The 57,417-nt window shown below is 61.0% G+C and carries 52 protein-coding genes (2 of these 52 running past the window's edge); 18 read left to right on the top strand and 34 right to left on the bottom strand.

The features are described from left to right. Both B4F27_RS03705 and B4F27_RS03700 read right to left on the bottom strand, forming a co-directional pair. A protein-coding gene (locus B4F27_RS03705) for an ABC transporter substrate-binding protein (RefSeq protein ID WP_286758897.1) crosses the window boundary here: on the bottom strand, positions 1–987 show its 5' portion. Its footprint begins 231 nt before the window's first position; 987 of the gene's 1,218 nt are visible here — the first part of the coding sequence; the start codon lies at positions 985–987; its stop codon lies beyond the left edge, outside the window. Positions 988–1,043: 56 nt separating this feature from the next. Continuing rightward, on the bottom strand, positions 1,044–2,111 hold the full coding sequence (locus B4F27_RS03700; protein WP_286758896.1) for an aromatic ring-hydroxylating dioxygenase subunit alpha: 1,068 nt from the start codon (positions 2,109–2,111) through the stop codon (positions 1,044–1,046). 158 nt (positions 2,112–2,269) lie between these two features. Here B4F27_RS03700 and B4F27_RS03695 point away from each other — a divergent pair, with 158 nt between their 5' ends. After that, entirely contained in the window at positions 2,270–2,707 is a 438-nt protein-coding gene (locus B4F27_RS03695) for a MarR family winged helix-turn-helix transcriptional regulator (RefSeq protein ID WP_074636788.1), read from the top strand. Between the two features lie 3 nt (positions 2,708–2,710). Here B4F27_RS03695 and B4F27_RS03690 read toward each other — a convergent pair whose 3' ends face one another. The 7 genes from B4F27_RS03690 to B4F27_RS03660 form a co-directional block, all read right to left on the bottom strand. Beyond that, on the bottom strand, positions 2,711–3,295 hold the full coding sequence (locus B4F27_RS03690) for an amino acid synthesis family protein (RefSeq protein WP_286758895.1): 585 nt from the start codon (positions 3,293–3,295) through the stop codon (positions 2,711–2,713). Further along, positions 3,292–3,876 (bottom strand): amino acid synthesis family protein, encoded by a 585-nt coding sequence (locus B4F27_RS03685; protein ID WP_005848892.1) that lies wholly within the window; start codon positions 3,874–3,876, stop codon positions 3,292–3,294. Before B4F27_RS03685 ends, B4F27_RS03690 begins: the two co-directional genes overlap by 4 nt. Beyond that, a complete protein-coding gene (locus B4F27_RS03680) occupies positions 3,869–4,717 on the bottom strand; it encodes a UPF0280 family protein (RefSeq protein ID WP_286758894.1) in 849 nt (282 codons plus the stop codon). Before B4F27_RS03680 ends, B4F27_RS03685 begins: the two co-directional genes overlap by 8 nt. Continuing rightward, on the bottom strand, positions 4,714–6,201 hold the full coding sequence (locus B4F27_RS03675) for a 6-hydroxynicotinate reductase (protein WP_286758893.1): 1,488 nt from the start codon (positions 6,199–6,201) through the stop codon (positions 4,714–4,716). The genes B4F27_RS03680 and B4F27_RS03675 overlap by 4 nt, the downstream gene beginning before the upstream one ends. After that, positions 6,194–8,941, bottom strand: coding sequence for a molybdopterin-dependent oxidoreductase (locus B4F27_RS03670; RefSeq protein ID WP_286758892.1), 2,748 nt, complete (start codon positions 8,939–8,941; stop codon positions 6,194–6,196). The genes B4F27_RS03675 and B4F27_RS03670 overlap by 8 nt, the downstream gene beginning before the upstream one ends. After that, positions 8,941–9,777 carry an FAD binding domain-containing protein gene (locus B4F27_RS03665; protein WP_286758891.1) on the bottom strand — a complete coding sequence of 279 codons (837 nt, stop codon included), beginning with the start codon at positions 9,775–9,777 and terminating at the stop codon, positions 8,941–8,943. Before B4F27_RS03665 ends, B4F27_RS03670 begins: the two co-directional genes overlap by 1 nt. 89 nt (positions 9,778–9,866) lie before the next feature. After that, positions 9,867–10,673, bottom strand: a complete 807-nt coding sequence (locus B4F27_RS03660) for a ferredoxin--NADP reductase (RefSeq protein ID WP_286758890.1) — start codon at positions 10,671–10,673, stop codon at positions 9,867–9,869. A 133-nt stretch (positions 10,674–10,806) separates the two neighbouring features. Here B4F27_RS03660 and B4F27_RS03655 point away from each other — a divergent pair, with 133 nt between their 5' ends. The 8 genes from B4F27_RS03655 (at position 10,807) to B4F27_RS03620 (ending at position 19,441) form a co-directional block, all read left to right on the top strand. Continuing rightward, entirely contained in the window at positions 10,807–11,997 is a 1,191-nt protein-coding gene (locus tag B4F27_RS03655; RefSeq protein ID WP_286758889.1) for an amidohydrolase family protein, read from the top strand. Between the two features lie 377 nt (positions 11,998–12,374). Next, positions 12,375–14,066: a class I adenylate-forming enzyme family protein gene (locus tag B4F27_RS03650; RefSeq protein ID WP_286758888.1), complete on the top strand. Its 1,692-nt coding sequence runs from the start codon at positions 12,375–12,377 to the stop codon at positions 14,064–14,066. Positions 14,067–14,099: 33 nt separating this feature from the next. Beyond that, positions 14,100–15,392, top strand: a complete 1,293-nt coding sequence (locus tag B4F27_RS03645) for a 3-hydroxyacyl-CoA dehydrogenase (RefSeq protein WP_009824289.1) — start codon at positions 14,100–14,102, stop codon at positions 15,390–15,392. Then, positions 15,389–16,168 carry an enoyl-CoA hydratase-related protein gene (locus B4F27_RS03640; protein ID WP_009824290.1) on the top strand — a complete coding sequence of 260 codons (780 nt, stop codon included), beginning with the start codon at positions 15,389–15,391 and terminating at the stop codon, positions 16,166–16,168. The genes B4F27_RS03645 and B4F27_RS03640 overlap by 4 nt, the downstream gene beginning before the upstream one ends. A 53-nt stretch (positions 16,169–16,221) precedes the next feature. Continuing rightward, positions 16,222–17,508: an acyl-CoA dehydrogenase family protein gene (locus B4F27_RS03635; RefSeq protein ID WP_037942093.1), complete on the top strand. Its 1,287-nt coding sequence runs from the start codon at positions 16,222–16,224 to the stop codon at positions 17,506–17,508. After that, positions 17,505–18,272 carry an SDR family NAD(P)-dependent oxidoreductase gene (locus B4F27_RS03630; RefSeq protein WP_005848869.1) on the top strand — a complete coding sequence of 256 codons (768 nt, stop codon included), beginning with the start codon at positions 17,505–17,507 and terminating at the stop codon, positions 18,270–18,272. The genes B4F27_RS03635 and B4F27_RS03630 overlap by 4 nt, the downstream gene beginning before the upstream one ends. 9 nt (positions 18,273–18,281) lie before the next feature. Next, on the top strand, positions 18,282–19,073 hold the full coding sequence (locus B4F27_RS03625) for an SDR family oxidoreductase (protein WP_009824292.1): 792 nt from the start codon (positions 18,282–18,284) through the stop codon (positions 19,071–19,073). Then, on the top strand, positions 19,070–19,441 hold the full coding sequence (locus tag B4F27_RS03620; protein ID WP_005848865.1) for a VOC family protein: 372 nt from the start codon (positions 19,070–19,072) through the stop codon (positions 19,439–19,441). Before B4F27_RS03625 ends, B4F27_RS03620 begins: the two co-directional genes overlap by 4 nt. Positions 19,442–19,462: 21 nt before the next feature. On the opposite strand, the gene B4F27_RS03615 is transcribed toward B4F27_RS03620, so the two are convergent. The 17 genes from B4F27_RS03615 to B4F27_RS03535 form a co-directional block, all read right to left on the bottom strand. Continuing rightward, positions 19,463–20,518, bottom strand: coding sequence for an amidohydrolase family protein (locus B4F27_RS03615; protein WP_286758887.1), 1,056 nt, complete (start codon positions 20,516–20,518; stop codon positions 19,463–19,465). Continuing rightward, a complete protein-coding gene (locus B4F27_RS03610; protein ID WP_286758886.1) occupies positions 20,515–21,393 on the bottom strand; it encodes an acyl-CoA thioesterase in 879 nt (292 codons plus the stop codon). Before B4F27_RS03610 ends, B4F27_RS03615 begins: the two co-directional genes overlap by 4 nt. Before the next feature lie 6 nt (positions 21,394–21,399). Then, complete coding sequence (locus tag B4F27_RS03605; RefSeq protein WP_286758885.1) at positions 21,400–23,358, bottom strand: acetoacetate--CoA ligase; 1,959 nt, start codon at positions 23,356–23,358, stop codon at positions 21,400–21,402. Next, a complete protein-coding gene (locus B4F27_RS03600) occupies positions 23,355–24,557 on the bottom strand; it encodes a serine hydrolase domain-containing protein (protein ID WP_286758884.1) in 1,203 nt (400 codons plus the stop codon). Before B4F27_RS03600 ends, B4F27_RS03605 begins: the two co-directional genes overlap by 4 nt. Positions 24,558–24,658: 101 nt before the next feature. Continuing rightward, the gene (locus B4F27_RS03595; RefSeq protein WP_005848854.1) at positions 24,659–25,363 is read right to left on the bottom strand and encodes an ABC transporter ATP-binding protein; all 705 of its coding nucleotides are present in this window, start codon (positions 25,361–25,363) and stop codon (positions 24,659–24,661) included. Further along, a complete protein-coding gene (locus B4F27_RS03590) occupies positions 25,363–26,124 on the bottom strand; it encodes an ABC transporter ATP-binding protein (RefSeq protein ID WP_009824297.1) in 762 nt (253 codons plus the stop codon). The genes B4F27_RS03595 and B4F27_RS03590 overlap by 1 nt, the downstream gene beginning before the upstream one ends. Then, positions 26,121–27,461, bottom strand: a complete 1,341-nt coding sequence (locus tag B4F27_RS03585; RefSeq protein WP_009824298.1) for a branched-chain amino acid ABC transporter permease — start codon at positions 27,459–27,461, stop codon at positions 26,121–26,123. The genes B4F27_RS03590 and B4F27_RS03585 overlap by 4 nt, the downstream gene beginning before the upstream one ends. Further along, on the bottom strand, positions 27,458–28,414 hold the full coding sequence (locus B4F27_RS03580; RefSeq protein WP_005848848.1) for a branched-chain amino acid ABC transporter permease: 957 nt from the start codon (positions 28,412–28,414) through the stop codon (positions 27,458–27,460). Before B4F27_RS03580 ends, B4F27_RS03585 begins: the two co-directional genes overlap by 4 nt. Positions 28,415–28,492: 78 nt before the next feature. Continuing rightward, positions 28,493–29,740 carry a branched-chain amino acid ABC transporter substrate-binding protein gene (locus tag B4F27_RS03575; protein WP_286758883.1) on the bottom strand — a complete coding sequence of 416 codons (1,248 nt, stop codon included), beginning with the start codon at positions 29,738–29,740 and terminating at the stop codon, positions 28,493–28,495. A gap of 464 nt (positions 29,741–30,204) precedes the next feature. Beyond that, the gene (locus tag B4F27_RS03570; RefSeq protein ID WP_074636808.1) at positions 30,205–31,002 is read right to left on the bottom strand and encodes an IclR family transcriptional regulator; all 798 of its coding nucleotides are present in this window, start codon (positions 31,000–31,002) and stop codon (positions 30,205–30,207) included. Position 31,003: 1 nt separating this feature from the next. Next, positions 31,004–32,035, bottom strand: a complete 1,032-nt coding sequence (locus B4F27_RS03565) for a phosphotransferase family protein (protein ID WP_074636810.1) — start codon at positions 32,033–32,035, stop codon at positions 31,004–31,006. 12 nt (positions 32,036–32,047) lie between these two features. Continuing rightward, entirely contained in the window at positions 32,048–32,695 is a 648-nt protein-coding gene (locus B4F27_RS03560) for a histidine phosphatase family protein (protein WP_286758882.1), read from the bottom strand. Between the two features lie 6 nt (positions 32,696–32,701). Continuing rightward, a complete protein-coding gene (locus tag B4F27_RS03555) occupies positions 32,702–33,898 on the bottom strand; it encodes an acetyl-CoA C-acyltransferase (protein WP_005848837.1) in 1,197 nt (398 codons plus the stop codon). Between the two features lie 27 nt (positions 33,899–33,925). Continuing rightward, complete coding sequence (locus B4F27_RS03550; RefSeq protein WP_009824303.1) at positions 33,926–34,852, bottom strand: SDR family NAD(P)-dependent oxidoreductase; 927 nt, start codon at positions 34,850–34,852, stop codon at positions 33,926–33,928. A gap of 9 nt (positions 34,853–34,861) precedes the next feature. Continuing rightward, the gene (locus B4F27_RS03545) at positions 34,862–35,683 is read right to left on the bottom strand and encodes an SDR family oxidoreductase (protein WP_009824304.1); all 822 of its coding nucleotides are present in this window, start codon (positions 35,681–35,683) and stop codon (positions 34,862–34,864) included. A gap of 3 nt (positions 35,684–35,686) precedes the next feature. Then, the gene (locus B4F27_RS03540) at positions 35,687–36,802 is read right to left on the bottom strand and encodes an acyl-CoA dehydrogenase family protein (protein WP_235208564.1); all 1,116 of its coding nucleotides are present in this window, start codon (positions 36,800–36,802) and stop codon (positions 35,687–35,689) included. 4 nt (positions 36,803–36,806) lie between these two features. Then, entirely contained in the window at positions 36,807–37,982 is a 1,176-nt protein-coding gene (locus B4F27_RS03535; RefSeq protein WP_005849108.1) for an acyl-CoA dehydrogenase family protein, read from the bottom strand. Positions 37,983–38,106: 124 nt separating this feature from the next. Between B4F27_RS03535 and B4F27_RS03530 the strand changes: the two genes are divergently transcribed. Genes B4F27_RS03530 through B4F27_RS03520 form a run of 3 tightly spaced genes read left to right on the top strand, consistent with a single transcriptional unit; the run spans position 38,107 to position 40,610 of the window. Next, entirely contained in the window at positions 38,107–39,105 is a 999-nt protein-coding gene (locus B4F27_RS03530; protein WP_286758881.1) for an NADPH:quinone oxidoreductase family protein, read from the top strand. An 18-nt stretch (positions 39,106–39,123) separates the two neighbouring features. Further along, positions 39,124–40,128, top strand: a complete 1,005-nt coding sequence (locus tag B4F27_RS03525) for an NADP-dependent oxidoreductase (RefSeq protein ID WP_286758880.1) — start codon at positions 39,124–39,126, stop codon at positions 40,126–40,128. Positions 40,129–40,139: 11 nt separating this feature from the next. Next, positions 40,140–40,610 (top strand): MaoC family dehydratase, encoded by a 471-nt coding sequence (locus B4F27_RS03520; RefSeq protein WP_005849103.1) that lies wholly within the window; start codon positions 40,140–40,142, stop codon positions 40,608–40,610. A 70-nt stretch (positions 40,611–40,680) separates the two neighbouring features. On the opposite strand, the gene B4F27_RS03515 is transcribed toward B4F27_RS03520, so the two are convergent. From B4F27_RS03515 to B4F27_RS03480, 8 genes are all read right to left on the bottom strand, one after another. After that, the gene (locus B4F27_RS03515) at positions 40,681–41,286 is read right to left on the bottom strand and encodes a hypothetical protein (protein ID WP_005849102.1); all 606 of its coding nucleotides are present in this window, start codon (positions 41,284–41,286) and stop codon (positions 40,681–40,683) included. A 3-nt stretch (positions 41,287–41,289) separates the two neighbouring features. Further along, entirely contained in the window at positions 41,290–43,467 is a 2,178-nt protein-coding gene (locus tag B4F27_RS03510) for a xanthine dehydrogenase family protein molybdopterin-binding subunit (protein WP_286758879.1), read from the bottom strand. A 3-nt stretch (positions 43,468–43,470) separates the two neighbouring features. Beyond that, a complete protein-coding gene (locus tag B4F27_RS03505) occupies positions 43,471–43,929 on the bottom strand; it encodes a (2Fe-2S)-binding protein (RefSeq protein ID WP_009824309.1) in 459 nt (152 codons plus the stop codon). Positions 43,930–44,091: 162 nt separating this feature from the next. Next, the gene (locus tag B4F27_RS03500; protein ID WP_286758878.1) at positions 44,092–47,205 is read right to left on the bottom strand and encodes an efflux RND transporter permease subunit; all 3,114 of its coding nucleotides are present in this window, start codon (positions 47,203–47,205) and stop codon (positions 44,092–44,094) included. Positions 47,206–47,226: 21 nt separating this feature from the next. Next, the gene (locus B4F27_RS03495) at positions 47,227–48,393 is read right to left on the bottom strand and encodes an efflux RND transporter periplasmic adaptor subunit (RefSeq protein ID WP_286758877.1); all 1,167 of its coding nucleotides are present in this window, start codon (positions 48,391–48,393) and stop codon (positions 47,227–47,229) included. 74 nt (positions 48,394–48,467) lie between these two features. Next, positions 48,468–49,736, bottom strand: a complete 1,269-nt coding sequence (locus B4F27_RS03490) for a multidrug effflux MFS transporter (RefSeq protein ID WP_286758876.1) — start codon at positions 49,734–49,736, stop codon at positions 48,468–48,470. Then, positions 49,733–50,206, bottom strand: coding sequence for a MarR family winged helix-turn-helix transcriptional regulator (locus tag B4F27_RS03485; RefSeq protein WP_009824313.1), 474 nt, complete (start codon positions 50,204–50,206; stop codon positions 49,733–49,735). Before B4F27_RS03485 ends, B4F27_RS03490 begins: the two co-directional genes overlap by 4 nt. Before the next feature lie 113 nt (positions 50,207–50,319). Further along, positions 50,320–51,336 carry an aldose epimerase family protein gene (locus B4F27_RS03480; protein WP_286758875.1) on the bottom strand — a complete coding sequence of 339 codons (1,017 nt, stop codon included), beginning with the start codon at positions 51,334–51,336 and terminating at the stop codon, positions 50,320–50,322. Positions 51,337–51,502: 166 nt separating this feature from the next. Here B4F27_RS03480 and B4F27_RS03475 point away from each other — a divergent pair, with 166 nt between their 5' ends. From B4F27_RS03475 to B4F27_RS03450, 6 genes are all read left to right on the top strand, one after another. After that, positions 51,503–52,486, top strand: a complete 984-nt coding sequence (locus B4F27_RS03475) for a response regulator (protein WP_037966605.1) — start codon at positions 51,503–51,505, stop codon at positions 52,484–52,486. Further along, positions 52,486–52,857 carry an Hpt domain-containing protein gene (locus tag B4F27_RS03470; protein WP_005849092.1) on the top strand — a complete coding sequence of 124 codons (372 nt, stop codon included), beginning with the start codon at positions 52,486–52,488 and terminating at the stop codon, positions 52,855–52,857. Before B4F27_RS03475 ends, B4F27_RS03470 begins: the two co-directional genes overlap by 1 nt. A 169-nt stretch (positions 52,858–53,026) precedes the next feature. Beyond that, on the top strand, positions 53,027–54,304 hold the full coding sequence (locus B4F27_RS03465) for a flavin-dependent oxidoreductase (protein WP_286758874.1): 1,278 nt from the start codon (positions 53,027–53,029) through the stop codon (positions 54,302–54,304). A gap of 204 nt (positions 54,305–54,508) precedes the next feature. Next, a complete protein-coding gene (locus B4F27_RS03460) occupies positions 54,509–55,768 on the top strand; it encodes an imelysin family protein (protein ID WP_286758873.1) in 1,260 nt (419 codons plus the stop codon). Positions 55,769–55,813: 45 nt separating this feature from the next. Beyond that, the gene (locus B4F27_RS03455; RefSeq protein ID WP_286758872.1) at positions 55,814–56,818 is read left to right on the top strand and encodes a hypothetical protein; all 1,005 of its coding nucleotides are present in this window, start codon (positions 55,814–55,816) and stop codon (positions 56,816–56,818) included. A 58-nt stretch (positions 56,819–56,876) separates the two neighbouring features. Next, positions 56,877–57,417, top strand: partial view of a di-heme oxidoredictase family protein gene (locus B4F27_RS03450; protein WP_286758871.1) — the 5' end (the start) only. 956 nt of this gene lie beyond the right edge of the window; only the first 541 of its 1,497 coding nucleotides appear in the window; its start codon is at positions 56,877–56,879; the stop codon falls past the right edge of the window.

The raw sequence follows: 57,417 nt of genomic DNA, 5'->3' as shown, positions 1-57,417 counted from the left end.
CGCCTTGCTGATCGCGGCGGCGATGCTTTGCGCGGTCATATACCCGACGAGAGACCCGAGCTTTGGCGTTTCGTCGAATTTCGCCTGATAGGCATCAACGAAAGGCTTGTTCGCGCCGTCCTCATCCGAGAAGTCATACCAAGGATAACCGGTCACAACCCAGCCTTCGGGGGCTTCGTCGGCCAGCGGTTCAAGGTATTCCGGTTCGCCCGAAAGCAGGCCATAGACCGTGCGCCCGTCGAACAGACCACGGGTGGTGCCTTCGCGGACGAACTTGGCAAGGTCAGGCCCGAAGGTCACGTTATAGATCGCGTCCGGCTTGGACCGCTCCAGCGCCTGAACCTCGGCGCCGGCGTCGATCTTGAACAGGGCAGGCCATTGCTCTCCGACGAATTCGACCTCGGGCTTCAGTTCGGTCAGCACTTCTTTAAAGGCGGCCACCGCGTCTTTGCCGTAGGCGTAGTTGGGTGCGATGGTCGCGTATTTCACGGCATCGGTCTTGGCGGCCTGTTCGGCCAGCATCGCGGCCTGCATATAGGTCGAGGTCCGCAGGCGGAAGGTCCAGGGGTTGCCTTGGCTCCAGGTCAGGGCATCGGCCAGCGGTTCGGCGGCGAGGTACACCCAGCCCTTTTCCGCCGCGACCGAGGAGATCGCCAGACCGACGTTCGACAGGATCGAACCGGTGATCATCACGGTGCCTTCGCTGGTCATCAGCTCTTCGGCGATTTTGATCGCTTCACCGGGGTCGCCCTGATCGTCGCGGAAGATGAATTCGAGCGGGCGATCCAGCACACCGCCATCGGCGTTGATTTCCTCGAGCGCCAGTTCGATGCCCTGTTTATACGGCTCGGCAAAGGCGGCGAGACGTTTGTAGTGGTTGATCTCTCCGACTTTGATCGGGTCGCCCGACTGCGCCGTTGCGGCAAAGCCGGTGACGCCAAGGGCAAAGGCCCCTATGACGCTGTTCAGGAATGTCTTTCTGTTCATGTGATGGTCCTCTCGTGTTGGGGTGTGCCGTCTGCTGCGGCTTTGCTTTTTATGGATCAGTCATGCTGGACAAAGACCGGTGCGACGGGGTCGCCCAGATCGTCCGTCGCCTCTGCCTCGATCCGGTCGCGGATGCGTTTGCGGTAGACGTTGGGCGCTTTGTCGATAGCGATGCGGATGGGTTTGCGTTTTTGGGGGCGCTGTTCTTCTTGGTGGACGGCTTCCAAAATCGCATTGTCCTCGGCAAATGCTACGCGGAACATCGCGTCCATTTGGTCCGACGCGGCGTCATCGCCAAGGGCGGTGTTGCGCAGGTGCATCCAGTGGTCGATCGTATAATCCTCTGTCACGGGTGTGACGAAATGGAGCGCAAAGATACGCACGCCTTTGTTGCGCTGATCTTCGGGAAGTTCAAGCTTTGCATCAGACGACCCAAAGTCAATCACGGCTGTCGACGGCATGTGCAGATAGTAATAATGCCAGCGGTCCACATTGCCGCTAAAGCCGCCGAATGCCTTGAAAAAGCCGATGGGTTCCGCGTCTCTGATCCAGCGCCATGCCACGATCACCTCGTCTGCGGTTTTGACGTGCACGGGTACGTTTTCGGAGGCCGCATTGCCCAATGTCGTCGGATGGACAAAGCTGACATGCGCCGGATCAACAAGGTTTTCGGCAACGTTGAGGTAATTTGCGCGGATATGCAGCTTGTCCCCGTGGTGGACGTGCCACCCCTCCTGACCCAGCTCGGGCAAGTCAAACGCCAGCGCGGGGTCGGCCTTGTCGGCATCGCCCATCCAGATGAACACAATGCCGTGGCGTTCCAGCACCGGATAGCTGTCAACATAGGCAGATTTGGGCAGGTTCGATTGCCCCGGCACCCGCACGCAGGCCCCGTCCGCGCCAAAGGTCATGCCGTGATAGCCGCATTGAATGGTGTCGCCGATGCGCTTGCCCTTGGACAGCGGCAGCAGCCGGTGCGGGCAGCGATCTTCGAGCACGGCGATCTGGCCATCGCTGGTGCGGTAGGCTACTAGGTTCTGCGCAAGCAATGTCAGCGGCACCAGCTCATCGCCAAAGTCGGTAGACCAACCCGCAACGTACCAAGCGTTTCTGACAAAGGACATCGGTTCACTCCTTGCTCTGCACAGCTTCATGAAGGACCAAAAAATTGTTAGCTGTCAAACAATTTCTTGCGCCCCATCTGATATAGACCCCAGATGGAAACCGTGGGATGATAGTGCCTAATCTATACGCATTGACCCAAGAGCACTGGATAAGAACCTTGGTTGAAACCACACAAGACCTGACCCTGCCCGCAGACTATGCGTTGGAACAACAGATCGGGTTCAAGCTGCGCCTCGCGAACCAGCGCCACCTTGAAATCTTTAACCGGCGGATGCCGGATATCACGCCGACACAATTCGCGGTGTTGGCCAAGCTGCGCGACGAGGCGCGGATCAGCCAGAACCATCTGGGGCGTCTGGTCGGGATGGACGCGGCGACCACCAAAGGCGTGATCGACCGGTTGCGCAAAAAGGGGCTGGTCCATTCGACCCCGTCAAAAACCGACATGCGGCGGCTGGAGATTTCGCTGACCGACGAGGGCATCGCGGTGACTGCCAAGGCGATTGCCACCGCGCAGGAAATCTCGGCCGAGACGGTCGGCAACCTCACCCCGCGCGAGGTCGACCGCCTGCTGGCCCTGCTCGAGAAACTATAGGCTCTAACGCAGGCCGTCTTTTCCTTCGGCCGCGGCATGGGTCAGCCCGCCGACACGGGGCAAGGGGCGCCCGGAATCTGTGACAGCCACGGCCACCAGTATCTCGCCCGCGCGCGGCGCGTCGTTCAACCGCACCTCGATCCCGTCGAAATGGCTGCGCACATAGGCGGCGTCCTTGTGCCCCAAAGGCACGTCAAGCACCTGCCCCGGCCCGCCCATCTTTTTCGAAGACGGTACCAGTGCGGCCCCTTTTTCAACCGCGACCCGCAGCGGTGCGCCCAGCTTCGGGTGCAGGATCGCGGCGGCGTGTTCCAGCTCTCCCCCCTCGCCCACCATCGCGGCCTTGCCATAGCTTTCGGCCTGCGCGGGGGTGATCCCAAGGGCAGCAACACATTTATCGCCCAGCAATCCCCCCAGCTCTGCACCAATATCCATCAGTGGAGTCAAATCTTCCGTATAAGAGCCTACAAAGGGGTTTTTGATCACGGCCACAGCTACGGCCTTGCGCGTGGGGGGCGATATCTGCTGCCCGATCTCGCGGTGAGTCTCTTCGACCCAAGTGGCGATTTTGCGGATTTCGGCGCTCATCTCAAACCATCCTTTCCTTCGATATCCTTTGCATCCAAGCCGCCCGCGCGGTTGTGGATACGTGCCCCTGTGGTCATCACAAGGATCACTGCCATTTCATCGGCACGGGGGCTGTCATTCAGGCCGACCTCGATTGAATCGAAATGGCTGCGGACATAAGAGGCATCGACATGGGTCACAGGCACATCCAGCCGCACCCCCGCCGCGCCGACCTTTTTCGTCGATGGCACAATCGCCTTCGATCCGCCCAATACATCGCGCATCGCATAGCCGCCAGGGGCGTGCCAGAGCGCACCGTGCTCCAACTCTCCGCCCGTGCCGACGATGCTGCCTTTGCCGTAGCCCTCGATCTGTGCCGCCTCGACCCCGAGCGCCGCCAGCAGCTTTTGCGCCATCGCGACCCCCAGCGGTTTGAGGTCTTCCATAAAGGGCTGGATGTCCTCGATATAAGAGCCTGCATAGGGGTTTTGGATCACAGCCATGACCGACCCGCGTTTCAGCGGCGTATTGGCGCGCGGGCCGCCTTCGTGGAAAATCTCTTCGACGCTGGTGACAATTTTGCGGGTCATAACCTCAGGCATATTCGGGGGCTTTCGTTAGGGGTTTGAGTGTTTCGGGCAGGCCGATAACAGTATGTTGGTCGCGCAGAAAAAGCGCTGCGCCAGAGATAAGGCCACGGTCGCGCAAACCCTGCGCCGCTGTCGCGCCGGTGGTAAGCGCTTGGTTAACATCGGCAGGAGAGAGCGGCCCGACATGGGTAACCACCGGTGCCGCACCAAGGTCACTGTCGTCGTGCAACCGGTTCGCGGGGCTACGCCGGATCGCGGGATGGGCGGGCAGATCGACGGCGTTGCCAAGTTTGGTCGCCGCCGCATCGGCCATCGCGGCGGATCGGGCCAGCACGGTGACACTGTCGGCAATGCCCAAGGACTGGCTGCGCCCGCCCTGCCCGCTGGTGGCGATGCCGCGAATGGGGTCATTGCTGCGGATCGTGACGGTGCCAAGCGACCGCCGGTCCAGCCCCGCGATGCCCACGTCAAAACGCGCGCCCTCGGTCAGATGCAGCGCGATATCGCCACCGTTGTTCACATAGGCGCGGGTCAGATCGGCGGCATCCACCATGGCCGACAAGACCTCTGCCGCGACGGCACCGGCCACGCAGATCATCGGCGTGGTCAGCCCGTCGGCATGGGGCAAGGCGGCGCGGTACATGGCGCGGGCGATCTTGCCTTTCGGTTTGGTGCCCACAGGGCGGCGCAGCAGGGGCAGCTCTGCCGTCAGTTCGGACAGGATGGTGCCAAAGCGATCAAAACCCGCGCGAAACGCCAGATCTCGCGCGCCATCCGCCCCGATGACCAGATCAATCGGGCCGTGGGACAGGTGCAGCCTGCCACCGGGGAGAAGAGCCGCCTGTGCCGTCATGTCTGGTCCTTCGACCAGCCGTAGTTTTCCCGCGCGTTCGGGTCTGGTTGCAGCAGTTGCTGCGCCACCCGTCGCACATCATCGGTGACCACATCACGCACGGGCTGGATATGCTCCATATGCCCGCCAAGCGTGCCGTAATCCTCGCGCCGCAGGGTGAATTCGATCGGTGCCACCAGCGCGGGCGTGGGTACATAACCGAAGGAGTTCGTGGGCATATCCATGACATCCACCATGACGGTGATCCCGCCCCCCGGCCAGACATAGGCCTCGGCCCCGCCGCAGGACACATGGGTCAGCGATTCCTTGACCGACCGCGTCAGCCGCACGGGGTTCTCTGTCACGCCGGCGCGCAGACTGCCGCCCGCCCCCCCCATGAACAGCACCGAACACAGCGAGGGTTCGCAATTCTCGGCGATGCGGTCCGCGACGACCAGCAGCTCGGGCGTGATCTCGGCTGGTTGCGGGATCAGGTCATCATCCAGCGTGAAATAGGCCCATTGCTCTCCGGTGGTAGAGATCATCAGCAGCCGGAGCCCCGGCCAGGCACGCTTCGGGTCGGCATCACGCAGGATGGTCAGCGGGTCTTCAACATCGGTGCCGCCCCATCCGGTGCCGGGGTCCGCCACCTGAAAATACCGCCCCGGCGTCGACCGCCGCCCGTTCACGCGGATGCCAGAGGGGGTCATATCCAGCCCCTTGCCCGCCTCGTGTTCGGTCAGCACGCCGGTGATGTGATCATCGACAACGACGACCTCGTCCACATGCCCGTGCCACTGTTTGGCGAACATCCCGATGGTCGCTGACCCACAGCCCACGCGCATCAGCTTTTCCGGGACGCCGTTGATGATCGGCGCTTTGCCCGCCTCGACCACCATGGTGACGCCGCCGTCGATGGTGACCTCGACCGGTTCACGGTTACATAGGCGCAGCAGCGCGTCACAGGTCACGCGGCCTTCTTTCTTCGAGCCGCCGGTCAGGTGTTCTACCCCGCCCAAAGACAGCATCTTGGACCCATATTCCGAGGTCATCACATGGCCGATCGCCTCTCCGTCAACGCGCACCACGGCGCGCTCGTCGCCGATGTGGCGGTCGGTGTCGATCTTCACCTTGACCCCGCAATACGAAAAAATGCCCTCGGTCACGACGGTGATCATATCCACGCCCTCGACCTCTTGGCTGACGATGAAGGGCGCGGGTTTGTAGTCGGGATAGGTGGTCCCCGCCCCCACGGCGGTGACGAAATCGCGCCCGCCTTGAATGACGTCGCCGTCCCAGTCCTGCGCGTTGTCGCCCTGATCCAGAAAAGCGACGGCCTTGGCCCCCGACTGGATCACGGTCAGCGGATCAAGGCGTACCAGTTCGCCCGCGTGGTTGGCATAGCGGTCGCAGGCACCGGATTTGCCGTCGGCGATGAAACACATCACCGGGCAGGCATCGCAGCGGATTTTCACAGGCTTGGGGTCGCGCAGGTCGTCAGGCATGTCCGGCCTCCTTCAGGGCGGCGCGCAGGCGCGTCGGCGTGGCCGGTGTCTGCGTCACGCGCGCACCGGTGGCATGGTAGATAGCATTGAGGATCGCGGGGGCGGTGGGGATCAGCACATGTTCGCCCAGACCTTTCGCGCCGTAGGGGCCGTGGGCATCGGCCACCTCCAGGATCAGCGTCTCGATCGGGGGAACGTCGCCAATGGTCGGCACCAGATAGTCATGCAGGTTCTCGGTGCGCCCGGGGATATACTCCTCCATCAGCGCCATACCGAGCCCTTGGGCAATGCCGCCCTGTACCTGCCCCTCGACCAGCAACGGATTGATCGCGCGCCCCACATCATGGGCGGCGACAAAGCGCAGCGGGCGGCAAAGGCCAAGGGCGATATCCACCTCGACCACCACCAGATGCGCGGCATAGCCGAACTGCGCATAGGGTACGCCCTGCCCGTTTTCATCCAGTGGTTTGACTGGCGGATCATAGCTTTCCTGCGCCTGCAGCACATAGCCCTGCGCATCGACCGGCAGCCGCGTTAGATCAAGGCGCTGCGTGCGCCCGCCGTCGGTCACGGTGAGCTGCCCGTCTTGGAGGCCGATCTTTGCGGCGGGGCCCGCATTGACCTGTCGCAGGATCCGCGCCCGCAGCGCCTCTCCCGTCCTCAACGCGGCATTGCCCGACACAAAGGTCTGCCGCGAGGCAGAGGTTTTGCCCGCGTCCGGCGTGATATCGGTGTCACCGCCGAGGATCTTGATCCCCTCGACCGACAGCCCAAGCGCTTGGGCAAAGATCTGCGGGATCACCGTGTTCGCCCCCTGCCCGATGTCCATCGCGCCTTGGTGCAGTACAACCGTTCCGTCTGCCTTCACACCCGCCAGAATGGTCGACGGGTTCGGCAGCGAGGTATTGCCGCAGCCGTACCACGCCCCCGCGATCCCGACACCGCGTTTCAGCGTGTCATTCCTTGCATTGAACCGGGCGCATTCGGCTTTCGCCTCCTCCCACGCGGGGCGCAGCGCCTCTAGGCAGGGGGCGATGCCGACGCCCTGATCGAACACCTGCCCGCAGACCGTGGGCACCCCGTCCGCCAGCGCGTTCTTCAAACGGAACTCCAGCGGATCAAGCCCCAGCTTTTCGGCCAGCAGGTCAAAGGCGGTTTCCTGTGCGATGGCCGATTGCGGCACGCCGAAGCCGCGGAAAGCACCGGCGGGGGGGCAATGGGTATGCACGGCACGGCTGCGTGCGCGATAATCAGGGATGTGGTAGGGGCCAGAGGCATGCACCGGCACGCGATTGGCGACCGTCGGGCCCCAGCTTGCATAAGCACCGGTGTTGAAATCCCCGTCGAACCGCAGCCCCGACAGCGTCCCATCCGCCTTGGCCCCGACCTTGATCGTGATCTGCGCGGGGTGGCGTTTGGTGGTCGATTGCATCGTCTCGGCGCGCGCATAGGTCATGCGCACGGGGCGAGCCGTCTTGAGCGCGGCAAGCGCGATGAAGGGCTGCAACGACAGGTCGATCTTGGACCCGAAACCGCCCCCGACCGCCGTCGGCACAATGCGGATGTCGGCCATGGGACGGTCAAGGATCGCGGCCAGTGCTTCGCGGTCCATACCCGGCGCCTGGGTGCAAGCGTGCACATGGATGCGCCCGTCGATCACTTGGGCAAAGCCTGCCTCTGGCTCGATATAGCCATGTTCGACAAAACTGGTGGTATACTGCGCCTCGACCGTGACGTCGGCGGCGTCGAGCGCGGCCTCTACATCGCCGCATTGCACGAAGCCGCCGCACATGATGTTGCCTTTGCGATCCTCGAACAGCTGTGGCGCGTCGGGGGCGGTCGCGGCATCGGTATCGGCAAGCGCAGTTTGTGGCGACCAATGGACGGGGAAGCTTTCCAGATCAAGGGCGATCATCGCCTCCGCCTCGCCTACAACGCAAGCAACCGCCTCCCCCCGGAACCGGATGTGGTTCACAGCGAAAACCGGCTGGTCGATGAAGCCGGGGATCACGCCAAAGGCGTTGAGGCCGGGCACGTCATCTGCGGTCAGGATGCAATGGATCCCGGGCTGCGCGATGCGCCATGCCTCAAGATCGCCGAAGGTAAATCCGGCCGAGGCATGGGGCGCGCGGATGACCCGCGCGACCAAAGCACCGGCTGGGGCAACGTCATCGCCAAATGCCTCTGACCCGTCGACCTTGGCCTGCCCGTCCAGCCGCCGCGCAGGCTGGCCAAGCGCGGTAGAGGCGACAGTCAGCCCGTCGGCAGCATGGGCCCCGACCACCGCGTCGATGATCTTGCGATAGCCGGTGCAGCGACACAGCACGCCGCCAAGGGCATCCTGCACCTGCGCCGCGCTCGGCTGCGGCACCTCGCGCAACAGCGCCACGGCAGAGACCATCATCCCCGGTGTGCAAATCCCGCATTGCGCGGCCTGATGGTGCTGGAAGCTTTGCATCAATGCCTGCGCGTCGCGGTCGGTTTTCACCAGCCCCGCCAGCGTCTCTACCTGCCGCCCCACCGCCTGCTGCACGGGCATCAGGCAGGCGCAGACCGGCGCGCCATCGACCAGCACAGTGCAGGCCCCGCAATCGCCCGCGTTGCAGCCGATCTTTACATCCTTGCGGTCCAGCCGCTCGCGCAGCGCGTAAGACAAGCGTTCACCGGGCAGCGGTTCAACCTGCGCAATGCTGCCGTTCAGGGTGAAAGAGGTCACTTCTGTCGTGGTCGGTTTATCCATCACAGGGCCCCTTTCAAGGCGCGCATCACAGCGCGGCGGACCAAAGTGACGCTGGCGGCAAGGCGGTAATCGGCGCTGGCGCGCGCATCTGTGATGGGGCTCAGCGCTTGCACCAGATCAGCAGTCACGCGGTTTTCTACATCGCCAAGGGCGCAACCCTGAAGCTGATCCTCAAGCGCGGTCAGCCGCTGCGCGACAGGGGATGCGGCGCCGATGGCGATGCGGATATCGGTGAGCCTGCCGCTCTCGATCTTTGCCAGCACCGCGACCATGCAGATCGAGATCACCAGATACTTCCGCGCACCGAGTTTGACAAAGCTGCTGTGACTATCAGCCGGGGGCGCGGGGATGTGGATGGCGGTGACAAGCTCGTTCTGGGCGCGGTCGGTCTGGCGCACGCCTTGCAGGAACTGCGACAAGGGCAGCACCCGCGACCCGTTTGCGCTGCAAAGCTCTACCTCGGCATTCAGGGTCAGCAGCGGCGGCACCCCGTCGGCGGCAGGAGAAGCGTTGCACAGATTCCCCGCGATGGTGCCTGCGTTCTGGATCTGGATCGACCCGACCTCGCGCGCCGCCAGCTTGAGCCCGTCGAAAGCGGCGGGCAGATCGGCACGGATGATGTCTGTCCATGTGGTGGCCGCCCCGATACGCCAGCCTTGGTCTGTTTGGCTGATGCCGCGCAGCTCTGGCAAGCGGGTGATATCCAACAGGTCGCCCGTCACCGGACGGTCGCCGCGTGCGGGGAACCAATCGGTCCCCCCCGCGATGATCGACACCGGCCCCGCGGCCAATGTGGTTAACGCTTGATCCAATGTCGTCGCGGTCAGGTAGCTCATCCGGTCACCTTTTGCTGCGGGCATAAAACTTGTTGGTATACGAATAGAAGTGCGTCGGATGCCTTCGTGTCAAATCAATTCGCATGTCGTCAGCCGACAAAGGCTTTTTCGACCACAAAACTGGCAGGGCGGTTATTCGCCCCCTCCACCAGCCCATAGGATTCGAGCGCGGCCTTGGTGTCGTTCAACATGGCCATCGACCCGCAGATCATCGCGCGGTCGCGATCAGGAGAGATCGGCGGCACGTCCAAATCGCGGAACATCTTGCCCGACGCCATCAGGTCGGTTTGCCGCCCTTCGCGTGGCCACGGCGCGCGGGTCAGCGTGTCGTATAGGGTCAGCCTTTGCGCTAATTCACCCACCAGCGGATCGGCCTTGAGGCTGGCGACCAGATCACGGCCATAGGTCAGCTCTTCGGCGGTGCGACAGGTGTGGCACAGGATCAGATCGTCAAACTTCTCATACGTCTCGGGGTCGCGGATGACCGACGCGAAAGGCGCGATGCCGGTGCCTGTGGCGAACATCCACAGCCGTTTTCCGGGCAGCAAGGCGTCATTCACCAACGTTCCCGTCGGCTTGCGGCGCATCAGCACGGTATCGCCGACCTTGAGCTTTTGCAGGTGCTGCGTCAGCGGCCCGTCATGTACTTTGATAGAATAGAACTCGACCCCCTCGTCCCACGACGGCGACGCGATGGAATAGGCGCGGAACACCGGCTTTTCGGCATTGGGCAGCCCGATCATCACGAACTCTCCCGACCGGAAGCGAAAGGACGGGTCGCGGGTGATGCGGAAGCGGAACAGACTGTCGGTATAATGCTGCACCTCCGTCACCGTTTCGGCAAAGACACCTGCGGGGATCGGAAAGCTGGGGCGAGAGAGAGAAGCGGCGTCCATGGAAAGTCCTTATCGGCTGCGGATGTATTATTGTTTGTATACGAATGATTATCTGTCAAGTGTTTCATCTTGATCGGTCGCATTTTTCTGTTAGCGTTCAAATGAAACTGATGCTGCTTGAAAGGCGTGCCCCATGTCAGACACTTCTGCAAAACTCGTGATCCGGAACATCGGGATGATCCTGACCGGCAAGATGGAAGACCCCATTGCCGACGGGGATTGCCTGATCGCGATGGACGGGAAGATCACGGAATGGGGCTATGCCAAGGATATGGATTGCGACGGGGCCACGACAGAAGTCGACGCCCATGGCGCGACGCTGGCACCGGGGTTGATCGACAGCCATGTGCACCCGGTAGTGGGCGACTATACCCCGCGCCAGCAGCAGTTGGGGTGGATCGATTCAACGCTGCACGGCGGGGTGACCACACTGATCTCTGCCGGCGAAGTGCATATGCCGGGCCGCCCGAAGGATATCGTCGGTCTCAAGGCGATGGCGATCGCGTCGCAGCGTTGGTACGAAAACTTCCGCCCCTCGGGCGTCAAGGTGCACGCGGGCGCGCCGGTGATCGAACAGGGCATGGTCGAAGAAGACTTTGCCGAGATGGCCAAGGCCGGCGTGACCCTGCTGGGCGAGGTCGGACTGGGCACGGTCAAGGACGGCAAGACCGCCGCGCAGATGGTCGGATGGGCACGCAAATACGGCATGCAAAGCACGATCCACACCGGCGGCCCGTCGATCCCCGGATCAGGGTTGATCGATGCGGATATGGTGCTTGAAACCGGAACGGATGTGGTCGGGCATATCAACGGCGGGCACTCTGCTCTGCCCGACGATCAGATCATCTGCCTGTGCGAGGGCTGCAAGGCCGCGCTTGAGATCGTGCACAACGGGAACGAACGCGCCGCCTTGCTGACGCTGAACACCGCGCGCGAGTTGGACAAGCTTGATCAGCTGATCCTTGGCACCGACGGTCCGGCGGGATCTGGCGTGCAGCCTTTGGGGATCATGCGCATGGTTGCGATGCTGTCGTCGCTTGGCGATGTACCTGCCGAGGTCGCCTTTTGCTTTGCCAACGGCAACACCGCACGGCAACGCAAGCTGGACACCGGATTGATCGAGGTCGGCAAATGCGCGGATTTCGTCCTGATGGATCAGGCACAGCATGCGCCCGGCAAAAATATGCTTGAATCTGTGCAACTGGGTAATCTGCCCGGTGTTGGCATGACGGTGATTGATGGCGTGGTACGCAGCCTGCGCAGCCGGAATACGCCCCCTGCCACGCGGCTCCCCGAGCTGATTTGCGGCACCGTCGGCACCTGAACGCCGACATAAGCGGCTGCGGCGGGGGATCTGCCGCCCCGCAAGTGACGCGATGTTTCAATGACATCGCAGGTGCCATTGGCCGCTTTCCCCGGTTTCGGGGAAAGTAGGGCTTTCCTTACCTTTATATTCATGGTCAATTTTCGCCGAGATATGGGGCCGCACGTGCGGAGGGCCTTGGTGCGCGTAAAATCCTGTCAAACGTCAGCTTGCGGAACATCGTTCCATCATGCGGTATTGGCAGTTTGAATTTTAGCGCTTAGGCTGCAGAAATCAGAGTCGCGGACAATCGTGGAGGAGTGTCCGCCAACAGGCTCGATAAGGGAGGACGAAATGGCCACACTATCTGTATCTATGCTGTCTGCGGGCGGGTGCATATGACCGCAATGACCCCCGAAGAAGCCATTCGCCACGTGGTTTCAACGAACCCGACGTTCGAAGTAACCGAAAGTAATATCCGTGGCGTCACCTATAAAACATTCAAGAATATCCCGAAAACCCTGGGCGGTCTGATCCAGGCGAGCCGCGAAATCCAGGGAAATGGCGCGGCGGAGTTTCTGGTCTATCAGGATGAACGCTGGACCTATGATGCGTTCACCGCCGATGTGAACCGCATTGCCAACGGGCTGCGCGACACGCTGGGGATCAAGACCGGCGATCGTGTCGGAATCGCGATGCGCAACTACCCCGAACTGCTCATGCTCACGCTGGCGGTCGCGTCGGCGGGTGCTGTGGTGGTGTTCGTCAATGCGTGGTGGACCACCGAAGAGCTTGACTATGCGTTGCAAGACAGCGGGGCCAAGACGGTCTTTGCCGATGGTCCCCGTTTTGAACGGATGAAACCGCTCGAGGATGATCTGGGCCTGCGTCTGATCGGCGTGCGCGATGCCGAGGAGATGGGCCCACACAAGCTGTCGGACCTCATGCAGGGCATGGCCGAAACGCCGCCCGAAGGGGTCGATCTGGACACGGACGATGATTTTGCGGTGATGTATTCCTCTGGCACGACGGGCAAGCCGAAAGGGGTGGTGCAGACCCACCGTGGTGCGCTTAGCGCGGTGTTCAGCTGGCTGTTACAGGCCGTCGCCGCGCCGCTGGTCGCCCCCCCTGAACCCGGCGCACCGCCCGCGCCGCGCCCGTCGGGGTTGATCGTCACGCCACTGTTCCACGTCACCGCGACGCATCCGCTGTTTCTGCTTAGCCTGCCCGCTGGTGCCAAGATCTCCTTGTTACACAAGTGGGACGCCGAAGAAGCGGTGCGCGTGATCAACCGCGAGGGCGTGACCCGTTTTCTGGGGGTGCCGACGCAATCTGCCGACCTGCTGGAAGCCGCAAAGCGTATGGGGGAAACCCTGCCGACGCTCACCTGGCTTGGCGCAGGCGGGGCGAAACGCCCTGCGGCGCAGGTCGCGCAGTTGAAAAACCAGTTCCCCGCCGCCGATATCGCGACAGGCTGGGGCATGACCGAGACGAACGCGCTTGGCATCGGCATGGTGGGCGAGGAATACAACAAACGCCCCGACGCCGCAGGCAAGCTGCATCCGCCGCTGCAAGACATCCGCTTTCTGGACGACAAGGGCAACGATGTCCCGCAGGGCGAATTGGGCGAGATTACCGTCAAAAGCCCCGCCAATATGCGCTGCTACCTCAACAAGCCGGAAGCCACAGAAGAGACGATGCAAGACGGCTGGCTGCGCACCGGTGATCTGGGTGTGATCGACGCCGAAGGCTATATCACCATCCTTGATCGCAAGAAGAACATCATCATCCGGGGCGGCGAAAACATCGCTTGTCTGGATGTCGAAGGCGCGCTGCACACGCATCCCGATGTGATCGAGGCTTGCGCGTTTTCCGTGCCGGATGCGCGCTTGGGCGAAGTCGTCGGGGCCTCTGTGCAGACCCGTGATGGCAAGCCTTTGACGCAAGCCGATATGGCGGCGCACCTCGACGGGCGGCTGGCCAAATTCAAGATACCTGAAAAACTGTGGTGCCAGGACGGTCCTTTGACCCGTGGTGCCACCGACAAGATTGACCGCCGTGCGATCCGCGCGGCCTGTCTGGACACATAAGGCCCACCAACCGGGCCGGAAGAAAGGAAGACTATGAACACCCCAACCGACGCAGAAATTGGTGCCTATATCGGTGCTGCCGGCAAAGCCGCATGGGAGGTCCCGGACCTGCCCGCCAACACCAAACAGCGCGAGATCAAATCCGTAGGCATCATCGGCGCGGGTACGATGGGCGGCGGCATCGCGATGAACTTTGCCACCGCGGGCATCCCCGTCACCATCGTCGAGACCACGCAAGAAGCGCTGGACCGCGGGTTGAAGGTCGTGCGCGGCAACTACCAGCGCAGCGCCGATAAGGGCCGTTTCCCGCAAGAAGAAGTCGAAGCGCGGATGGATCGCTTTGACGGCAAGCTGGAACTGGCGGCCTTGGCCGATTGCGACCTGGTGATCGAAGCCGTTTTCGAAGACATGGAGCTGAAGCGCAAGATTTTCACCGAGCTGGACCGCGTGATGAAACCCGGCGCGATCCTTGCGACGAACACCTCGGCGTTGAACATCGACGAAATCGCGGCGATGACCAAGCGTCCCGAAGACGTGATCGGGCTGCACTTTTTCTCGCCTGCCAACGTGATGAAACTGCTCGAAATCGTGCGCGCGAAACATACTGCTGATGATGTGGTCGCGACCTCGATGGATCTGGCAGCCAAGATCAACAAGATCGCTGTGCTCGTCGGCGTTTGCCCCGGTTTTGTCGGCAACCGTATTTTGTTCGCACGCCAGAAACAGGCCAACAAGCTGCTGCAACAGGGCTTGATGCCCTGGGATGTGGACGCCGCGCTGAACGCCTTTGGCTTCAAGATGGGGCCGTTCCAGATGTCCGATCTGGCCGGTCTGGATATCGGCTGGTCCAAAGGGGCCAAGACCGAAAACCCGATCCGCGATGCGCTGTGTGAAATGGACCGTCGCGGCCAGAAGACCCAAGCGGGTTTCTACGACTATGATGAATCCCGCCGCCCGATCCCGTCGGATGTGGTTGCCGGTGTGATCAAGGACATCACAGGCGCCGAAGCCAACCAGATGTCGCAGGAACAGATCATCGAAATCTGCATCTATCCGATGATCAACGAAGCGGTCAAAATCCTCGAGGAAAACAAGGCGCAGCGTCCCTCTGACATCGATGTGGTCTGGCTGAACGGCTATGGCTGGCCCGCCGATAAGGGCGGCCCGATGTTCTATGGCGATATGGTCGGTGCGCAGGCCGTGCTGGACGTGATGGAAAAGCTGGGCGCCGAAGACCCCGAATTCGCGCCCGCCGAGCTGTTGCGCGACCTGGCCAAGAATGGCGGGAAATTCACTGAAATCGACACCGGAGGGCTGAAGGTATGAGCTATCAATATATCACCACCGAAAAGAAGGGTCACATCCTTGTTGTGACCATGAACCGCCCCGAGGTGTACAATGCCGTGCACGTCGATATGCACAATGAAATGGCCGATTGCTGGGACGCATTTGCAGCGGATCAGGATCTTTGGGTTGCGGTTCTGACCGGCGCGGGGGACAAGGCGTTCTCCGCGGGGAACGACCTGAAAGCCACCGCTGCGGGCGGGTCAAAGGCGACAATGCCTGCCAGCGGCTTTGCCGGTCTGTCCTCGCGTTTCGATCTGGAAAAGCCCATCGTCGCAGCCGTCAACGGTTTCGCCATGGGCGGCGGGTTTGAAACGGCGCTGTCATGCGACATTATCCTCGCCTCTGATCAGGCGAAATTCGCCCTGCCCGAGGTCAAGGTCGGCTTCTTCGCCGCGGCGTCCGGCGTGCAGCGCCTGTCGCGCTATATCGGGCGGCTTGCCGCGCAAGAGATGATGTTCACCGGCCGCACCATCATGGCCGACGAGGCGCTGTCGATGGGCTGCGTCAACGCGGTCTATCCTGCCGACCAGCTGATGGCGAAAGCGATGGAAAAGGCCGAGGAACTGTGCGCCGTGTCGCCGTCGGCGGTCAAGGCTACGAAACGCGTCCTGAACGACATGTACAAGCGCGACGGGATGCAAGACAGCATCGCCTATTCACGCGAGGTGATCGCGGACCTCAGCAAAACCGAAGATTTCAAGGAAGGCGTGAACGCCTTTGTCGAAAAACGCAAACCCAACTGGGTCAATAAATAATCGAACCAACTGCCAGGAGGCACTCTATGTCACATAACGAAGCTATGGCCGGAATGAATAATCTCGAGATGTCCGAGAAGGCCAAGCCGCTGTTGGCCGCCGTCATCAAACACATCCGCGAAAATGTAGATCCGATCACCGACGAGTATTTCCGCCTTGGCGAAGGTCGTGCCGACCGCTGGTCACACGCGCCCGGCCAGTTGGAGCTGCTGGAAACCGCCAAGAAAAAGGCCCGTGAAAATGGGCTGTGGAATTTCTTTTTGCCCAATGCCGAAACCGGTGAAGGTCTGTCGAACCTCGATTACGCCTATATCGCGGCCGAGCTTGGCAAAAGCCCGCTGGCCTCTGAATCGCTGAACTGTTCCGCGCCTGACACCGGCAACATGGAAGTGCTGGAGCGGATCGGGACGCCAGAGCAGAAAGAAAAATGGCTCAAGCCGCTGTTGGCCGGTGAAATCCGGTCGGCCTTCGCGATGACCGAACCCGATATGGCGTCCTCGGATGCCAAGAATATCTCTACCTCTGCCGTGCTGGAAAACGGTGAATGGGTCATCAACGGCGAGAAATACTATATCTCCGGTGCCGGTGATCCGCGCTGCAAGATCATGATTACCATGGTCAAGACATCGCCCGACGCCGAACCTTTCCGCCAGCAGTCGCAGATCCTCGTGCCGATCGACACCCCCGGTGTTGAAATTGTCGGCCCGATGCATGTCTTTGGTCACGACGACGCGCCGCACGGTCACATGCACATCAAGTTCACCAATGTGCGCGTGCCCGAGGAAAACATCCTTTGGGGCGAAGGCAAGGGCTTTGAAATCTCCCAAGTGCGTCTTGGGCCAGGCCGCATCCACCACTGCATGCGCTCTATCGGGGCGGCGGAAAAGGCGCTGGACCTGATGATCGAACGCGGGCTGAGCCGTGAAGCCTTTGGCAAGAAGATCATCGATCTGGGCAAGAACATGGAAACGATCTCTCGCGCCAAGATCGAGATTGAAGCCATGCGCCTGATGGTTCTGAAAGCCGCCAAGGCGATGGACGTTCTGGGCAACAAAGAGGCTCGCATCTGGGTCAGCATGATCAAGGCGATGGTGCCGGAAAAGGTCTGCAACATCATCGATCAGGCGATGCAGGTGCATGGTGCGACAGGTATTTCGCAGTGGTCGCCGCTGTCGGGCATGTACACGTCGCAGCGCACGCTGCGCTATGCGGATGGCCCTGATGAGGTCCACCACCACGTGATCGCCCGCGCCGAGGTCAAGGATTATCAGGAATCCAACCTGCGCACATCGCGCGCCCGTGAAGAGATCGCCACAGGCCGTACGCGAGGTGGCGTATGACCCTATTCGATCTGACCGGAAAGGTGGCGCTGTTGACCGGCGCCTCCAAGGGCATGGGGCTGGCGATGGCCAAGGGTCTGGCCGAGCATGGCGCGACCGTCGTCATCTCGGCGCGCAAGCAAGACCAGCTGGACGCCGCCGCCGCCGAGATCAACGCGCTTGGCAAGGGCAAGGCGTTCGGCGTCGCCTGCAACGTTGGTTACAAAGAGCAGCTGCAAGCGCTGGTGGATGAGACCCACAAGCTGGCAGGCAAGATCGACATCGTGATCGGCAACGCGGGCGTGAACCCCTACTATGGGCCCACGTCCGAGATCCCAGATGACGCCTATGAAAAGACGATGAACGCCAATGTGCTGTCCAATCTTTGGCTGGCACAGATGGTGGCCCCCGACATGATCGAGAAAGGCGCCGGGTCGATGGCGTTCACCTCGTCCATCGGGGCGTTCAAACCGTCGGTCATGCTGGGCACCTATGGCATGTCCAAGCTGGCCCTGATCGGCCTTGTGCGCAACCTGGCCGCCGAATTCGGGCCCAAGGGGCTGCGGTTCAACGCAATCTGCCCGGGTCTGGTGAAAACCGAATTCGCGCGCGAGCTGTGGGATAATCCCGATGTCGAGAAACGCATCAAGAACGAGATCCCGCTCCGCCGTCTTGGCGAGGCAGAGGATTTTGCGGGGCTCGCCGTGTTCCTCGCCTCTGATGCAAGCCGCTACATGACCGGTCAGGCGCTGACCGTTTGTGGCGGGTCGAACATGTGGACGTAAGGGGCTGCTATGGAACTGAAGGATAAAATCATCGTCATCACCGGTGCCGCAAGCGGCATCGGCAAGGCGATGGCCATCCGCTTTGCCGCGGAAGGGGCCAAGAAAGTCGTCTGTGTCGACCTCAACAAGGAGGGCGCGCAGGCGGTTGCCGATGAAATCGACGGCGTGGCTTTCGGTGTGAATGTCGGTGTCGAGCAAGAGATCGCGGATATGATCGATGCCGTGGAAAACGACATCGGCCCGATTGATCTGTTCTGCTCTAACGCGGGCATATTGATCGCGGGCGGCATGGAAGTGCCGAACGAAGACTGGCAGCGCATCTGGGACATCAATGTGATGGCCCACGTCTGGGCGGCCCGTCATCTGGTGCCGCGCATGACCGAACGCGGGGGCGGCTATCTGCTGAACACCGCGTCGGCGGCAGGTCTGCTGAACCAGGTCGGCTGCGCGCCTTACGGCGTGACCAAACACGCGGCTGTTGCCGTGGCCGAATGGCTGGCGATGTCCCATGGTGACGACGGCATCAAGGTGTCGGTGCTCTGCCCTCAGGCTGTCCGCAGCGAGATGACCCGCGGTCACGAAGATTCTGTCGCCGCGCTCGACGGTCTGCTTGAAGCGGAACCCGTGGCCGAAGCCTGTCTGGAAACCATCCGCAACGAGACGTTCCTTGTGCTGCCCCACCCGCAAGTGCTGGAGTATATGCGCAAGAAAACCGAGAATTACGATCGCTGGATCGGGGGTATGCGCAAGCTGCACCGGATGTACGGCGACCGCAGAAAGCCGCAGGGGAATGTATCATGATCGGCTATACCACCGTGGGCACCAGCGACATGGCGCGCGCCAAGCAGTTCTATTGCGACCTGTTCGAAAGCAAGGGTGCCAAGGTGCTGATTGACAGCGGCCGGATCGCCATGATCGGCACCGGCGGCGGCACGCCCATGATCTCTGTCTGCGAACCCTACAACAAAGAGGCCCCTACCCCCGGCAACGGGGTGATGGTCGCTTTTACCGCTGACAGCAAAGAGGAAGTGGACGAGATCTACGCCAAGGCGATCTCGCTTGGTGCGACAGACGAGGGCGCGCCGGGGCAAAGGGTGCCGGACCGGTTCTACGGGGCCTATGTCCGCGACCTTGATGGCAACAAACTGTGCTTTTTCAAATTCGCCTAAAGTAAAAATCTGCCGTCCGCGTCACGCGGGCGGCAGCCCATAGACGCGCCGCGCAGTGCCAGAAAAAAGCGCCGCTTGCGCCGCGTCATCCAGATGCGCTGACATCTTCTTGAACGCGTTCCAGATCACCACATAGCTGACCGCCGTGCGATCCACGGGAAAGTTGCTTTCGAACATGCAACGTTCGGCACCGAAGACATCCAGCATATGCGCGTACCATTTGCCCTGCGTCTCTACGATCTCGTCCGAGGACGGTGGCAGGTCGCGGTGCATGTAGCCGTACCCATTGTCGGGCATGCAAAGCCCGCCCAGCTTGGCCATCACATTGGGGCATTCCGCCAGCTCTGACATATGGTCTTTCCACGCGGCAAAGATATCGTCGCGTTTGCCGTCGAACCGTCCAACGCCCAAGGGTGTGCCGAAGTGGTCAAGGATCAGCGTGGTCTGTGGCACCGCGCGGGCAAGGTCCAGAAACTCTTGGTGTTGATGGTGGTAATGCCAGCTGTCCAGCGTCAGCCCACGATCCCCAAGGATCTCGGCACCACGGATGAAATCAGGGTCACCGTATTGGTTTTCGACCCCACGTCCGGGGATTGCCAGATGCTGCGGTTCCGCATCGCGCGCGCCGGAGTTGCGGATACCTTTGAACAGCCCGTTCCCTGCGGCCTCATGCGCGTCGAGCGCGGCATGCAGCTGGTCGGGGGGCAGCACCAGTTCGGTCTGCGCGATGATGCCCGCGATCTGCGCCTGACCGCGCGGCGTCTGCGCCGCCATTTGCGCCACGGTACGGGTCTCGCCCACCGATTGCAGATGCGCGGGGGCGTCGCGATCCCAATAGGACCGACATTCGATATAGACCGTCTGCACCACGTTATGCCCGGCGCCGGTGTCACGCCAAAGCGCGTCCATCTCGTAGACGGCGGGGGCATCGGGCGTGCCGTGACGCCAGAGGTGGTGGTGGGGGTCCACAATCTCGCGCAGCGGGTCGATTGCGGTCTCGGGGACCAGTCCCAGCCAGTCGTCGCGCAGTTCGATCCCCGGTCGCCAACCCGGATAGCGGCCCCCCGTCTGTGTCATGAAGCAGCTTCTTTCTTTTTATAGGGGCGCATCAGCCCTTCCTGCGCCGTTGTCGCGGCAAGTTGGCCGTTCTGGTTGTAGATCAGCCCGCGATTGAACCCGCGCGCGCCACCGGTGAAGGGGGCGTCGAGTTCGTACAGATGCCAGTCAGAGAAATCGATCGGCGCGTGAAACCACATGGCGTGGTCAAGGCTGGCGGTCATGACCTGCCCCTGGAACCACGTCAGCCCGTGGGGCCGCAGCGACGAGCCGAGCAGGTTCATATCGGACGCATAGGCGAGCAGGCAGTGCTGCATGATCGGGGACTGCCCCTTTGCCGCCTCCATCCGGAACCAAAGATAATTCTTGTCCGAGGTCTTTTCCGGTTCGAACAGATCGCGCGGATCAACCTCGCGGATCTCAATAGGGCGTTCGCGCAGGAAATCGTCGCGGTGTTTGGGCGAGATTTTTTCGATATAGGGTTCGCGCAGGTCGGGGCGGTCAAGCCAGTGTTCCGGTCCTTTCACGTCAGGCATCTTGTGCTGGTAGTCCCAGCCCTCTTCGGGCACGTGGAACGACGCCGAGAGGTTGAAGATCTGCTTGCCGTGCTGGATCGCGACGACCCGCCGCGTGGTAAAGCTGCCCCCGTCGCGGGCACGGTCCACCTGATAGATCACCGGGATCGACGGGTCACCGGGACGGATGAAATAGGCATGCAGCGAATGGCACATCCGGTCCGGCACCGTGCGATAGGCGGCCATCAGCGCCTGCGCGATAACATGGCCGCCAAAGATGCGCGTGGTGGTTTCCCCGCCCGATCCGATGCCGCGGAACAGGTCGATCTCAAGCTGTTCGATATCCAGCAATTCAAGGAGTTGGCGGGCCACGTCGGTCATCTGGGTTCAGTCCTTCTGGGTCGCACGCGCATTGGCGTAGGCGACATAAAAATCAAAGCTGTCCGGATTGGCCATTGAATCCCTGTTCACCACCTTTTCCGGATCCTGACCAAGCAATAGCTTTTTCACAGGAACCTCAAGCTTTTTGCCAGATAGGGTGCGGGGGATCTCGGCGACCTCGATGATCTCGTTCGGGATGAACCGCGCCGAGACGTTCTTGCGGATTGCCGCGTTGATCTTGTCCTTGAAGGCGTCATCAAAGGCGACGCCTTGGGCTGGCACCACAAAGAGCGGCATAAAGCTTTCGCGCCCCAGAAATTCGAGGTCGACAACAAGGCTGTCCATCACCTCGTCCAGCCCTTCGACGGCCTGATAGATTTCCGCACTGCCAAGGCGCAGACCCTTGCGGTTGATCGTGGCGTCAGAGCGGCCATAGATCACCGACCCGCCGTGTTCGTTGATCTCGATCCAGTCGCCGTGGCGCCAGATGCCGGGATAGGTGTCGAAATAGCTGTCGTGCAGGCGGCTGCCATCATCGTCGCCCCAGAAGAACAGCGGCATCGACGGCAGTGGCTCGGTACAGACCAATTCGCCCACCACGCCGGTCAGGTCATTGCCATCCTCGTCGAAGGCACGCACCGCGTTGCCAAGCGCGCGGCACTGCATTTCACCTGCGCGCACCGGCATGCCGGGATGGCCCAGCACAAAGGCCCCCGCCAGATCGGTTCCGCCCGAGATAGGCGCCAGCCAGACGTCCTCTTTCACCTGTGTGTATATCCAGTCATAGGCATCAGAGCTCAGCGGTGACCCGGTCGAGCCGAGCGAGCGCAGCGCAGAAAGGTCGACCTCGTCGCGTGGGGTCAGCCCTGCCTTCATGCAACCGCTAAAGAAGGCCGCGCCCGCGCCAAAGAAATCAAGCTTTTCATCCGCGACAAAGCGCCAGATCACGCCCATGTCAGGATAATTTGGTGCCCCGTCGAACATCGCGACCGTGGTGCCCTGCCCCAGTGCGGTGAACTGCGAGTTCCACATGATCCAGCCCGAGGATGTCAGCCAGCAATAGCGCCCGCCGCGCCGAAGATCATGGTGCAGCGATTGTTTTGCGGATTCCAGAATGATCCCGCCATGCCCGTGCACGATCGGCTTGGGGTTGCCGGTGGTGCCGGAAGAATAGACGATCCACAGCGGATGATCGAAGGGGACTTGCGTGCTTTCATAGGGCGCGTCGCGGTCCAGCAGACTGTCCCACGTCACATGCCCCTTCGGCAGATCCCCGACAAAGGGCACCGTGACGCATTGCACCAGACTGGGCAGCGCCGCCTCTAGCCCCGCGAGGATTTCGCGACGGTCCACGGTTTTGCCCGCGTGGACATAGCCGTCTTGCGCGATCAGCACCTTGGGTTCGATCTGCTTGAACCGGTCCAGAATTGCGACATGCCCCATATCGGGGGCGCAAAGCGACCAGATCGCGCCGATGCTCGCGGTGGCCAGAAAGGCGATCATCGCGGTTTCGGTATTGGGCAGCACGGCAACAACGCGGTCGCCTTTGGTCACGCCCATATCCCGCAGATGCGCGGCGACGCTTGCCACTTGTGCGCGCAGATCGGACCACGACAGACGTTTGCGGCCAAAGGTTTCGGACTGCACGATCATTGCATCGCCGTCAGGCTGGCTGTCCACATGCTTCATGATCTGGTCGGTGTAGTTCAGCATCGCGCCGGGGCACCATTCGGCACCGGGCATCTGACGCTTCGCCATCACGGTCGTGTAGGGCGCGCTGGCCTGTACGTCGAAATAGTCCCAGATCGCGGACCAGAACCCGTCAAGGTCGGTCACGCTCCACTCCCACATGGCGTTATAGTCGTCGAACGTCAGCCCGCGTTGGTCTTTCAGGAACCGTTCAAATTCCGCCATGGTCGAGGCATCGGCGCGCTCTTTTGTCGGGGTCCAAAGGATATCGTTCATGTCATCGCTCCGTGGATGAGGGCCTTGAGTTGGGGGCGCGCGGGGTACGAGCTGGACGGCGCAAGCTGCGTGAAGAACACGACAGACAGATCCAGCACCGGATCAACCCAGAAGAAGGTAGAGGCCATGCCGCCCCAGCTGAAATCACCTAGGCTGCTGGGAACGCGGACGCGACCGGGGTTCAGCACCACGGCACCGCCAAGGCCAAAGCCCATCCCTTCCATCGGTTGTTCGGCAAAGCTGGCAGGCCCCATCGACGCGATGTCGCCGGGCAGATGATTGCGCATCATAAAGTCGAGCGTCTTGGGCGAAATCAGCCCCGCCCCACCGGTGCGCAGCATCTCGGCGAACTTGAGGTAATCATCAATGGTGCCCACCAGCCCGCCGCCGCCAGAATGCATCTCGGCGTTCAGGAAGGGGGAGGTGTCGGGCTTGTCCACGCAGCGCAGCACGGGCGTCTCTGGTTTGGCCGCGTTCATGCCATAGGCGCTGCCTGCCAGCGGGGTATAGAGCGAGGCAAAGCGGTCAATGCCACCTGCGGGCACGGAAAACCGCGTTTCGTCCATGCCAAGGGGGCCGAGGATTTCATCAACCAGAAACGTCTCTAGCGACTTGCCCGAAACGACCTCTATCACGCGGCCAAGCACGTCGATGCCCACGGAATATTCCCAACGGGTGCCGGGGTGAAACGCCAGCGGCAAGGCGGCCACGCGGTCGGTCATCTCTGTCAGCGATCCCTGATCGGCGCGGAACAAGATGTCGGCCTCGTCCATCGCCTTCGCCGTGATACCGGGGTTGAACGGATAGCTCAGCCCCGAGGTATGGGTCAGCAGCTGGTGCAGTGTCGGCGTCTGGCAGGGTTCGGTCTGATCCGCCGCTGTCGCGCCGTCGATCAGGCAGCGCATATCGGCGAAAGCGGGGATGAAATCGGAGACCGGCGCATCAAGGTGGAACAGCCCGCGTTCCGCCAGCATCATGATGCCGACCGAGGTGACGGGCTTGGTCATCGAATAGATGCGGGCGATCGTGTCGCGGGTGAACGGCTGGCCGGTATCCGTGTCGCGCTGGCCCTTGGCATCAAAGTAGACCTCTTGCCCGCCCTGCGCCACCAGCACCGAACACCCGGCAAACCGTTTGCGGTCCACATAGGTCTGCATCCAGTCCCCGATGCGGCCCAGCTTATTTGTGTCGAACGCCAAAAAACTTTCCTCCCGAGCCGCGTCCGCGCCTCAGGAGGATGAGGCCGCGGAACGCGACGATTTCGATAGATGATTTACTGGTAATGGTCTGGCTTAGGTCATCAGACCTCAAGCCATTCCTTGCGCACGTCATCACGCTGGCGCAATTCAGCCGGCGTGCCCTCATAGACCACCTGACCATGCCCCATGACATAGACCCGATCCGCGATGTCCATCGCGATCGACAGTTTCTGTTCCACCAGCAGGGTAGAGATCCCGCGGTTGGCGATCTCTTTCAGCACCTCGGCGACCTTCTGCACCATCTGCGGGGACAGACCTTCGGTGGGTTCGTCGATCATGACCAGATCGGGGTCGCCCATCAGCGTGCGACACATGGTCAACATCTGCTGTTCCCCCCCCGACAGAACCGAGGCTTCGACGTCGGCGCGGCGGTCGAGGTTTTCGAACATGTCAAACATCGACTGCATTGACCAACGGCCCGCGCCATCCTTCTGCCCCGGCTTCAGACCCAGCGTCAGGTTCTGCCGCGTCGTGAGACCGGGAAAGATATCGCGGTTTTCGGGCACATAGCCGATCCCCATATTCGCGATCTGGAACGCTTTCTTGCCGCTGATCTCCTGCCCCTGAAACTTGACCGATCCTTTCGGTTCGACCTCGCCCATGATGGCCTTGCAGGTGGTAGACCGCCCCACCCCGTTGCGCCCCAGAAGCGCGACGATCTCGCCTTCTTTGACGTTCAGGTTCACCCCCTGAAGGATGTGGGACTTGCCGTAGAAGGCGTGCATATCCGTGACTTCGAGCATCATTAGTGTTCTGCCTCCAATGCGGCGCCCAGATAGGCTTCTTGTACGCGGGCGTCTGCACGCACCTCTTCGGGTTTTCCGGTGGCGATGATTTCGCCATAGACCAGCACCGAAATCCGGTCGGCGAGACCGAAGACCACGCTCATGTCATGTTCCACCATGATCAGCGTCTTGCCCGCGGTCACCTTGAGGATCAGGTCGGTGATATAGTCGGTTTCCGTATTGCTCATCCCCGCCGTCGGTTCGTCCAGCATGATGACATCGGCACCGCCCGCGATGGTGATCCCGATTTCAAGCGCGCGCTGTTCGGCGTAAGACAGGGTGCCCGCGGGCAGGTTGCGCCGTTCCAGCAGGTTGATCTGGTCAAGGATGCGGTCCGCGCCCTCGGTCAGTTCACGGGACCGGTTCACCAGATTCCAGAAACTGTATTTATAGCCCTGCGACCACAAGAGCGCACAGCGCACGTTTTCAAACACGCTCATCGCCGGAAAAATGTTGGTGATCTGGAACGAGCGGCTTAGCCCCTTGCGGTTGATCTGGAAGGGTTCGAGCCCGGCCAGATCCTCTCCGTGCAGCTTTACCGTTCCAGCCGAAGGCGCAAACCGTGCGGTGATCAGGTTGAACAGCGTCGATTTCCCCGCGCCGTTCGGCCCGATCACGGCGTGACGTTCCGCCTTGCCGATGCTCAGGTCGATGCCGCGGATGATCTCGGCCTTGCCAAAGCTTTTCTTGAGGCCAGTCAGTTCAAGTGCGGGTGTGCTCATGACGCGCCTCCTGCTGTGTTTGCTTCACTCCATGCTTCTTTCAGTGCGGGTGCTGTGGCCTTGGCAATGCCAAGCCCGATCAGCGTTATCGCACCGGCCACCAGCCATGGCATCAGCGTGTGGCTGTCGAATGTGGTCCAGAAGACGGTCATTTCATTGTCACCCGTGGCCCCATGACGATAGTGGAACGTCATCTCGACCAGTGCCGCCAGCCCCATCAAACCGATTGCCGCCGGCAGCAGCGTCTTGAGATAGGGCATGATCAACGTCGATGCCTTGCCCAGCTTGAACACAGGCACATGCATCATCAGCAGACCTGCCAGACCACCGGGGAAGAACATCACCGTGGAGAGGAACAGGACGCCCGCATAAAAGGCCCAAAGCTCGGTCGACAGGCTCAGAACGGTTTGCAGCAGGGTAAAGGCGATGGCCCCGATGATCGGGCCAAAGAAGAACCCGACGCCGCCAAGGAAGGTCACCAGCAGGATGATCCCTGACGAGGCGGTGTTCAGGTTTTCCTCGGTCAGGATTTCGTAGTTGATCGCGAAAAGCCCACCGGACACACCTGCAAAGAAGCCAGAGGCGACAAAGCTGTAGAAGCGGACCCACCGCGAGGAATAGCCCAGAAACTCTGCCCGTTCGGGATTGTCGCGCACGGCGTTTGCCATGCGACCCACGGGGGTGCGGCTCCAGAGGTACATCAGCGCGGCAGAGATCACGACCCAGCCAGCGGTCAGGTAATAGACCTCGATCTGTTGCAGGAATTCGACGCCAAAGAAGGGCTGTGCGTAGGTCCGGTCGCCGCTGATGCCTTCCTCGCCGCCAAAGAACGCGACGATGATGACGGAACAGGCCGCGATCAATTCGCCCACACCCAGCGAGATCATGGCGAATACCGTGCCCGCGTTACGGGTCGAAAACGCGCCGACGATCATCGCCAGACCCATGCCGAAAAGACCACCAAACACCGGCAGGATCACCAGGGGAATGGTCGAGAAGAAATCGGACATGTTCATGATGTGCATACAGGCAAAGCCCCCCACACCGGCATAGACCGCATGGCCAAAGGACAGCATACCCCCCTGCCCGAGCAGCATGTTATAGGCCAGCGCGAAAACGATCGTGATCGACATCTGGTTCATGATCGTCAGTGCCGAATTATTGGTAAACACCATCGGCAGGATGGCCAGCACGACAGAGGCAATGACCCAGGGGGCCAATGTCAGCACCAGTGACCCTGACCGCATACGCTGCGCGGGTTTGGACGGGTCCGTGGTGATCTGCTCTTTCGGGCGGGCGCCTTTGGGAATGTCGGTTCTTGGATCTGAAACTGTCATGAGCTGCGCTTTCCGAAAAGACCTGCCGGGCGGAAGATGAGGATCAGCACCATCAGGATATAGGGCAAGATGTCGGCGATCTGCGGGCTCGTGAGGCTCCAGAAGTCGCGGAATATGCTGTCATCCAGGCTCTCGGGTTTAGAGATGCCAAGGCCGGTCAGGATATTCTCCATCTCGATGTTATAGGATTTGGCGAAGGTGGTGATCCAGCCAATCAAAAGCGACGCGATCAGCGCCCCCCACAGCGACCCGAGGCCGCCGATCACGATGGTCACGAACACGATCGACCCCAGCACAAAGGCCATACCGGGGAAGGTGCCAAGCACCGGTCCGGCAATCACGCCGGCCACACCGGCCAGAGCCGTGCCGACCCCGAAGACCCCCATAAAGATCAGCGGCACATTGTGGCCCAAGGCTTCGACCGTGCGCGGATAGCTCAGCGCGGCCTGAATGATCATGCCGACGCGGGTCTTGGTCAGCACGTAAAGCAGCCCGATAAAGATGCTGATCGAGATGAAGATCATGAATATCTTATAGGCGGGGATCGAATTCCCCGAGATCGCAAACGCGGTAAAGTTCAACGCGTCAGGAATGGCGTAGGGCAGTTGGTTTTTGCCCCAGATGAATTGCACCAGTTCTTCGATCAACAGCGCCAGACCAAAGGTAAAGATCAGTTCGGGCACGTGTCCGTATTGGTGAACCCGGCGCAGGCCGTAGCGTTCAACCCCTGCCCCCATCACACCCACGACGAGCGGCGCGATCAGCAGCCCCATCCAGAAGCCGAGCGCAAGACTGATCTGGTAGGCGAAATAGGCACCAAGCATGTAAAAGCTGGCGTGAGCGAAGTTCAAAACACCCATCATCGAGAAAATTAGGGTCAGACCGGCGGAGAGCATGAACAACAGCAATCCAGTAACCAGCCCGTCGATGAGGTTGACGAGAATGAGGTCCATGAGGCCCCTCCAGTAGTGTGGTGGCAAGGTGCAAGAAGGGCCCGCCCGCCAGCGCAGGCGGGCCCGAGAGAAATCGCCTTATTCGGGGCGCTTCATCTCGCAGGTTGTCGGGCTGTCCATCGACGCCATTTCGACGGTCGATTCAGTCACGACACCATACCCGGATTGGTCATAGTCAAAGTCCAGGTTGTCGTTTGTGTGGACGCCGACATGCATGTCCTGAATGATCTGGTGATCTTGCGGACGCATGAACAGTTTACCACCCCACATGCTGTCGTATTCCATACCTTCCAGTTTGCTGGCCACCGCGACCACATCTGTGGCGGAACCTGCTTCGGTGATGGCCTGGGCCAGCATACCGATGGTGTTGAAGATACGGCTTTGGTCGATGTTGCCGTCTGGATACTTCTCAAGGAAGGCGTTGTAGGTGTCGCGCGCTTCTTCGGTGGCAATCGGGTTGATGCTGCCTTGCGAAATCAGGCGGATCTTGTCTTTGCCGCTTTCACCAAAGGCGGCCGTGATGCCGGAACCCGCAGCGTAATAGGTATAGATCGGCCCTTCGAACCCGTTGTCGATGATCGCCTTGCCGATGCCCAGCATGTCAGCGCCCCAGTTCCCGGTAATCACGGCATCCGCACCAGAGGATACAACCTTGCGCGCGTAGGGGGTAAAGTCTTTCACCTTGCCGATGGGGTGCAGTTCGTCACCGACGATCTCGATGCCGTCACCTTTCGCGCCCAGCATTTCATTGGCGGCGGCAGACACAGCCTTACCAAAGGAATAGTCCTGCCCGATGATATAGACTTTCTTAATGTCCTTGTCCTGAACGATCACATCGGTCAGCGCGTCCATCTTGATGTCAGAGTTGGCGTCGAAACGGAAATGCCAGAAGTTGCATTTGTCGTTGGTCAGCGCAGGGTCCACAGCGGCATAGTTCAGGAACAGAACACGGCTGTCGGGGTTGCGGCGGTTGTGCTTGTCGATCGCTTCGGTCAATGCGTTCGCAACGCCAGAGGAGTTCCCCTGAACGATATAGCGCGCGCCTTGGTCAATCGCGACCTGAAGCTGAATAAGGGATTCTTTGGGGCTGATCTTGTTATCAAAAGGCAGCACTTCCATTTTTTGGCCGTCCAACAGACCGCCTTTGTCGTTTACCATATAATCAGCCGCGAATTCGAACTGATGCAGGCCATTGGTGCCCGTGCTTGCGAATGGACCGGACAGCGGGTCAATGAACGCGATCTTGATGTTTTCGGCAAAGGCTGCGCTCGCGCCAATGACCAAAGAAAGCGCGGAAACCGCGCCGTACTTAGCGATATTTTTCATTTTAATCCTCCCAAGGACGGCCCGGCGCTTTTAATGCGTTTTTTGGATTGCCAGACCTTGGGAAGAGCCTTGCATAATGCGATTTATTGTCAAGCGCCTCTATTCATAAGTTGCGAGCCTGCACCGTCGGTTATGCCATATATTGCGTGACGGTACGGGCAAAATCACCTGCGTGAAATTTTGCCCGCTGCCGTTTTTTGACGCAGGGTCAGAAATAAGCATTTGAAAATAAATGTATTAATGAATTGCACAAGATTGTGACGGCTGATCAGTTTTTACGCGGTGCCTGACAGATGTCCGCTGAACACTATTCAAAAAAAATTTGCGACGGCGGGTGCGATCCTGACAATTGTCATGGCGCCGCAGATGTGCCAATTCCAGCCACTGGAACGAAGCTGCTGGCCGCGGTGGTTGAAATCTATACGACCGGCCAAGTTGATTCTCCCGCCCCGCGGGTCCACACCCTAAAACCGGATGCTGATGGCTTGCGCCGCTGCCGACAAAAGCTGTGCATAGGTCGTTTCAAGCTGTCGTTTCTTCACGTGGAAAGCGGGACCGCCCACATTCAGCCCGTAAACCTGCGATCCGTTGGGCGAAAACACTGGCACCGCGATGCCGTTCACATCGGGACGCCAATCGCCATAGCTTGAACAAAATCCCTTGTCTGCAAACTCTGTCATCGCGGCGGCATAGCTGTCGCGCGCGCGGGTTTCGAACTCGGGCCCTTCGGCTGCAGCATAGCGGAACGCGCGGTCGCGGCTTTCGTCGGACATGCCGGTCAGGATTGCGCGACCAATGGCGGAATCAAACAGCGGCAGCCGTGACCCGACGCGAATTTGCAACGCGACATCCTCGCGCGAGCGTTTGGTCGCGATATAGACAACGTCCAGCCGGTGGACCTCTCCGATCGCGATGGTGACATAGGAATTGGGCCCGTCGCGCAGCTTGCGCATCTCTTCCTGCGCACGGTCGCCGATCTCCATACTCGACAGTACGCCAAAGCCAAGCTGCAGCACCCCTGCGCCAAGCCGATAGGTGCCGGTACGGGCGTCGGCGACAAGATAGTCCAGTTCCACCAGCGTATGGGTCAGGCGCGACACCGTCGCCTTGGGCAGCCCTGTCCGTTCGGAGAAATCCGTGTTGGTCAGGGCTGTTTCGTTTTCCCGAAAGCAGCGCAACACATCCAGCCCGCGGGCAAGCGCCGTGACGAAGTTTCTGTCCTTCGTCTCTGCCGGATCTGTCGCGAACTCGTTGGAGGCCATCTTACTTGCCTTCCAGCGCTTTAAGCCCGTTTTCCGCAAACACAGGGACATAGGCCCCGACCTTCATCGCCCGCTCGGGGTTAGAGGCATTGCCGTCCAGCGCGCGTTTCAACACGCCCTGAATGATCCCGGCCATGCGGAAGAAGCAAAAGGCGAGGTAGAAGCCAAAGTTGTCGATCCCGTCCAGCCCGCGGCGTTCGCAGTATTTGGCGATGAATTCGGCATCACTCGGCACGCCAAGCGCTGCGCGGTCCACACCGCCAAAGCCGCGCCCTTCGGTGCCGGCCGGCATTTGCCACTGCATGATAACGGCCGCAAGGTCAGCGTATGGGTGGCCAATGGTCGACAGTTCCCAGTCCAGAATGGCCAGACATTTGGTGCCGTCTTTCTCGAACATCATGTTGTCGATGCGGTAGTCACCATGCACCAGCGTGCGCTGCCCGTCATCCGCAGGGATGCTGGCGGTCAGCTTTTCGATCAGCTGGTTCATCGCGGGCAGGTCTTCGGTTTCGGACGCGCGGTATTGCTTGGTCCAGCGGGCGACCTGACGTTCATAATAGTTACCGGGAGGGCCGTAATCCGACAGACCCACCGCGTCGATGTCCACCTCGTGCAGGGCGGCAAGCACGCGGTTCATCTCGTCAATCACGCCAGCGCGGCCTGCCTTGTCCATGTCGGGCATGCGCGGGTCCATGAAGTTGCGCCCGTCGATATGATCCATGATGTAGAACGCCGACCCGATCACGTCGTCGTCTTCGCACAGCAGGTGCATTTTCGACACGGGCACATCGGTATCCTGCAACGCCTTTTGCACGCGGAACTCACGATCAACCGCATGGGCGGATTTCAACAGAACGCCCGGCGGTTTGCGACGCAGCACATAGTTACGCGACGGGGTTTTCAGCAGGAACGTCGGGTTCGATTGACCGGCCTGAAACTTGGAGACCTCAAGCGGGCCTTCAAAGCCCTCAAGGTGTTTTTCCAGATAGGCGCTGACCTTCGGAATATCGAGTGTCTGGGTGTCTGTGCTCATGGCTACCGTTCCTTAACTATAGGTCAGCATGTCAGCGGTCTCGGCTGACATCAGATGCGGGATCGCGTTGAATTCATGCAGGAAAAACGCGGATTTGGTGAAGACGAATTTGGTGATGGATGTGTTCTTGATCTGCAGGTTCAATGTCATCATCATTTTATGCGGCGCGCCAAGAGACGCGGCCGTCAGCTGCCCGATCACTCCACCGGAGCTTACGGCAAGCACGCGATCGGCCCCTTCGGCACAGGCGATCAGACGGGCGGCTTCCACGCGGTCGGTGAAATTGGTCCATGTCTCGGCGGGGCCTTCGATCTCGTCTGCCTGCCACTGAAAGACGGTTTCGCGCAGGGTACGGAAATGCACCTTGCGGTCGCCCTTGACCAGGTCGGGAACGGCCCCTTTATAGCGCGCGTCCAGCAGGTTCTGAAAATCATATTCATTCAGGCCCGGGTGGGTGTCGCCTGCCTCGAATCCCATCGAGGCAAGCGTTTCTTTCTGGCGGGTCAGGGTGCCGGTGATTGTCCGGTCCGGCACCCAGCCGGTATCGCGTAGCAACTGGCCGACGGCCTCGGATTGCCGGTGCCCGAGGTCCGACAACTTGTCATAGTTGTCAGCCCCGAAAGACGCCTGACCGTGGCGGATGACCAGTAGCTCTCCCATGATGGTTTACAGAACCTCAAAGAGGCCAGCAGCCCCCATGCCGCCGCCAACACACATGGTGCAGACAACGTATTTGGCACCGCGACGCTTGCCTTCGATCAGCGCGTGACCAACCATGCGCGCGCCGGACATGCCGTAGGGGTGACCGATAGAGATCGCGCCGCCGTCGACGTTCAACAGCTCGTCCGGGATGCCCAGCTTGTCGCGCGATGCGATCACCTGACAGGCAAAGGCCTCGTTCAGTTCCCACAGACCGATGTCTTCGATCTTGAGCCCGTGCGCTTCCAGCAGCTTTGGCACGGCATAGATCGGGCCGATACCCATCTCATCGGGCTCGCAGCCTGCGGCCATCACGCCAACATAGCGACCCAGTGGCTGAAGACCGCGGCGTTCGGCTTCTTTCGCTTCCATGACCACAGCGGCAGAGGCACCATCGGACAGCTGCGAGGCGTTGCCTGCGGTGATGAACTTGCCTTCGGGCAGGTGGATGCCGTCTTTGAACACGGGCTTCAGACCGGCAAGGCTTTCCGCCGTGGTGCCGGGGCGGTTGCCCTCGTCTTTTTCCAAGGTGACTTCGTGCTTGGAAATCTCTTTGGTCTCTTTGTCCTGAACCATCATCGTGGTGGTCATCGCGACGATCTCGTCGTCAAAGCGGCCGGCCTGTTGCGCTTGATGCGTCAGCTCTTGGCTGCGCGCCGCGTATTCGTCTTGCGCTTCGCGGCTCACGTTATAGCGCTCTGCCACGTTTTCGGCTGTTTCCAGCATGGTCATGTAGATTTCGGGCTTGTTCTGCTTGAGCCATGGGTCGGCGCTGACGCGCATCTCTGGCGTTTGCACGAGGGAGATGCTGTCGACACCGCCGCCGATGACAATGTCCATCCCGTCGGTGATCACCTGCTTGGCCGCGGTGGCGATTGCCATCATGCCGGATGCACACTGACGGTCCAGCGACATGCCTGCAACGGTCACGGGCAGACCTGCGCGGATAGCGGCCTGACGCGCGATGTTGCCGGCCTGATGCCCCTGCTGCAGGGCGGAACCGATGACACAGTCAGAGATTTCCGACCCGTCAAGACCCGCGCGCTTCACGGCGTTCTCGATGGCGTGGGCGGCAAGCGCCTGTGGTGTGGTGGCGTTGAACGCACCGCGATAGGCTTTGCCGATCGGGGTACGGGCGGTGGATACGATTACTGCGTCACGCATGGTGATCTCCCTTTGAAAGTTCGTCTGTTAGCCCCAATCCAGATCAAGACCCTGGGCCTTGGCTGCATTGAGCGCGTATTTCTTCGTTTGACTAAAGGCATCGGTCAGCTCTTGCTGGCCGCCTGCGTCGGTGATTTTGTCGAAAGCGGATGCGACACCTTCAGGGGTATTCTCGTCGCCGGTCAAGGTCACGCCTTCCGTTTCGTAAATACGGGTCTGGGCAAAGCCACCCGCCCCTGCCCCAAGGATCACACGGCTGGGGCCGTCCTCGCTGACGAGGTACAGCAGGCCGGGGGTGATCGTTTCGGGGGCCAGCAGGGCCTGAGCCTGTTCAGGCAGCAGATCGGCGGTCATCCGCGTGGCCGCTGTGGGGGCCAGCGTGTTGACGCGGATATTGTCGCGCGCGCCTTCCAGATGCAGCACGTTCATCAGCCCCATCATCGCCGCTTTGGCCGCACCGTAGTTGGATTGACCAAAGTTGCCATACAGCCCCGAGGCCGAAGATGTCAGCACAATGCGCCCGTATTTCTGTTCGCGCATGATCGGCCAGCAAGCATGGGTCACATTCGCCGACCCGATCAGATGCACGTCGACGACCTTGCGGAAATCAGACATCTCCATCTTGGAAAACGTCTTGTCCCGCAGGATGCCTGCGTTGTTCACCAGAATGTCGATGCGGCCCCAGGCGTCCATGACCTGCGCGACCATATCCTTGACACCGGCCTCGTCCGAGACATCACAGCCATGCGCCATCGCCTCGCCGCCCGCGTCGCGGATTTCCTGCGCGACGGCTTCGGCAGCTGCCGACGAAGACCCCTGCCCGTCGGTTGTCACGCCCAGATCATTGACCATAACGCGTGCACCGCGTGCCGCGAGGCCAAGCGCATGGCTGCGCCCCAGACCCGTGCCCGCGCCGGTGACAATAGCGACGCGGTTGTCAAAACGAATATCCATCATTGCCCCTTAGTGCAGTGCTTGTTCAAAGATGTTCGGCCCGCTCATCACATTGATGCCGCCGCTAACGGGGACAATCGCGCCGGTGATATAGGCACCGCCCTTGCCACAAAGGAACAACATGCAGCCCGCGATATCCGTATCGGTTCCGACGCGGCGCAGGGGCACGTCTTCGCCCACCTTGTTGCGCATATCCTCGTCATGGGTCGCAAAGGCGGTCATCCGCGACACGAAGGGTCCGGGGGCCAAGGCGTTTACGGTGATCGCGTCACCTGCCAGTTCCTTGGCGAGGATCTTGCTCAGGTGGATCACCGCGGCCTTCGAGGCAGAGTAGCTGTAGGCGCCATCGCCCATTTCGCGTTCGCCCATCACCGACCCGACGTTCACCACCCGCGCCGGATCGTCGATCGTCGCGTTTGCCTTGAGCAGCGGCAGCAGTTTTTGCGTCAGATCGAACAGACCCGCGACGTTCACGTCCATGACCTTGCCCCAGGCCTTGAACGGGAAATCACCCAAAGGCGCGCCCCAGGTGATGCCCGCGTTGTTCATCAGGATATCAAGGCTCTCGGTGCGGTCCTTCACGGCTGCGACCATTGCATCGACACCTTCCTCGGTGCCGACATCGCCTGCGAACCCCTCGGCAGAGCCAGAGGCCCCGAGCGCGTTCAGTTCTTTCGCCACGGCCTCGCAGGCCTCGCCCTTACGGCTGGCGATCAGCACGCGGGCACCGGCACGCACCAGTGCCTCGGCGGCCATACGGCCAATCCCGGTCGCCCCGCCTGTGACCAGCGCGGTTTTACCCTCTAGGCCGAAAAGTGTTTGAATATCCATGCCTTAGAATCCTCTGTGCTTGGCGACTTGGGCAGCGTGATAGCCGTAGTCCCCGAGCCATTCGGCACCCACACGGGCGCGTTTCATGTAAAAACCGATGTCGAAAGCGTCCGTCATGCCGATCCCGCCATGCATCTGCACCCCTTCGATCACCGCCAGCTTGGCGGTCGATGTCGCACGGGCCTTGGCGAGCGACACGGCCATTGTCGCATTGTCGGGGTCTTCGTCCAGCTTGCGCCCTGCGTGCAACACGGCAGAGGCGGTGACTTCCGTCTCGCACCACAGATGGGCGGCGCGATGTTGCAAGGCCTGGAAGGTGCCGATCAACGTGCCGAACTGCTTGCGTTCTTTCAGGTAGCCCACGGTCATGCCAAAGGCGCCCGCAGCAACGCCCGCCATCTCGGCGGCGAGGGCGGCCTGCCCTGCCTCGATCGCGGGTTTCAGCACGGTCATGGCGTCATCGACCTGACCCAACACATCGTCGCCCGTCGCTTCGACGTTATCAAAATCGATCCGTGCGGAATCGCGTGCGTCGATCATATTCTGCGCGTTGCGTGTGATGCCTGCGCGGTCTGCGGGAATGTCGAACAGGGTCAGCCCGTTGTCGGTCTTGGCCAGCACCAGCAACCGGTCCGCCAAAGCACCATCGACGACAAAGGTCTTCTTGCCCGTCAGGCGAAAACCATTGCCTTCCGCCGTGGCGGTCATTGCCGTGGCATCCGGGTTGAACTTCGATGTCTCATCCACCGCCAACGCATAGGTCGCGTCGCCGCTGGCAATCTTGGCCAGCGCGGCCTCGGCGCGCGCATCGCTGACGTGGCGCAGGGCTGTCGCCGCGATCACCGCCGTCGACAGGAACGGGCTGACGGCCAGCGTCTTGCCCATTTCCTGCGCCAGAATACCCGCAGCAGCATGGCCCATATCAACGCCACCCGCACTTTCAGGGACCAGCACACCGGCCCATCCCATCGCGGCCATCTCTTTCCACATCTTCGCGTCATGGGTCTGCCCGGCATCGCGCAAGTCACGGAACGCTTTGACGGGAGCGGATTTATCAAGAAAACCGCGCGCCGAGTCGGCCAGCATGGTTTCGTCTTCTGTTAATACTAGTTTTACCATGATCTTACCCCGGAAGCCCAAGCACGCGGCGGGAGATAATGCTCAGCATCACCTCGCTCGTGCCGCCTTCGATTGAATTGGCCTTAGTCCGCAGCCAGTCCGCGGGACGGTTGCCCAAAGGCCCGTCCCATTCCAGCGCGTCGCTGCCACCCGCGGCCATCAGCAACTCGTGACGCTGCATGTTCAGCTCTGTGCCCATGTATTTCAGCATCGCCGAGGCATCCCCCGCGCCGGTACCGGCCTCGGCCTGATCCTTGTAGCGTTCCAGCGTGAGGCCAATGGCAAGCGCGTCCACCTCGCAGCGCATCGCATCGGCGCGCAGCACGGTGTCCATCTCTTGCCCCTCGGCCAGAGATTCATTCAGCACCGCCCCAAGCGCACGACCGCCCGATAGGCCCTGCCCCCCGCCCGAGATCATCTCGCGCTCGTGGGTCAGCAGGTATTTCGCCACGTCCCAACCGCGGTTCTCTTCGCCGACGATCCGGTCCTTGGGCACCTTCACATTGGTAAAGAACGTCTCGCAGAAGACCGACGCGCCGGAGATCAGCTTGATCGGGCGGGTCTCGACACCTGCGTCTTCCATGTCGATCAGCAGAAAGGAGATACCCTTGTGCTTGGGCGCGTCACGATCCGTACGGATCAGCGCGAAAATCCAGTCGGCTTTATCGGCGTAGGAGGTCCAGATCTTCTGACCGTTTACCAGCCAATGATCGCCCTTGTCCTCGCCTTTGGTCTGGACACTGGCCAGATCCGACCCGGCACCCGGCTCGGAATAGCCCTGACACCAGCGGATTTCACCGCGGGCGATCGGGGGCAAATAATGCAGTTTCTGTTCATGCGTGCCAAAGTGCAGCAAGGCGGGCCCAAGCATCCAGATGCCAAAGCTTTGCAACGGGTTGCGCGCCTCGATCCGGTCCATCTCTTCTTTAAAGATCTTTTCCTGCGCGCGGTTCATCCCCGCCCCGCCGTATTCGACGGGCCATGTGGGCACGGTATAGCCCTTGGACGCGGCGCGCTCCATCCAGACGCGCTGCGCGTCGGATTCGAACTCAAAATTCTTGCCACCCCAGCATATCGATGCTTCACTCGGCTCACCGCCGCGCATTTCGGCCGGGCAGTTTGCCTCCAGCCAATCGCGCAGCTCCGCGCGGAAACCCTCCAGTTCCTGTTCGGACTGCATCTTTTCTCCCCCCTCGTTTTGCGAACTCCAATTCCGCACTGCAAAATTGCATTTCGAAATTCGATTGACAAGACAGTTTCTGAACGCGCCTATTGCTTTGCAAATCTAGAGGAGGAATGACCCGATGAAAGCCATGCTTAGCACTGCCCCCGGCGGCCCCGAAACGCTGGAACTGACAGAGATGCCACAGCCTGAACCGAAGAAAGGTCAGGTGCGTATTCGCATCCGCGCAGCGGGGCTGAACTTCCCTGACACCTTGATTATCAAGGATCTTTACCAGATGAAGCCGCCCCGTCCCTTCGCGCCGGGTGGCGAGGTTTCAGGCGATGTGGACGCCGTGGGAGAGGGCGTTTCCAACGTTGCTGTGGGCGACCGGGTGCTGGCAATGACCGGCTTTGGCGGCTTTGCGACAGACATCATTGTGGACGCGGAACGGGTGCTGAAGATCCCCGATGCGATGCCATATGACGAAGCGTCATGTCTGGTGCTGACCTATGGCACCTCCCATCACGCGCTGAAAAACCGCGCCGAAATCCAGCCCGGCGAATCCTTGCTGATCATGGGCGCTGCGGGCGGCGTTGGCGTGGCCGCAATCGAACTGGCGAAAGCCGCCGGTGCCCGTGTGATCGCTGCCGTATCGTCGGAAGACAAGGCGCAGTTCTGCCGTGATCTGGGCGCGGACGAGACGATCATCTACAGCCGCGACATGGATGACCGTGCGACGCAGAAAGCCTTCTCGGACGAGATCAAGAAGCTGTCGGGCGGTGAGGGTGTCGATGTGGTTTATGACGCCGTGGGCGGCGCCTATGCCGAACCCGCCGTACGCGCGCTGGCGTGGAAAGGCCGCTATCTGGTCGTCGGCTTCCCTGCCGGTATCCCCAAGATCCCGTTGAACCTGACGCTGCTTAAGGGCTCGCAGATCATGGGTGTTTTCTGGGGCGCGCATACGGCCCGTGAACCCAAGGTACATACCGAAAACATGGCCGATTTGTTCCGTATGTATGCCGATGGCCAGATCAAGCCGCGCATCTCTGCCCGCTATCCGCTGGAAAAAGCCGCCGACGCTCTCAACCTGATGCAGGACCGTAAGGTGCAGGGCAAAGTGGTGTTGGATGTTCAGTGAACGGATAGGACGTTCAAAATGACCAACACACAGATTGTCATCGCAGAGCTGCCCAGCGATTCGCTGACGCCTGCGCATTTCAAACAGACCACTACCGATATGCCCGTGGCAGCCGACGGTCAGGTGCTGCTCAAGGTGATCCTGATGTCCATCGACGCGGCCAACCGGTCATGGATGAAAGGCGCGACCTACCGCGCGGCGGTGAACGCCGGGGATGCCATGCCGACCTATGCCATCTGCGAGGTCGTCGAGAGCAATAGCGACCGTCTGGCCGTTGGCGATATCGTCGCGTCAGAGGCAACGTGGTCGAACTTTGTCGTCGCCGATGCGCGCAAGTGCGAGAAGCTGCCAAAGGTGCCGCAGCTGTCGAACCTGATGTCCGTCTACGGCATCCCGGGCAAAACCGCCTATCACGGGCTGATCTCTGTCGGTCAACCGGTTGCGGGTGAAACCGTGTTGGTGTCGGCAGCCGCAGGATCGGTCGGTGGCTATGTCGGCCAGATCGCCAAGGCGCTTGGCTGTCGGGTCGTGGGCATCGCGGGCGGAGCGGAGAAATGCAAATGGGTGACGGAGGAATTGGGCTTTGACGCCTGCATCGACTACCGCGCCCCCGGCATGTCCAAAGCCCTGCGTGCTGCCTGCCCCGACGGGGTGGATGTCTATTTCGACAACGTCGGCGGCACCGTGCTCGAGGCCGCGTTGTTCGCGATGAACGAAAAGGGCCGCATCGTCTGCTGTGGTGCTGTCAGCCAATATGACACCGAAACCCCCACCGGGCCGCGCAACCTGCCCGGTCTGGTCGTGGTCAAACGTCTGCGGATGGAAGGCTTTATCGTGATGGACTGGACCCAGAACGACGCCAAGGCGCTGCGCGCGTTGCAGACTTGGGTCGACGCGGGGCAGATCAAGGTGACCGAGGACATCGTCGACGGATTGGAAAACGCGCCACAGGCGCTGATCGGCCTGCTGGCCGGTGAGAACAAGGGCAAGCGCATGGTGCGTGTTGCCGCGGACCCATCCTGAAGGAGTATCCCATGTCTGCATTGAAAGAGGCACTAGCCCATAGTGAAACGCTGATCGGGACCGAGGTCGGGGTCTCTGACTGGATCACGGTGGATCAAGAGATGATCGACCAATTTGCCAAAACCACCCACGACATGCAGTGGATTCACATCGACCCCGAACGCGCCGCTGCGGAAACGCCCTTTGGCGGGACGATTGCGCACGGGTTCCTGACCTTGTCGCTGGCGAGCCGCTTTGCCTATGATTGCTTTAACATGATGCCCGGACAGGTGATGGGCATCAACTATGGCATGAACAAGCTGCGGTTCCTGACTCCGGTCAAGGCGGGATCGCGGCTGCGCGGGCGGTTCACGCTGCAAAAGGTTACGGCGCGCAACGCCACCGATATGCTGCGCGAGAACCTGCTAACGATCGAGATCGAGGGCGTCGAGACACCCGCGATGGTCGCCGAATGGTTGGGGCTGGCGGTGTTCAAAGACTAACCCCCCACACCAGCGCAAAGACAAAGGGCCGCGCAGGGATGCGCGGCCCTTTGCTATTTCTTCACCTCGGTTAGCCTGCGGGACAGGCGGCACCCGTCTCGATCCAGGCCTTGGTCAGCTCGCCAAAAATCTCCTGACTGCCGGGTGCGGGCTCGCGCCCCTCGCCCGGATGCCACCCCCAGCCGACCAGACCGTCTTCGGCGTTATGCTCGTGCAGCTCTTCCAGCGTCTTACCGCCATTGCGTTCCTCGTCCTTGATCTGGGCACAGATTTCGGCGGCGGATTTGCCGATCCAGCCCATTTCAATCGGGGCCAGTTGCCAAGGGGTATGCCCCGGAATCGACCCGCCCCCCGCGGCAAAGGTAAAGTTCTGTTCGCCATGACAGGTGTTGCAGCGCATGCCGGGCGCGCCAAAGTCCGCCTCTCCGCGTACCACGGGGGGTTCGTGCATCTGCATATCCATCCCTTGGCGTGGGGAGTTATCGACGGGGTGGCAATTCAGGCAACGGGGATGCCCGATCACTACCATCATTTCTTCGAAAAGCGCGGTGGAGCGTTCTGCCTCCCCCTCGATCGCGTCAAATTCGTCAACCGTGCGCAGACCGTTGACGGTTTCTGCCATGACAGGGCCCGCCATCAGCGCAGTGATGGCCATGATGTTCAGCGTATTTTTCATGACTTACACTCCTACGGATTTGGTAAAGGGCAGTTTGGTGACAGCTTGCCCCGTCAGGGCACGCCACGCGTTTGCAACGGCGGGACCGACAGGCGGCAAGCCGGGTTCGCCGATACCGGTGGGGTCGTTATCGCTTTGTACGATAGCGACCTCTACCTGGGGCATCTCGTTGATGCGCAGCATGCGGTAGGTGTCAAAATTGCGTTCCATGATGGTGCCGCCTTCGCCAAGGGTGACCTCGTCGAACAGCACCGATCCCAGACCATAGCCCGCCCCGCCTTCGATCTGGGCGCGGATGACATTGGGGTTCACGGCGACGCCACAGTCAACGGCGCACCAGATTTTGTGCACCTTGGGAAAGCCGCCCTGATCCGAGACCTCGACGATCTGGGCCACATAGGTGTTAAAGCTTTCGTGCACAGCGACGCCGTAGGCACGATCCCCTTTCAGCTTGGTGCCGTCCCAACCGGCCAGCGCGGCCACTTTCTCCAACACGCCACGGTCGCGACCGGCGTCGCCTTTCATCAGGTCCAGACGCCCCTGAACGGGGTCTTTGCCCCCTGCCTCAAGCAGTTGATCCAGAAACACCTCGGTCGCGTAACCGGTGTGCGAATGGCCAACCGACCGCCACCAGAGCACGGAGACGGGGCTGTCCTGCCGGACCCAATCCACCTTCAGCGCGGGCAGGTCGTAGGGCATCTTGGTGGCCCCCTCGTAGGACGTGGGGTCCATGCCGTCTTTCATCATGCCTTCCATCGGACCACCGGCCATGATGGATTGGTTTACCACCACGTCATGCCACCCGACGATATTGCCGTCCGCGTCCAGACCGCCCTTCATCTTATGCACGGTCAGCGGGCGGTAATAGCCGCCGATCATGTCGTCCTCGCGCGTCCAAAGCAGTTTCCAGGACCCGTTGCCACCCGCGGCTTTCGCGATCTCGGCGACTTCGGCGGCAACATGGGCCGTGGGCTGCGCGCGGCGGCCAAAGCTGCCGCCCGCGAACATCACGTTGATCTGCACATCCGATGGATCGACCCCCAAGGTGGCGGCCAGCGTCGGCTTGTCGAGCGACGGGAATTGCGAGCCCATCCAAAGCTCCGCCTTGCCGTCCGTGACCTCGAGCACGGCGTCCAGCGGTTCAAGCGCGGCATGGGCAAGATAGGGAAAGTGGAACTCCGCCTCGATCACCTGCGCGGCCCCGTCGATCCCTGCCATGGCATCGCCAACCTCTTCCGCGGCGCGACCGCCTTCGGCAGCGGCGCGCGAGAAATCCGCATAGATCTGCGCGCTCGACCGGGTTTCGGCTTTGCTGTCATCCCATGTCACCTGCAATGCTTCGCGCCCTTTAAGCGCGGCACCGGTGGTCTTGGCATAGACCGCGACCCCTTGCGGGATTTCACGTACAGCGATGACACCCGGCACCTTCAGCGCGTCGGTATCGTCAAAGCTGGCGACAACGGCACCCATCTTATCGGGGTGCGCCACGACGACCGTTTCCATCCCCTCGCGGTAGACATCCATCGTGTATTCGGCCTGACCGGTTGTCTTGGCATGGGTGTCCAGCTTGGGCACATCGGTGCCGATCAGGGTAAAATCCTTGGCCTCTTTCAGCTTGGGTTCGGCGGGGGCGGTCATGGTTGCGGCTTTTTCAGCGAAGGCGCCAAAGCCTGCCTCGGTCCCGTTGGGGTGGGATATCCGCCCTTTCGAGATCGTGATCTCGGACGCGGGCACGCCCCATTCGGCGGCGGCGGCATCAACCAGCATCGCGCGGGCGGCGGCACCGGCCTTGCGCATCTGCATATAGCTGTTCGCCATCGCGGTGGACCCGCCTGTGCCCTGCAACCCGAACAGCGTGTTGGCATAAAGTTCGTCATTGGCAGGCGCACTTTCGGCACGCATCTGCGACCAGTCGGCATCCAGTTCCTCGGCCACGAGGGTCGCAAGGCCGGTGTTCGGCCCTTGCCCGAATTCGATATGTTTGATCAGCACCGTCACCGTGTCATCGGGGGCGACACGCACAAAGGCGTTCGGCGCGAATGTGGCCGGATCGGCCGCCGGGTCAAAGGCGGTCGCGGCACCGGACTGGGCGCGCGATTTTTCGGGTAGAACAACGCCGATCACCAGTCCGGCAGAAGCGGTAGACAGAAAACCGCGGCGAGAAAGATTAAGATTGGTCATGGCTTACCCCTCCAGCTCTTTGGCGGCGTTCTTGATCGCCTCGCGGATACGGACATAGGTGGCGCAGCGGCAGATGTTGCCGGCCATGGCATTGTCGATATCCTCGTCCGTGGGGTTCGGGATCTCGCGCAGCAGGGCCGTGGCGCTCATCACCTGACCGGATTGGCACCAGCCGCATTGGGGCACGTCGATCGCCTCCCATGCCGCTTGAACCGCTTTGGCCTCTGGCCCGTCGACACCTTCGATTGTGGTCACATAGGACCCTTCAACCATAGAAAGCGGGGTAACGCAGCTGCGGCGGGTCATGCCGTTCAACTCGACCGTGCAGGCGCCGCATTGCGCGATACCGCAGCCGAATTTCGTGCCGGTCAGCCGCAGGTCGTCGCGCAGCACCCACAAGAGGGGCGTATCATCGGGCGCGTCGACGCTCACCTCTTTGCCGTTCAGGGTAAAGTTTATCATGCTGGCTCCTCCTATCGGATGTTGGCTGCTGGCGTGGAATGTTGGGGCTTCCCTCGCAGAGGGAACTAGCCCGCAACCGCGGCGCGTCAATGTGCCCCAACGCAAAAGACGGAGGCAACGCGCGGTTGCCTCCGTCCTGACTTCATCAAAGCAAGGTGGTGCCTAGACGGTGGTGTCCTTGACCGCATCCTTGCCGGTAAAACGCGCCACCATCGCAAAGAAATACGGCACGAAAAGAACCCCCAGAACGGTTGCGGCAATCGTACCGGCCAGCACACCGGCCCCAATCGCCGTACGTCCACCGGACCCCGCACCGGTGCTGAGCACCAGCGGCAGGACCCCAAGCGAGAACGCCATAGAGGTCATAATGATAGGGCGGAACCGTTGCCGCGCGGCGTCGACAGCGGCGTCAAAGATGCTTTCGCCCTCTTGCCGTCTGTCGCGGGCAAACTCGACAATCAGGATCGCGTTTTTCCCCGTCAGACCCACCACGGTCAGCAGCCCGACCTGAAAGAAAACCCCGTTTTCGAACCCGCCCAGATAGGCACCGGTCAAGGTTCCCAAAATGCCGATTGGCATGGCGAGCATCACGGCAAAGGGGATCGACCAGCTTTCATAAAGCGCCGCCAGCGCCAAGAAGATCGCCGCCAGGGACAGACCGTACAGCAAGGGGGCCTGGTTGCCGGATTCCTGTTCCTCCAAGGACAACCCGGTCCAGGCGATCTGGAAGCCGGGGGGCAACTGGGTGACCAGACGTTCAAGCTCTGCAATCGCCTCGCCTGTGCTGACCCCTTCGGCGGGGGAACCCTGGATCTGCATCGCGGGGATACCGTTATAGCGGTTCACCCCCTGCGGCCCGTACGCCCAGCTTCCTTCGGCAAAGTTAGAGAAGGGCACCAGCCCCCCGCTGTCATTGCGCACGCGCCATTTCTCAAGGTCCGACGGGGTCGCACGGGCCGCGGCCTCGCCCTGCACATAGACCCGTTTGATCCGTCCCTCATCGACAAAGTCGTTCACATAACGACCCGCCCAGGCGACGGTCAGCAGGTTGCCCACATCCGTGGCACTGACCCCCATCGCACCGGCGCGGCGCCAGTCGATATCCAGATTGAACTGCGCCGCATCTTCCAACCCGCTGGGGCGGGCTGAGGCGATCAGCGGGCTTTGCGCCGCCATCCCCAAAAGCTGATTGCGGGCCTCCAGCAGCTGTTCGTGGCTTTGACCGCCGCGGCCTTGCAGGTAGAAATCAAACCCCGACACGTTGCCAAGCTGGCTGACCGAGGGCGGCACGATGGGGAAGACCATCGCGTCCTGTATCTGGCTGAAGGCACCAAAGGCCCGCCCCGCCACCGCCTGCACGCTTTGCGCCGCCTCTGTGCGTTGCTCCCAGTCTTTCAGTCGTACGAAGACCAGACCAAGGTTCTGCCCTTGGCCCGCAAAGCTGAAACCCACCACGCCGAAGACGGATTCAACGACGTCGCCCTCGTTTTCCAGATAGTAGTTCTCGACTTGTTTGATGACCTCGAGCGTGCGTTCCGCAGTCGCGCCCGTGGGGGCCTGCACCAGTGTGAACAGCGTGCCCTGATCCTCGGCCGGCAGGAAGCCTGCAGGCGTGCGCATGAACAAGAACACCATCGCCGCGATGATTGCCAGATAGACCAGCCCGACCCGCAGCGGACGCCGCACGAGCCAGCCCACTGTGCCAGTGTACCCACCAAGCGTCTTGTCAAAACCGCGGTTGAACAGGCCAAAGAACCCGCGCCGCTTCTCGTGGCTGCCCTGCTTGAGCAGGGACGCACAAAGCGCGGGCGTCAGGGTCAAGGCGACCACCACAGACAGCGTCATCGCCGAGATGATGGTGATCGAGAACTGCTTATAGATTACCCCCGTCGAGCCGGGGAAAAACGCCATCGGCACAAAGACCGCCGACAAAACCACCGCGATCCCGATCAGAGCGCCGGTGATCTGGTCCATCGACTTGCGCGTCGCCTCAAGCGGGCCGATGTGTTCCTGCTCCATGATCCGTTCGACGTTCTCGACGACCACAATCGCGTCATCGACGAGCAGACCAATCGCCAGCACCATGCCCAGCATCGTCAGCGTGTTGATCGAAAAGCCAAAGGCCGCGAGCACGCCAAAGGTCCCCAGCAATACGACCGGCACCGCCAGCGTCGGGATCAAGGTGGCGCGGATGTTCTGCAAGAACAGATACATCACGACGAAGACCAGCACGATCGCCTCGATCAGGGTCTTGATCACCTCTTCGATAGAGATTTTCACGAAAGGCGTCGTATCGAAAGGCACGACATAGCTCACGCCTTCGGGGAAGAACGCCGACAGTTCCTCGATCCGCTGTTCGACGGCGGCGGCTGTATCCAGCGCGTTGGCGCCGGGGGCAAGGCTGACCGCCATGCCGGTCGCCGCATTGCGATTATACCGCGAGATCGTGGCATAGCTTTCCGACCCGATCTCGACCCGCGCGACATCGTTCAGCAGCACCAGCCCGCCGTCGGTTTCTGCGCGCAGCACGATCTGGCGGAAATCCTCGGGGCTGGTCAGCAGAGATTGCGCGGTGATCGTGGCGTTCAGCGCCTGCCCTTCGACGGCAGGACGGCTGCCAAAGGATCCCGCTGAAATCTGGGCGTTCTCGGCCGAAACCGCTGCCACGATGTCGGACGGGGTCAATTCAAACGCGGCGAGCTTCACCGGATCAAGCCAGATGCGCATCGCGTATTGCGCCCCGAACACTTGTACGCTGCCCACGCCTTCGACGCGGCTGATCTCGTTCACCAGATTGGATTGCATGTAATCGCCAAGGTCGGTGGCGTCATACTTCCCGTTCTCGCCAATCAGCCCGATCACCATCAAGAAGCCGGCAGAGGATTTTTGCACCGTGATCCCCTGCCGCTGCACCGGTTCCGGCAACAACGACGAGGCTTGCGACAGTTTGTTCTGCACCTGCACCTGCGCGATATCGACATCTGTGCCGGTCTCGAAGGTCAGCGTAATGCTCGCCCCGCCTTCGCTGGTGGACGACGACGAAATATAGCGCAGCCCGTCCAGACCGGTCATCTGCTGTTCAATCACCTGCGTCACCGTATTGGCCACCGTCTGCGCCGAGGCGCCGGGATAGGACGCGCGCACAGCCACCGAGGGCGGCGCGATCTGCGGGTATTGCGCCACGGGTAGGTTGAGGATCGACAAGACGCCGATACCCATGATGAAAATCGAAATCACCCACGCAAAGATGGGGCGGTCAATAAAGAAACGGGCCATGCAAAACGCTCCGGCTTTTGGTTATTCGGCAGGTGCCGGTGCGGCGTCCTCGGACTTGGCGGCTGGGGCGGCTTGCTCTTGCGGAGTAACGGTCGCACCGGGCGCGGCCTTTTGCAGACCCATCACGATCACACGGTCGCCCGCCGATAGTCCCTCGCTCACGATCCAGTCTGATCCGCGGTCCTGCAGCACGGTCAACTGGCGGTGTTCGACGACGTTGTCGCCGTTCACCACCATCGCCAGCGGCTGCCCGCGACGGTCGCGGCTGACAGCTTCTTGCGGGACAAGGAAGGCACCCTTGGCGATCCCCGTGGGCATTTCAACGCGCACATACATGCCCGGCAGCAGCAGACGGTCGGGGTTGTCAAAGGCCATCCGCAGCACGACGACGCCGGTTTGCTGGTCCACATCCGGTTCGGCGGCGGTCAGCGTACCGGTCTGGTCATAGATACTGCCATCGGCCAGCGTCAGCTTGACCTCGCGCGGGGTATCGCCAAGGCGCTTTTCTGCATTGCCGCGCCGCCAATCCAGCAGCTCGGCCGCTGATTGCGTGACATCGACATAGACCGGATCAATGTTGCGGATCACGGCCAGCGGGCTGGCCTGACTGTTGGTCACCAAGGCGCCGGGGCTGGTCAGGGACCGCCCGATCTCGCCCGATAGACGGGCGCGGACCTGCGTGTGATCCAGCTCGATCTGGGCCGATTGCAGCCCCGCCTGCGCCGCCTGAAGCGAAGCCGCCGCGCTGTCGCGTGCCGCTACCGCCGCATCCAGCGCCTGATCGCTGGCAACATTGCGCGAGGACAGTTCCTCGAGCCGGTTGGCCTCCCGCTCGGCAGAGCTGGCTTGCGCCTGTGCCTGCGCGACCGATGCCTGCGCCTGCGCGACAGCGGCCTCGTAAACGATGGGATCAATTTTAAAAAGCACATCGCCTTCCGCCACGGGCTCACCCTCGGCAAACAGACGCTCTGTGATGATGCCGGCCACCTGCGGGCGCACCTCTGCCTCGGCAGAAGCGACAACGCGTCCGGGCAAGGTTGTGGCAAGCTGCACGTCCTGCGGCTGCATCGTCATGACGGTGACGGCAGCGGGCGGGCGATCGCCCTGCTGCGCCGTTGCGGGGACAGACACCACACAAATAGCCGTTGCAAGGGCGGCGCAGCGCAGCCCGGAGATCAAGGAGTACATTCTGACGATCCTGTCTTTTAGTTCAAATCGAAAGCACCACCACGGGGTGCTGTGGATGGGGCGGACAAATTGCCCTATTTTTCCGGTGCCGACACGGGCGAAGGCGCCGTCACCTTGGGCCCGCAGGTGGCACGGGTTTCTGCCGGTGCAGCGGCTGCGGGCCGAGGCTGGATCTTGCGATAAACCAGAAACGACACGCAAGCTACCGCGCCCATCATCGGGATCAAGGTCGCCATAGCCAAAAGCGCATTGCCCATCAAGGCACCAAGCGACCCGACCAGCAAACCGGACCCCATCTGGATAAAGCCCAGCATCGACGCCGCCGCCCCCGCAGCCCGCCCAAAGGGGGCAAGTGCCGCGGTGGACATGGCAGGCATCACAAAGGCAATCCCGAAAGAATAGGTCGCGACCGGCACCATCACATGCAGAAAGCTCGGCGGCCAAAGCAGCAGGGTTAACGTCCCCAGACTGCCCAAGGCCACGAACACCAGCCCCGGCCCGACCAGCCGGTCTGCCGAAAACCGGCCCATCAGCTGGCGCACCAACAAGGACGCGGTAAAGAAGCTGCCCGATTGCGCCAACATCGACGCCCCGAATTGCGCAGGCGTCAGCCCGACCTCGTCCATCAAAATAAACGGCAGGAACGTCGCCTGCGCATAGAGCGCCCCAAGTGCACCGCCCATCACCAAAGCGGCGGATAGGAACTGCGGATTGCTGAGCAAAGCCTTGTAGGTCCGGCCAAGCGCCTTGAAATTCAGGCGCGAGGGGTCTGCGGTCACGGTTTCTTTCATGGAAAAAAGCGCGACCCAGATCACGAGGAAACCGATCACGGTCATCAGCAAGAAAATCGACTGCCAACCAAACACCGGCAGCATCAGCCCCCCGATGGTCGGGGCCAGCGCCGGACCAAGGGCTAGAATAATCCCGATCAGGTTCATGATCCGCGACGACCGGTCATCGGTGAACAAATCCCGCACCAATGCCCGCGAGATCGCGATCCCCGCGGAGGCCCCGATGCCTTGCAGGAAACGCGCGCCCATCAGAACCTCTACCGTGGGCGACAGGGTCGCAGCGACACTGGCCACACAATAAAGCGCCATAAAGGCAATCGTGATCGGCCGCCGTCCAAGTGCATCCGACAGCGGCCCCGCGATCAGCTGCGCACAGGCGAAGCCCCCGAAATAAAGCGTCAGCGTCAGCTTGATTGCGGATTCCGTGGTGTCAAAGACGCGCACCAGCTCTGTCATCGCGGGCGTATACAAGGCCATCGACACAGGTCCGATGGCCACCAAAAGCGCGCCGATCAGACTGACCCGCCGTTCTGACATAATGGGCGTTGTCATTCGGCGGCCTCGGATTTGCACGTCGCCCCGCGGGACGCCGACAGGTTCTGTCGCAGGGTCAGGGCCGTGGCGCGGAAGGTCTGCCACTGCTCTGGCGTCAATCCTTCCGAAATGATCGTCTCTACCCGTGCACCGGCCTGTGCGATCTGCGACAGGATGTCATTGGCTCGCGGGGTCAGGGACGCGATCTTGGCGCGGCGGTCATTCGGGTCTGCGGTACGGGCAATCAGCTCTGCCGCTTCCAGACGGTCCAGAAACCCCGTGAGGCTCATCGGCGTCATGCCAAGACTTTCAGCCAGCCGATGCTGGCGCGTCGCCCCGCAGCGCGCCATATGCGCCAGCACCCGTGCCTCTGCCGCCGTCACAGGAAGCTCGGCGGCTTCGATCTCGCGCTCGAACACGCCACGGCTGAGCCTGCCGATGTCGCTGATAAGGAAACCAAAGCTGTCAGGGTTGATCTTGGTACGCATGTCTTGTCCGCTTTTAATATGTTTACCTTATTATATAGCGCACTGATACATCTTGGACCAAGTGTCAATTCGACCCTGCCCCAAAAAAACGTGAGGTTACCACGGTAAAGCTGTCAAATGCGGCGCAGCTCGAACCGGGATCGGTAGCGCACGGGCTTTTCCGGCAGCAGCAAACAATCGGGATACTCGGGGTGGTGCGGGGTATCGGGCCAGAACTGCGGCTCGATCGCGAGCCCTGCGTGTGGCCCATAGCTGCCCCCGTCGACGCCCAGATCCGCACCTGTATCAATATGCGCGCCGTTATAGAGCTGCACCCCAGGTTGATCTGTCAACACATCCAACTGTAGACGTTGAGTGCTTAACCGGCACGCAAGCACCATCTGGTCCCCGCCTTGGGAAAGGCAAAAGTTGTGATCCAGCACCGGCCCGATGGCGCGCGCATTGCGATAGTCGAAATCGCTGCCCGCTACCGCGACGGGCGCGCCTAACGGGAGTTGAGCGTCATCCACAGGAAGGTAGCTGGTCGCGGGCACCATCAGGCGGTGATCCGACAGATCCGCCGATCCTGATAGGTTCCAATAGCCATGAAAGGCGGGATTGAAATAGGTCGGTTGATCCCCCGCGCCCGTCATATCAATCTCTAGATGTCCCGCATTATCAATCGTGTATGTAACTGACGCGTTAATATTTCCGGGAATCCCGCCCAACCCGTCGGGGTGGTGCAGCTCAATCCGGCAGCGCGTGGGGGTGACATTGGTAAAGCGCCAGTTCCGGCCGGAATACCCCGCGACGCCGCTGTGCAGCGTGGTCCGCCCTGCTTCGTTTTGATCAAGCTGATGCCGGATGCCCCCAATCTCCATCTCTGCGCCCGCGATGCGATTGGCGACCGGGCCGACCACCGCGCCAAAGTACTGCATGTTGCCAAGGTAGGCAGCCACGTCGCGCCCGCCCAGTAGCAGCGAATGCGATTCCCCCATGACGCGAAGCTCTTGAATCGTTGCCCCCCAAGACAAAACGGAAATCGACGTACCGCCGTTGCTGATCTGATGCCGGACGATCTTTTCACCCTCTGGCGTTGTGCCGAAAATCGTTGAATCGGCTTTATTTTTCTTGCTCTGCGCCGGCGTCATCGAATGGTCCCTTTCGTCTATTCAACTGCTCAAACGAACATCTAATTAGCCTAAATGCCTAAGTATTTAACCGAGATCGCCCCAATTATGACAAGTTTCGCCATCAGATAGAAAGCAACAGAAACAGCCATACCGAGCTGTTACGGACAAGTAGTAAGGCAAACAAATGAAAATTCTTGCGGTAGATGACGACCCAATCATCCTAGAGCTTTTGTCGCATTTCATTGAAGGCATGACAGACCATACACTGGTCACTGCCGAATGCGCTGCCGATGCACTTGAGGCGATCAAGGACAACGCCCGCGCCCCGTTCGACAGCTTCCTTCTGGATATTCAGATGCCGGTCACCGACGGTATCCAGCTGGCCAGCCAGATCCGTGCGATGAAGCAATATATGGATGCGCCGATCCTGATGCTGACCGCGATGTCCGAAAAATCCTATATCGACGCCGCCTTCTCTGCCGGTGCGACCGACTATGTGACCAAGCCGTTCGAAATGACCGAGCTTAAGGCGCGGCTGTCGCTGGTTGAACGCGCGGTTGAAGGGTTGGCGACCCGCACGAGCAAAGTGTTCGCGGCCAAGGCGGTTACCCATCACGACGGTCGGCCCGAACGCGCCGTGCAATTGCACGAGCCGATGGCGATCCATGATGTGAACAACCTGATCGAGTTCATGGCGCTTGAGAACTATGTGCAGCAATTGTCGCGCAGCGACCTGTTCGGGTCGATCTGTTTTGCCTTCAACATCCGTGATGTCGAAATCTTCCATGAAAACATGTCGAACTTCGAATTCTGCAGCATGCTCAGCGATGTCGGAGAGATCATTTCGGATACGCTGGAAGGCTGCCAGTTCCTCATGTCTTACGCAGGCGGCGGCACGTTTGTGTGCATCACAGAAAGCGGCTGGCGCCCTGATCCCAAGCTTTTGGCAAATAATATCAACATTTCGCTGGCAAAAACCGAATTGTTCGATAACCGTGGTCAACACATCAACCCACGTATTTGCGCCGGCAAGGCGGTGCGGTTGATGTGGAAGACAAATTCCTCGGTCATGGATGCGCTGTCAGAGGCGCATGCCTCTGCCGAAGAAGCGACAGCCAACTACCAGAAGGTCCAGAACGACTTCTGGAATGTGGGGAGAACAGCGTGATGCACAAGAAGCTGGAGTTACCGGGGATCGAGCGTATTCGCGCGCGGTTCCTCGATATGCTAGAGCAGCGCCAGCGTGCGCTGGCCGAGCACGCGCTTGCCGCCTGGGAAGGCAGCACGCTGCAAGAGATCAACGATAACCTCGCTGAAGCCCGTACCATTCTGCACCAGATCGCAGGCACGGCCGGTTCTTTGGGGTTCGACGATCTGGGTACCGTGGCGCGCGACAACGAGCTTGCGATTGACGCGCATCTGGATGGCCCCAAGGGCAAGATCGCCAACTGCCCGACCGAGATTATCTTTGGTCTGGACGACTTCCTGAAATCCTCCGAAGCGTTGATTGCCGAACAATCCGCGTTGGAATCCGCCTAAACGGTCCTTTGCGCTTCCGGCCCCCACGAGCCATCTGCCGTTGCAGCGCCTCGCGCTCCGGCGATCCGGGATGTGCCCCGCTTTCCCAGACATCCCATTGATTTCCGCACCACGATATAGGACGTTCGTCGCACAACGAAATGCCCCTAGTCGAAAGCGGAACTGCACCATGACCCAACCCCATATCCTGATCGCAGGCGGCGGTATCGGCGGCCTAGCACTGGCGCTTTCGCTGCACCAGCTTGGCCTGCGCTGCACCGTTTATGAACAGGTGCGCAGCTTGAAACCGCTGGGTGTGGGGATCAACATCCAGCCTAATGCCGTGCGCGAGCTCTTTGATCTGGGGTTGACCCAAGCGCAGCTTGACGAAATCGGCGTGCCCGCAAAGGAATGGGCGCTGGTCGGGCAGAAGGGGCAAGAGATTTACGCAGAGCCGCGCGGCACCGACGCAGGCTATCGCTGGCCGCAATATGCCGCGCATCGGGGCCAGCTGCATATGCTGCTGTATCAAACGCTGGTGGATCGCGCTGGTGCCGAGGCCGTGCAGCTTGGTGCCAAGATCACCGGATACACCCACGGGCCAGCGGGTGGCGTGACCGCGCATGTCGCCCGTACCGACGGGTCACAGACACGCGCCGAGGGCACCCTGCTGATCGGTGCCGACGGGATACATTCCGCCGTGCGTGCGCAGATGCATCCCGATCAGCCGCCGATCCACTGGGGTGGTGCTTTGATGTGGCGCGGCACCTCGCGGGCAAAACCGGTGCGCACGGGGTCTTCGTTTGTCGGGCTTGGTGATCACCGTCAGCGCATGGTGATCTATCCCATTTCAGCCCCCGATGCCGACGGCTATGCCACCATCAACTGGATCGCCGAGGTTACGCTGGACGAGACCGAAGACCGCAAAAGCGGTTGGTACCGTCCGGCGGAGCTGTCAGATTTCGCGCATCACTTTGACGGTTGGACTTACGATTGGCTGGATGTCCCCTCCCTGCTGCGCGGCGCGACAGAGATTTACGAGAACCCGATGATCGACCGTGACCCGATCCCCACGTGGGTCGACGGCCCTGTTGCCCTGATCGGCGACGCGGCCCATGCGATGTATCCCACAGGATCGAACGGCGCGAGCCAGGCGATCATGGACGCCCGCCATCTGTGCGCGCGCTTCCTGCAAGACGGGGTAACCCCCGCGGCGCTGCGCAGTTTTGACGACGCTTATTGCGGACCGATATCAGAGCTGATCCTGCGCAATCGCGGGGCTGGTCCTTTCGGGTTGCTGAACATGGTCAACGACCGCTGTGGCGGTGCCTTCGACCAGATCGATGACGTGATCCCTCCTCAGGAACGGGCCGAGTATATGGCGCAGTACAAGACCGCAGCAGGATTTGCCGTTGATCGGTTGAATGCCTCTGACCCCACTTTGCCGCAAGGCGCACGCCTTACATAGTAAGCCCCTAGGATCACCGCGTATTTTTTGGGCGATGCCAAAAACGTGAGCGGCAAAAAAGTTATCTTACTAAAATTGTCGGGTTGACCTTCCCCGCGATACTGTTCAGGTATTGCGCATGATTTCCATGCCTCCGGCGCGGCCCGTCGATCCGCAATTGTCGACAGCATCCGCAGGCGCGATCCGTCAAAAGGAACTGAACGTATGACCCGCAGCTTGATGACCTCTGTGCTTGCATTGACCTTGGCCTCCCCCGCTTTGGCGGTAGAGAAGTCCGAGGTGATCGACACATACGCCGACATCGCCGAAGCCGCCTACGGCGACAGCCTGATCACAGCCCAAGCGCTGGTCGACGCTGTGGATGCCCTGATCGCAGAGCCCTCCGCCGACACGATGCAAGCCGCCCGCACCGCGTGGCTGGCAGCGCGCGTCCCCTACCAGCAGACCGAAGCCTACCGTTTCGGCAACCCCATCGTTGACGACTGGGAAGGCAAGCTGAACGCCTGGCCGCTGGACGAAGGTCTGATCGACTATGTTGACGCCTCCTATGGCGGGGCCACCGATGAAAACGCCGCCGCGGCGCTGAACGTTATCGCGAACCCGACCTTCACACTGTCAGGCACCGACGTTGACGCCAGCACGATCACTCCGGATTTCCTTGCCGAAACCTTGCACGAAGCCGACGGGAACGAAGCCAACGTCGCCTCGGGCTACCACGCGGTTGAATTCCTGCTTTGGGGGCAGGATCTGAACGGGACCGACCACGGTGCCGGTGCGCGTGACTGGACAGATTACGCCGCAGGCGAGAACTGCACCAACGACAACTGCGATCGCCGCGGTCAGTACCTTAAGGCGGCTGCCGACCTGATCGTGACCGATCTGGAATATATGGTCGCACAATGGGCCGAAGGCGGTGCCGCGCGCACCAACCTGACCGACAACGAAGACGGCGCGATCTCGGCGATGCTGACCGGCATGGGGTCGCTGTCTTATGGTGAACTCGCGGGCGAACGCATGCGCCTTGGTCTGATGCTGAACGACCCCGAAGAAGAGCATGACTGCTTCTCGGACAACACACACAACAGCCACTATTACGACGGTCTGGGCATCCAGAACGTGTACCTCGGTGCCTATGCGCGTACCGACGGCACGCTGGTCTCCGGCCCGTCGCTGTCCGATCTGGTCGCTGCCGAAAACGCCGATCTGGATGCGGAAATGCAGCTGAACCTGTCGACCACCATGCGCAAGCTTGGCCAGATGAAGACTGCCGCCGAAGCAGGCATGTCCTATGACCAGATGATGGCGCGCGACAACAAAGGCGGCGAAGCCTTGGTGATGGGCGGCGTGAACGCCCTGATCGCACAGACCAAAACCATCGAACGCGTTGTCGCCACCTTGGGTGTGGATGACGTGGCGATCGAAGGCTCCGACAGCCTCGATAGCCCCGGTGCCGTTTTTGAATAATACCCCGTTTTCATGAGTTCCTCCTCCCACTGAAAGTAAACAAGAATGAAGAAACTAGCTCTCGCCGGTTGCGCTTTGGCGCTGACCGGTGCCACTCCCCTTTTGGCCCAAGAACAGGCATTTGTCTGGGGCGGTGAGTTTGAAATCGGCGTCGACAGCACCGTCGACTCCGATGATCCCGCAGGCGAGTTGACCGATAACTACGCCAGCCTGTCGCTCGCATTCGAAGCCGGTGTTGCGACCAGCATCACGCTGTTTGGTGAAGTGACCCTGGAAAGCGTCACAGACCCGGCCGAAACCCGTCAGTTCGACGATCTGGGTCTTTACGTAAATGAACTTGGCCTGCGCTTTGATCTGGCAGCAGGCGAGCTGAGCGTCGGTAAAGTAAGCCCGACCTTCGCTGTTGCATGGGACGCAGCCCCCGGCTTTTACGGCACATCGCTGGCCGAAGACTATGAGTTGTCCGAAGTGATCGGTGCGACATTCGACATGCCTGTCGCCGCCTCAGGCGGGGTTCTGTCCTTTGCGCTGTTCTATGCGGATGACACGGCGTTCAGCGACTCGCTGGGGACAAAACGCGGCCGCAACACCACCGCGGACGGCGGCGCGGGGAACACCGGCAAGCTGAACAACGTGGCGCTACAGTACACGCAAGAAGTTGGCGACACGACCTATTGGGTTGGCGGGCGTTTCCTGACCGCGGGTGACAGCGATGTATCCGACGAAAAAGGGGCCGTCATCGGGATGGCGCATGACTTTGGCAACGGTTTCGACCTGATCGCCGAAGTGGCCTATTTCGACGGGTTCGCAGGCACGGGCGAGGATTCCACCTATGCGACGTTGGGCGGTTCTTACGTTCAGGGGCCGTGGGCCTACTCTGCCAGCTACACCGGCATCGACAACACCGCGAATGGTTACGACGATTTGATCACCGTGGGTGTAGACTACACCTTCGAGAATGATATGTCGCTGGGTGGTGGCGTCGGCTTCTACGATGTAGACGGCAACGACTTTACCGCTGTCGGGGCATCGCTGGTGATCCCCTTCTAATATCGAAATAGGGCAGAATATGCATTTCCTCCGGTCTTTTATCCCTCGGGCCCTGGTGATGTCCCTGCCCCTATTGAGCGGTCCGGTCTACGCCGGGCCGCTTGATGAACCCCATCTGGATATCATCCCGCGTACCGCCGATGAAACGGCCCGTATCGCCGATGTGACCGCCCCACCCGACAGTTTTGACACCCCCAGCCCGTTCGAGGTGAACAGCGGCGGCGCGGCCACCGTACGCCCGCGCATGAACGCCGATGCGTTCTCGCAGGCCTCGGGCAATATGTCGTTCGAGGACGAGCTGACCTTCAAGCTGGGCAATGGGCTGTTTCGCAAGCTGTGGGTGTCGTCGCCTTCGTCGACGCTGGCCTCTGACGGGTTGGGGCCATTGTTCAACGCGCGGTCGTGCCAAAGCTGCCACATCAAGGACGGGCGCGGCCACCCGCCCGAGGGCCCCGACGACAGCGCGATTTCCATGTTCCTGCGCGTGTCTATTCCGGGCAATGAAGACGCCGGCAATATCAAAGAGATCGAAGGGTATCTGGCCACGCTCGCCGAACCCACCTACGGCACGCAAATGCAGGATTTCGCCGTCTCGGGGC

It is taken from the genome of Sulfitobacter sp. UBA1132 (assembly GCF_002311545.1).
Lineage (GTDB): Bacteria > Pseudomonadota > Alphaproteobacteria > Rhodobacterales > Rhodobacteraceae > Sulfitobacter > Sulfitobacter pontiacus.
This window is presented reverse-complemented; position numbering and strand designations above follow the sequence as displayed.

Bases quoted from the DNA above. Each gene is read 5' to 3' on its own strand.
- B4F27_RS03680 (WP_286758894.1), bottom strand. From the start codon at position 4,717: ATGACGGCACAGGCGGCTCTTCTCCCCGGTGGCAGGCTGCACCTGTCC.
- B4F27_RS03460 (WP_286758873.1), top strand. From the start codon at position 54,509: ATGACCCGCAGCTTGATGACCTCTGTGCTTGCATTGACCTTGGCCTCC.
- B4F27_RS03640 (WP_009824290.1), top strand. From the start codon at position 15,389: ATGAGCTATCAATATATCACCACCGAAAAGAAGGGTCACATCCTTGTT.
- B4F27_RS03610 (WP_286758886.1), bottom strand. From the start codon at position 21,393: ATGACCGACGTGGCCCGCCAACTCCTTGAATTGCTGGATATCGAACAG.
- B4F27_RS03595 (WP_005848854.1), bottom strand. From the start codon at position 25,363: ATGATGCTCGAAGTCACGGATATGCACGCCTTCTACGGCAAGTCCCAC.
- B4F27_RS03475 (WP_037966605.1), top strand. From the start codon at position 51,503: ATGAAAATTCTTGCGGTAGATGACGACCCAATCATCCTAGAGCTTTTG.
- B4F27_RS03655 (WP_286758889.1), top strand. From the start codon at position 10,807: ATGTCAGACACTTCTGCAAAACTCGTGATCCGGAACATCGGGATGATC.
- B4F27_RS03490 (WP_286758876.1), bottom strand. From the start codon at position 49,736: ATGACAACGCCCATTATGTCAGAACGGCGGGTCAGTCTGATCGGCGCG.
- B4F27_RS03585 (WP_009824298.1), bottom strand. From the start codon at position 27,461: ATGACAGTTTCAGATCCAAGAACCGACATTCCCAAAGGCGCCCGCCCG.
- B4F27_RS03540 (WP_235208564.1), bottom strand. From the start codon at position 36,802: ATGGTAAAACTAGTATTAACAGAAGACGAAACCATGCTGGCCGACTCG.
- B4F27_RS03530 (WP_286758881.1), top strand. From the start codon at position 38,107: ATGAAAGCCATGCTTAGCACTGCCCCCGGCGGCCCCGAAACGCTGGAA.
- B4F27_RS03545 (WP_009824304.1), bottom strand. From the start codon at position 35,683: ATGGATATTCAAACACTTTTCGGCCTAGAGGGTAAAACCGCGCTGGTC.
- B4F27_RS03550 (WP_009824303.1), bottom strand. From the start codon at position 34,852: ATGGATATTCGTTTTGACAACCGCGTCGCTATTGTCACCGGCGCGGGC.
- B4F27_RS03625 (WP_009824292.1), top strand. From the start codon at position 18,282: ATGGAACTGAAGGATAAAATCATCGTCATCACCGGTGCCGCAAGCGGC.
- B4F27_RS03515 (WP_005849102.1), bottom strand. From the start codon at position 41,286: ATGAAAAATACGCTGAACATCATGGCCATCACTGCGCTGATGGCGGGC.
- B4F27_RS03620 (WP_005848865.1), top strand. From the start codon at position 19,070: ATGATCGGCTATACCACCGTGGGCACCAGCGACATGGCGCGCGCCAAG.
- B4F27_RS03645 (WP_009824289.1), top strand. From the start codon at position 14,100: ATGAACACCCCAACCGACGCAGAAATTGGTGCCTATATCGGTGCTGCC.
- B4F27_RS03485 (WP_009824313.1), bottom strand. From the start codon at position 50,206: ATGCGTACCAAGATCAACCCTGACAGCTTTGGTTTCCTTATCAGCGAC.
- B4F27_RS03685 (WP_005848892.1), bottom strand. From the start codon at position 3,876: ATGCCTGAGGTTATGACCCGCAAAATTGTCACCAGCGTCGAAGAGATT.
- B4F27_RS03525 (WP_286758880.1), top strand. From the start codon at position 39,124: ATGACCAACACACAGATTGTCATCGCAGAGCTGCCCAGCGATTCGCTG.
- B4F27_RS03470 (WP_005849092.1), top strand. From the start codon at position 52,486: ATGCACAAGAAGCTGGAGTTACCGGGGATCGAGCGTATTCGCGCGCGG.
- B4F27_RS03500 (WP_286758878.1), bottom strand. From the start codon at position 47,205: ATGGCCCGTTTCTTTATTGACCGCCCCATCTTTGCGTGGGTGATTTCG.
- B4F27_RS03520 (WP_005849103.1), top strand. From the start codon at position 40,140: ATGTCTGCATTGAAAGAGGCACTAGCCCATAGTGAAACGCTGATCGGG.
- B4F27_RS03480 (WP_286758875.1), bottom strand. From the start codon at position 51,336: ATGACGCCGGCGCAGAGCAAGAAAAATAAAGCCGATTCAACGATTTTC.
- B4F27_RS03495 (WP_286758877.1), bottom strand. From the start codon at position 48,393: ATGTACTCCTTGATCTCCGGGCTGCGCTGCGCCGCCCTTGCAACGGCT.
- B4F27_RS03590 (WP_009824297.1), bottom strand. From the start codon at position 26,124: ATGAGCACACCCGCACTTGAACTGACTGGCCTCAAGAAAAGCTTTGGC.
- B4F27_RS03580 (WP_005848848.1), bottom strand. From the start codon at position 28,414: ATGGACCTCATTCTCGTCAACCTCATCGACGGGCTGGTTACTGGATTG.
- B4F27_RS03630 (WP_005848869.1), top strand. From the start codon at position 17,505: ATGACCCTATTCGATCTGACCGGAAAGGTGGCGCTGTTGACCGGCGCC.
- B4F27_RS03565 (WP_074636810.1), bottom strand. From the start codon at position 32,035: ATGAGCACAGACACCCAGACACTCGATATTCCGAAGGTCAGCGCCTAT.
- B4F27_RS03665 (WP_286758891.1), bottom strand. From the start codon at position 9,777: ATGAGCTACCTGACCGCGACGACATTGGATCAAGCGTTAACCACATTG.
- B4F27_RS03670 (WP_286758892.1), bottom strand. From the start codon at position 8,941: ATGGATAAACCGACCACGACAGAAGTGACCTCTTTCACCCTGAACGGC.
- B4F27_RS03505 (WP_009824309.1), bottom strand. From the start codon at position 43,929: ATGATAAACTTTACCCTGAACGGCAAAGAGGTGAGCGTCGACGCGCCC.
- B4F27_RS03535 (WP_005849108.1), bottom strand. From the start codon at position 37,982: ATGCAGTCCGAACAGGAACTGGAGGGTTTCCGCGCGGAGCTGCGCGAT.
- B4F27_RS03455 (WP_286758872.1), top strand. From the start codon at position 55,814: ATGAAGAAACTAGCTCTCGCCGGTTGCGCTTTGGCGCTGACCGGTGCC.
- B4F27_RS03465 (WP_286758874.1), top strand. From the start codon at position 53,027: ATGACCCAACCCCATATCCTGATCGCAGGCGGCGGTATCGGCGGCCTA.
- B4F27_RS03555 (WP_005848837.1), bottom strand. From the start codon at position 33,898: ATGCGTGACGCAGTAATCGTATCCACCGCCCGTACCCCGATCGGCAAA.
- B4F27_RS03635 (WP_037942093.1), top strand. From the start codon at position 16,222: ATGAATAATCTCGAGATGTCCGAGAAGGCCAAGCCGCTGTTGGCCGCC.
- B4F27_RS03570 (WP_074636808.1), bottom strand. From the start codon at position 31,002: ATGGCCTCCAACGAGTTCGCGACAGATCCGGCAGAGACGAAGGACAGA.
- B4F27_RS03690 (WP_286758895.1), bottom strand. From the start codon at position 3,295: ATGAGCGCCGAAATCCGCAAAATCGCCACTTGGGTCGAAGAGACTCAC.
- B4F27_RS03615 (WP_286758887.1), bottom strand. From the start codon at position 20,518: ATGACACAGACGGGGGGCCGCTATCCGGGTTGGCGACCGGGGATCGAA.
- B4F27_RS03605 (WP_286758885.1), bottom strand. From the start codon at position 23,358: ATGAACGATATCCTTTGGACCCCGACAAAAGAGCGCGCCGATGCCTCG.
- B4F27_RS03675 (WP_286758893.1), bottom strand. From the start codon at position 6,201: ATGCCTGACGACCTGCGCGACCCCAAGCCTGTGAAAATCCGCTGCGAT.
- B4F27_RS03660 (WP_286758890.1), bottom strand. From the start codon at position 10,673: ATGGACGCCGCTTCTCTCTCTCGCCCCAGCTTTCCGATCCCCGCAGGT.
- B4F27_RS03650 (WP_286758888.1), top strand. From the start codon at position 12,375: ATGACCGCAATGACCCCCGAAGAAGCCATTCGCCACGTGGTTTCAACG.
- B4F27_RS03575 (WP_286758883.1), bottom strand. From the start codon at position 29,740: ATGAAAAATATCGCTAAGTACGGCGCGGTTTCCGCGCTTTCTTTGGTC.
- B4F27_RS03700 (WP_286758896.1), bottom strand. From the start codon at position 2,111: ATGTCCTTTGTCAGAAACGCTTGGTACGTTGCGGGTTGGTCTACCGAC.
- B4F27_RS03510 (WP_286758879.1), bottom strand. From the start codon at position 43,467: ATGACCAATCTTAATCTTTCTCGCCGCGGTTTTCTGTCTACCGCTTCT.
- B4F27_RS03560 (WP_286758882.1), bottom strand. From the start codon at position 32,695: ATGGGAGAGCTACTGGTCATCCGCCACGGTCAGGCGTCTTTCGGGGCT.